46 protein-coding genes are annotated in these 52,026 nt (G+C 61.4%); 27 read left to right on the plus strand and 19 right to left on the minus strand.

Annotation, left to right across the window (positions count from 1 at the left end; genetic code table 11):
• Nucleotides 1–554 precede the first annotated feature (554 nt).
• The gene (locus D8U82_RS15085) at nucleotides 555–3,449 is read right to left on the minus strand and encodes a ribonucleoside-diphosphate reductase subunit alpha (RefSeq protein WP_024013986.1); all 2,895 of its coding nucleotides are present in this window, start codon (nucleotides 3,447–3,449) and stop codon (nucleotides 555–557) included.
• 859 nt (nucleotides 3,450–4,308) lie between these two features.
• Between D8U82_RS15085 and D8U82_RS15090 the strand changes: the two genes are divergently transcribed.
• Nucleotides 4,309–5,031 (plus strand): response regulator, encoded by a 723-nt coding sequence (locus D8U82_RS15090; RefSeq protein WP_056788095.1) that lies wholly within the window; start codon nucleotides 4,309–4,311, stop codon nucleotides 5,029–5,031.
• On the plus strand, nucleotides 5,028–6,638 hold the full coding sequence (locus tag D8U82_RS15095; protein ID WP_130902445.1) for an ATP-binding protein: 1,611 nt from the start codon (nucleotides 5,028–5,030) through the stop codon (nucleotides 6,636–6,638). Before D8U82_RS15090 ends, D8U82_RS15095 begins: the two co-directional genes overlap by 4 nt.
• A 107-nt stretch (nucleotides 6,639–6,745) precedes the next feature.
• On the opposite strand, the gene D8U82_RS15100 is transcribed toward D8U82_RS15095, so the two are convergent.
• Both D8U82_RS15100 and D8U82_RS15105 read right to left on the minus strand, forming a co-directional pair.
• The gene (locus tag D8U82_RS15100; RefSeq protein WP_130902446.1) at nucleotides 6,746–7,471 is read right to left on the minus strand and encodes a 4'-phosphopantetheinyl transferase superfamily protein; all 726 of its coding nucleotides are present in this window, start codon (nucleotides 7,469–7,471) and stop codon (nucleotides 6,746–6,748) included.
• A 152-nt stretch (nucleotides 7,472–7,623) separates the two neighbouring features.
• Nucleotides 7,624–8,415, minus strand: coding sequence for a dienelactone hydrolase family protein (locus D8U82_RS15105; RefSeq protein WP_130887398.1), 792 nt, complete (start codon nucleotides 8,413–8,415; stop codon nucleotides 7,624–7,626).
• A gap of 143 nt (nucleotides 8,416–8,558) precedes the next feature.
• On the opposite strand from D8U82_RS15105, the gene D8U82_RS15110 reads away from it, so the two are divergent.
• From D8U82_RS15110 to D8U82_RS15120, 3 genes are all read left to right on the plus strand, one after another.
• Nucleotides 8,559–9,164 carry a hypothetical protein gene (locus D8U82_RS15110; RefSeq protein ID WP_122707481.1) on the plus strand — a complete coding sequence of 202 codons (606 nt, stop codon included), beginning with the start codon at nucleotides 8,559–8,561 and terminating at the stop codon, nucleotides 9,162–9,164.
• A gap of 146 nt (nucleotides 9,165–9,310) precedes the next feature.
• On the plus strand, nucleotides 9,311–9,988 hold the full coding sequence (locus D8U82_RS15115) for a response regulator transcription factor (RefSeq protein ID WP_016773623.1): 678 nt from the start codon (nucleotides 9,311–9,313) through the stop codon (nucleotides 9,986–9,988).
• Nucleotides 9,985–11,331 carry an ATP-binding protein gene (locus D8U82_RS15120; protein WP_073472181.1) on the plus strand — a complete coding sequence of 449 codons (1,347 nt, stop codon included), beginning with the start codon at nucleotides 9,985–9,987 and terminating at the stop codon, nucleotides 11,329–11,331. Before D8U82_RS15115 ends, D8U82_RS15120 begins: the two co-directional genes overlap by 4 nt.
• 197 nt (nucleotides 11,332–11,528) lie before the next feature.
• Here D8U82_RS15120 and D8U82_RS15125 read toward each other — a convergent pair whose 3' ends face one another.
• Nucleotides 11,529–12,527: an AraC family transcriptional regulator gene (locus D8U82_RS15125; RefSeq protein ID WP_130902447.1), complete on the minus strand. Its 999-nt coding sequence runs from the start codon at nucleotides 12,525–12,527 to the stop codon at nucleotides 11,529–11,531.
• Nucleotides 12,528–12,873: 346 nt separating this feature from the next.
• Between D8U82_RS15125 and D8U82_RS15130 the strand changes: the two genes are divergently transcribed.
• Both D8U82_RS15130 and D8U82_RS15135 read left to right on the plus strand, forming a co-directional pair.
• The gene (locus D8U82_RS15130; RefSeq protein ID WP_024013978.1) at nucleotides 12,874–14,208 is read left to right on the plus strand and encodes a dicarboxylate/amino acid:cation symporter; all 1,335 of its coding nucleotides are present in this window, start codon (nucleotides 12,874–12,876) and stop codon (nucleotides 14,206–14,208) included.
• 267 nt (nucleotides 14,209–14,475) lie between these two features.
• Nucleotides 14,476–15,657 carry a CaiB/BaiF CoA-transferase family protein gene (locus tag D8U82_RS15135; protein WP_130902448.1) on the plus strand — a complete coding sequence of 394 codons (1,182 nt, stop codon included), beginning with the start codon at nucleotides 14,476–14,478 and terminating at the stop codon, nucleotides 15,655–15,657.
• Between the two features lie 109 nt (nucleotides 15,658–15,766).
• Here D8U82_RS15135 and D8U82_RS15140 read toward each other — a convergent pair whose 3' ends face one another.
• Nucleotides 15,767–16,261: a SprT family zinc-dependent metalloprotease gene (locus D8U82_RS15140; RefSeq protein ID WP_024013976.1), complete on the minus strand. Its 495-nt coding sequence runs from the start codon at nucleotides 16,259–16,261 to the stop codon at nucleotides 15,767–15,769.
• A gap of 147 nt (nucleotides 16,262–16,408) precedes the next feature.
• Nucleotides 16,409–17,011 carry a Yip1 family protein gene (locus tag D8U82_RS15145; RefSeq protein WP_016773629.1) on the minus strand — a complete coding sequence of 201 codons (603 nt, stop codon included), beginning with the start codon at nucleotides 17,009–17,011 and terminating at the stop codon, nucleotides 16,409–16,411.
• 425 nt (nucleotides 17,012–17,436) lie between these two features.
• Between D8U82_RS15145 and ttcA the strand changes: the two genes are divergently transcribed.
• Both ttcA and D8U82_RS15155 read left to right on the plus strand, forming a co-directional pair.
• Nucleotides 17,437–18,261 (plus strand): tRNA 2-thiocytidine(32) synthetase TtcA, encoded by an 825-nt coding sequence (ttcA, locus tag D8U82_RS15150; RefSeq protein ID WP_024013975.1) that lies wholly within the window; start codon nucleotides 17,437–17,439, stop codon nucleotides 18,259–18,261.
• Between the two features lie 167 nt (nucleotides 18,262–18,428).
• Nucleotides 18,429–19,103: a DNA-3-methyladenine glycosylase I gene (locus D8U82_RS15155; RefSeq protein ID WP_016773632.1), complete on the plus strand. Its 675-nt coding sequence runs from the start codon at nucleotides 18,429–18,431 to the stop codon at nucleotides 19,101–19,103.
• A 135-nt stretch (nucleotides 19,104–19,238) separates the two neighbouring features.
• Here D8U82_RS15155 and D8U82_RS15160 read toward each other — a convergent pair whose 3' ends face one another.
• Genes D8U82_RS15160 through arsC form a run of 3 tightly spaced genes read right to left on the minus strand, consistent with a single transcriptional unit; the run spans nucleotide 19,239 to nucleotide 20,610 of the window.
• Entirely contained in the window at nucleotides 19,239–19,664 is a 426-nt protein-coding gene (locus tag D8U82_RS15160) for a DUF2069 domain-containing protein (protein ID WP_073472188.1), read from the minus strand.
• Nucleotides 19,664–20,260 carry an NAD(P)H:quinone oxidoreductase gene (wrbA, locus tag D8U82_RS15165; RefSeq protein ID WP_041479575.1) on the minus strand — a complete coding sequence of 199 codons (597 nt, stop codon included), beginning with the start codon at nucleotides 20,258–20,260 and terminating at the stop codon, nucleotides 19,664–19,666. The genes D8U82_RS15160 and wrbA overlap by 1 nt, the downstream gene beginning before the upstream one ends.
• Nucleotides 20,257–20,610 (minus strand): arsenate reductase (glutaredoxin), encoded by a 354-nt coding sequence (arsC, locus tag D8U82_RS15170; protein ID WP_016773635.1) that lies wholly within the window; start codon nucleotides 20,608–20,610, stop codon nucleotides 20,257–20,259. Before arsC ends, wrbA begins: the two co-directional genes overlap by 4 nt.
• Nucleotides 20,611–20,723: 113 nt before the next feature.
• On the opposite strand from arsC, the gene D8U82_RS15175 reads away from it, so the two are divergent.
• Nucleotides 20,724–21,188: a TlpA disulfide reductase family protein gene (locus D8U82_RS15175; protein ID WP_123443635.1), complete on the plus strand. Its 465-nt coding sequence runs from the start codon at nucleotides 20,724–20,726 to the stop codon at nucleotides 21,186–21,188.
• Nucleotides 21,189–21,332: 144 nt separating this feature from the next.
• Here D8U82_RS15175 and D8U82_RS15180 read toward each other — a convergent pair whose 3' ends face one another.
• Both D8U82_RS15180 and D8U82_RS15185 read right to left on the minus strand, forming a co-directional pair.
• A complete protein-coding gene (locus D8U82_RS15180) occupies nucleotides 21,333–21,737 on the minus strand; it encodes an META domain-containing protein (RefSeq protein ID WP_016773637.1) in 405 nt (134 codons plus the stop codon).
• Entirely contained in the window at nucleotides 21,737–22,171 is a 435-nt protein-coding gene (locus D8U82_RS15185; protein ID WP_016773638.1) for a hypothetical protein, read from the minus strand. The genes D8U82_RS15180 and D8U82_RS15185 overlap by 1 nt, the downstream gene beginning before the upstream one ends.
• Nucleotides 22,172–22,305: 134 nt before the next feature.
• On the opposite strand from D8U82_RS15185, the gene D8U82_RS15190 reads away from it, so the two are divergent.
• Entirely contained in the window at nucleotides 22,306–22,764 is a 459-nt protein-coding gene (locus D8U82_RS15190) for a hypothetical protein (RefSeq protein ID WP_122611647.1), read from the plus strand.
• A gap of 6 nt (nucleotides 22,765–22,770) precedes the next feature.
• Here the strand turns inward: D8U82_RS15190 and D8U82_RS15195 are convergent, their stop codons facing one another.
• Nucleotides 22,771–23,760 (minus strand): 2-hydroxyacid dehydrogenase, encoded by a 990-nt coding sequence (locus D8U82_RS15195; protein ID WP_130902449.1) that lies wholly within the window; start codon nucleotides 23,758–23,760, stop codon nucleotides 22,771–22,773.
• Nucleotides 23,761–23,841: 81 nt separating this feature from the next.
• Complete coding sequence (locus D8U82_RS15200; RefSeq protein WP_130902450.1) at nucleotides 23,842–26,595, minus strand: response regulator; 2,754 nt, start codon at nucleotides 26,593–26,595, stop codon at nucleotides 23,842–23,844.
• A gap of 206 nt (nucleotides 26,596–26,801) precedes the next feature.
• Here D8U82_RS15200 and D8U82_RS15205 point away from each other — a divergent pair, with 206 nt between their 5' ends.
• The 7 genes from D8U82_RS15205 (at nucleotide 26,802) to D8U82_RS15235 (ending at nucleotide 35,304) form a co-directional block, all read left to right on the plus strand.
• Complete coding sequence (locus D8U82_RS15205; RefSeq protein WP_076563844.1) at nucleotides 26,802–27,524, plus strand: response regulator transcription factor; 723 nt, start codon at nucleotides 26,802–26,804, stop codon at nucleotides 27,522–27,524.
• Nucleotides 27,511–28,935, plus strand: coding sequence for a sensor histidine kinase (locus tag D8U82_RS15210; RefSeq protein WP_130902451.1), 1,425 nt, complete (start codon nucleotides 27,511–27,513; stop codon nucleotides 28,933–28,935). Before D8U82_RS15205 ends, D8U82_RS15210 begins: the two co-directional genes overlap by 14 nt.
• A gap of 209 nt (nucleotides 28,936–29,144) precedes the next feature.
• The gene (cysM, locus tag D8U82_RS15215) at nucleotides 29,145–30,047 is read left to right on the plus strand and encodes a cysteine synthase CysM (protein WP_039757833.1); all 903 of its coding nucleotides are present in this window, start codon (nucleotides 29,145–29,147) and stop codon (nucleotides 30,045–30,047) included.
• On the plus strand, nucleotides 30,047–31,423 hold the full coding sequence (gene rlmD, locus D8U82_RS15220) for a 23S rRNA (uracil(1939)-C(5))-methyltransferase RlmD (RefSeq protein WP_130902452.1): 1,377 nt from the start codon (nucleotides 30,047–30,049) through the stop codon (nucleotides 31,421–31,423). The genes cysM and rlmD overlap by 1 nt, the downstream gene beginning before the upstream one ends.
• Before the next feature lie 101 nt (nucleotides 31,424–31,524).
• Nucleotides 31,525–33,768, plus strand: coding sequence for a GTP diphosphokinase (gene relA / locus D8U82_RS15225; RefSeq protein WP_041479585.1), 2,244 nt, complete (start codon nucleotides 31,525–31,527; stop codon nucleotides 33,766–33,768).
• 133 nt (nucleotides 33,769–33,901) lie between these two features.
• Nucleotides 33,902–34,735 (plus strand): nucleoside triphosphate pyrophosphohydrolase, encoded by an 834-nt coding sequence (mazG, locus tag D8U82_RS15230; RefSeq protein WP_130902453.1) that lies wholly within the window; start codon nucleotides 33,902–33,904, stop codon nucleotides 34,733–34,735.
• A 26-nt stretch (nucleotides 34,736–34,761) separates the two neighbouring features.
• Complete coding sequence (locus tag D8U82_RS15235; protein WP_130902454.1) at nucleotides 34,762–35,304, plus strand: DUF2058 domain-containing protein; 543 nt, start codon at nucleotides 34,762–34,764, stop codon at nucleotides 35,302–35,304.
• Nucleotides 35,305–35,372: 68 nt separating this feature from the next.
• On the opposite strand, the gene D8U82_RS15240 is transcribed toward D8U82_RS15235, so the two are convergent.
• From D8U82_RS15240 to D8U82_RS15265, 6 genes are all read right to left on the minus strand, one after another.
• Nucleotides 35,373–35,561 (minus strand): hypothetical protein, encoded by a 189-nt coding sequence (locus tag D8U82_RS15240; protein WP_016773646.1) that lies wholly within the window; start codon nucleotides 35,559–35,561, stop codon nucleotides 35,373–35,375.
• Nucleotides 35,562–35,977: 416 nt separating this feature from the next.
• The gene (gene fabB, locus D8U82_RS15245) at nucleotides 35,978–37,198 is read right to left on the minus strand and encodes a beta-ketoacyl-ACP synthase I (RefSeq protein WP_016773647.1); all 1,221 of its coding nucleotides are present in this window, start codon (nucleotides 37,196–37,198) and stop codon (nucleotides 35,978–35,980) included.
• A gap of 11 nt (nucleotides 37,199–37,209) precedes the next feature.
• Complete coding sequence (fabA, locus tag D8U82_RS15250; protein ID WP_024013962.1) at nucleotides 37,210–37,725, minus strand: 3-hydroxyacyl-[acyl-carrier-protein] dehydratase FabA; 516 nt, start codon at nucleotides 37,723–37,725, stop codon at nucleotides 37,210–37,212.
• 247 nt (nucleotides 37,726–37,972) lie between these two features.
• Complete coding sequence (locus D8U82_RS15255) at nucleotides 37,973–39,877, minus strand: ATP-binding protein (protein WP_130902455.1); 1,905 nt, start codon at nucleotides 39,875–39,877, stop codon at nucleotides 37,973–37,975.
• Nucleotides 39,874–40,806 (minus strand): ABC transporter substrate-binding protein, encoded by a 933-nt coding sequence (locus D8U82_RS15260; RefSeq protein ID WP_123443628.1) that lies wholly within the window; start codon nucleotides 40,804–40,806, stop codon nucleotides 39,874–39,876. Before D8U82_RS15260 ends, D8U82_RS15255 begins: the two co-directional genes overlap by 4 nt.
• A gap of 1 nt (nucleotide 40,807) precedes the next feature.
• Nucleotides 40,808–42,931: a TonB-dependent receptor gene (locus tag D8U82_RS15265; protein ID WP_130902456.1), complete on the minus strand. Its 2,124-nt coding sequence runs from the start codon at nucleotides 42,929–42,931 to the stop codon at nucleotides 40,808–40,810.
• Between the two features lie 197 nt (nucleotides 42,932–43,128).
• Between D8U82_RS15265 and D8U82_RS15270 the strand changes: the two genes are divergently transcribed.
• From D8U82_RS15270 to D8U82_RS15310, 9 genes are all read left to right on the plus strand, one after another.
• Nucleotides 43,129–44,154 (plus strand): NAD(P)H-dependent glycerol-3-phosphate dehydrogenase, encoded by a 1,026-nt coding sequence (locus D8U82_RS15270; RefSeq protein ID WP_130902457.1) that lies wholly within the window; start codon nucleotides 43,129–43,131, stop codon nucleotides 44,152–44,154.
• A gap of 30 nt (nucleotides 44,155–44,184) precedes the next feature.
• Nucleotides 44,185–44,532, plus strand: coding sequence for a DUF4389 domain-containing protein (locus tag D8U82_RS15275; RefSeq protein ID WP_130902458.1), 348 nt, complete (start codon nucleotides 44,185–44,187; stop codon nucleotides 44,530–44,532).
• Nucleotides 44,529–44,981 (plus strand): phosphohistidine phosphatase SixA, encoded by a 453-nt coding sequence (gene sixA / locus D8U82_RS15280; RefSeq protein WP_071173250.1) that lies wholly within the window; start codon nucleotides 44,529–44,531, stop codon nucleotides 44,979–44,981. The genes D8U82_RS15275 and sixA overlap by 4 nt, the downstream gene beginning before the upstream one ends.
• 204 nt (nucleotides 44,982–45,185) lie before the next feature.
• Complete coding sequence (locus tag D8U82_RS15285) at nucleotides 45,186–46,841, plus strand: AMP-binding protein (RefSeq protein WP_130902459.1); 1,656 nt, start codon at nucleotides 45,186–45,188, stop codon at nucleotides 46,839–46,841.
• A gap of 31 nt (nucleotides 46,842–46,872) precedes the next feature.
• Entirely contained in the window at nucleotides 46,873–47,316 is a 444-nt protein-coding gene (locus D8U82_RS15290; protein WP_016773655.1) for a hotdog fold thioesterase, read from the plus strand.
• Between the two features lie 313 nt (nucleotides 47,317–47,629).
• Nucleotides 47,630–48,436 carry an alpha/beta hydrolase gene (locus D8U82_RS15295; RefSeq protein WP_110646675.1) on the plus strand — a complete coding sequence of 269 codons (807 nt, stop codon included), beginning with the start codon at nucleotides 47,630–47,632 and terminating at the stop codon, nucleotides 48,434–48,436.
• Entirely contained in the window at nucleotides 48,433–49,287 is an 855-nt protein-coding gene (locus D8U82_RS15300; protein ID WP_125926512.1) for an alpha/beta hydrolase, read from the plus strand. Before D8U82_RS15295 ends, D8U82_RS15300 begins: the two co-directional genes overlap by 4 nt.
• 115 nt (nucleotides 49,288–49,402) lie before the next feature.
• Entirely contained in the window at nucleotides 49,403–50,209 is an 807-nt protein-coding gene (locus D8U82_RS15305) for a DUF4892 domain-containing protein (protein WP_125926513.1), read from the plus strand.
• A gap of 69 nt (nucleotides 50,210–50,278) precedes the next feature.
• Nucleotides 50,279–51,319: an AI-2E family transporter gene (locus tag D8U82_RS15310; protein WP_016773659.1), complete on the plus strand. Its 1,041-nt coding sequence runs from the start codon at nucleotides 50,279–50,281 to the stop codon at nucleotides 51,317–51,319.
• Nucleotides 51,320–52,026: the final 707 nt, after the last annotated feature.

Consider the following 52,026-nt stretch of genomic DNA (forward strand, 5'->3'; position numbering starts at 1 on the left):
CCGACGTCGCCGGTGGATCAAGATCAAAAGCGGTACTCGAGCTTGCGCTCATCGTTTTGAGTGGTGAAAATCGTGGGGTCTGCTTTGGATCTGTGTTGGATTCGCCCCTCATCGGAACGCCGCCCGCCCAGCCCTCTCCCGAGGGAGAGGGGGCCGATTTGTGTGGTGTTTAAAACCTGCATTCGACTCGGTATCTCAGGTCGGCGTACTTCGATTAAACACCTCGGTCAGTTCCCTCTCCCTCCGGGAGAGGGCTAGGGTGAGGGGCTCTTGATGTTTTGCCTCAGCGAGCGCCGTACGCCGGGGCAAAGCCTTTTGATTCCTTTTTGCTGGGTCGGCACTCCGGCGTTTGAAAAAGGGACTCGCTGTAAGAGCGAAACCGCCAGCGGCAACACCCGCAGCAACGGATATACACCCAAAACCTCAAGAGCCCGGTCGGCCCAAAGGCTGCCAAGGCCTCCAAAAAACAAAACCCCCAACAAACCAGAAGTCTGTCGGGGGTTTTGTTTGCCTTGAGATTCCAGGCGTCTCGCAACGCCTGATCTCAGCTCAGCTTATTGGCAAGCTTCGCAATCCGGCTCGTCAATCGCGCAGGCCTTTGGCACTGGCGCCGGACCTGCCGGAGCGGCCAGAACCGAATCGTCGCCGTGGTTGCCGCCGCTGGAAACAGCGTTCAGCTTACCGGTGTTGATGGTCGACTTCTCGGTGCTGGTCGCGGCCAGGGCACGGAGGTAGTAGGTGGTTTTCAGACCACGGTACCAGGCCATGCGGTAGGTCACGTCGAGCTTCTTGCCCGATGCGCCGGCGATGTACAGGTTCAGCGACTGGGCCTGGTCGATCCACTTCTGACGACGGCTGGCGGCGTCAACGATCCACTTGGTGTCCACTTCGAACGCGGTCGCGTAGAGCTCTTTGAGTTCTTGCGGGATGCGCTCGATCTGCTGCACCGAACCGTCGTAGTACTTCAGGTCGTTGATCATGACCGAGTCCCACAGACCGCGAGCCTTCAGGTCGCGAACCAGGTACGGGTTGATCACGGTGAATTCACCCGACAGGTTCGATTTCACGTACAGGTTCTGGTAGGTCGGTTCGATCGACTGCGAAACGCCAGTGATGTTGGCGATGGTCGCGGTCGGTGCGATGGCCATGATGTTCGAGTTACGGATGCCTTTCTGTACACGGGCGCGAACCGGTGCCCAGTCGAGGGTTTCCTTCAGGTCGACATCGATGTACTTCTCGCCGCGCTGCTCGATCAGGATCTGTTGCGAATCCAGTGGCAGGATGCCCTTGGACCACAGCGAACCGTTGAAGGTCTCGTAGGCGCCGCGCTCGTCGGCCAGGTCGCAGGAAGCCTGGATCGCGTAGTAGCTGACCGCTTCCATCGACTTGTCGGCGAACTCGACGGCAGCGTCGGAGCCGTAGGCGATGTGCTGCAGGTACAGAGCGTCCTGGAAGCCCATGATGCCCAGACCGACCGGACGGTGGCGGAAGTTGGAGTTCTTCGCTTGCGGCACCGAGTAGTAGTTGATGTCGATCACGTTATCGAGCATGCGCACGGCGGTGTTCACGGTGCGTTGCAGCTTGGCGGTATCGAGCTTGCCGTCGACGATGTGGTTCGGCAGGTTGATCGAGCCCAGGTTGCAAACGGCGATTTCGTCCTTGTTGGTGTTCAAGGTGATCTCGGTGCACAGGTTCGAGCTGTGGACCACGCCGACGTGCTGCTGCGGGCTGCGCAAGTTGCACGGGTCTTTGAAAGTCAGCCATGGGTGGCCGGTTTCGAACAGCATGGACAGCATCTTGCGCCACAGGTCTTTGGCCTGGATGGTCTTGAACAGCTTGACCTTGCCCGGGTACTCGGTCAGCGCTTCGTAGTACTCGTAGCGCTCTTCGAAGGCTTTACCGGTCAGGTCGTGCAGGTCCGGTACTTCGGATGGCGAGAACAGGGTCCACTTGCCGTCATCGAAGACGCGCTTCATGAACAGGTCAGGGATCCAGTTGGCGGTGTTCATGTCGTGGGTACGACGACGATCGTCACCGGTGTTCTTGCGCAGCTCGATGAACTCTTCGATGTCCATGTGCCAGGTTTCCAGGTAGGCACACACAGCGCCTTTGCGCTTGCCACCCTGGTTCACGGCCACAGCGGTGTCGTTCACTACTTTGAGGAACGGCACCACGCCTTGCGACTTGCCGTTGGTGCCCTTGATGTACGAACCCAGCGCACGAACCGGCGTCCAGTCGTTGCCCAGGCCGCCGGCAAATTTCGACAGCATGGCGTTGTCGTGGATCGCGTGATAGATGCCCGACAGGTCGTCCGGCACGGTGGTCAGGTAGCAGCTCGACAGCTGTGGACGCAGGGTACCGGCGTTGAACAGGGTCGGGGTCGAAGCCATGTAGTCGAACGAGGACAGCAGGTTGTAGAACTCGATCGCACGGTCTTCTTTCTGCTTCTCTTCGATCGCAAGGCCCATGGCCACGCGCATGAAGAAGATCTGCGGCAGTTCGAAACGCACGCCATCCTTGTGGATGAAGTAACGGTCGTACAGGGTCTGCAGGCCCAGGTAGGTGAATTGCTGATCGCGCTCGTGGTTGATCGCCTTGCCCAGTTTTTCCAGGTCGAAGGTGGCCAGCACAGGGTTCAGCAGTTCGAACTCGATACCTTTGGCGATGTAGGCCGGCAGTGCCTTGGCGTACAGGTCGGCCATTTCGTGATGGGTGGCGCTTTCGGCGACTTCGAGGAAGTTCAGGCCTTCGGCACGCAGGGTGTCCATCAGCAGGCGGGCGGTAACGAACGAGTAGTTCGGCTCGCGCTCGACCAGGGTACGGGCGGTCATCACCAGCGCGGTGTTGACGTCGGTCAGGGCCACGCCGTCGTACAGGTTCTTCAGGGTTTCGCGCTGGATCAGGTCGCCATCGACTTCTTCCAGGCCTTCGCAGGCTTCGGTGACAATGGTGTTCAGGCGGCCCATGTCCAGCGGCGCGAGGCTGCCGTCGGCGCGGGTGATGCGGATCGACGGGTGCGCGTTGACTGCTGCTTCGGCAGGAGCGTGCGCTGCGCGCTCTTTCGAACGGCCGTCACGGTAGATCACGTAGTCGCGTGCAACTTTCTGCTCACCGGCACGCATCAGGGCCAGTTCGACCTGGTCCTGGATTTCTTCGATGTGGATGGTGCCGCCCGATGGCATGCGACGCTTGAAGGTCGCGGTGACCTGTTCGGTCAGGCGCGCAACGGTGTCGTGGATTCGCGACGAGGCGGCAGCGGTGCCGCCTTCAACTGCGAGGAACGCTTTGGTGATAGCGACGGTGATCTTGTCATCGGTGTAAGGAACGACAGTGCCATTACGCTTGATCACGCGCAGCTGGCCAGGCGCGGTGGCTGCCAGATCCGAAGTCGAATCGGCGGCCTGCGGCAAGGTGCCCTGCGGGTTCTCGCGAGTTGTGTCGGTTTGCATGGGGGGTGGTCTCCACATTCTCTATGTTTGTTTGGCACCGTCATGGTGCTCACCGTTCTGTACCGAAGCACTGCAACCGACGGGCGTCGGCATTACAAACTTCGGAACAGTAGGAAAAAGGCTGCAACGCCGCATCCTTGCCGAAGTTTTGGTTACGAGCCGAAGCTCGCCACCGGATTCCTTCGCGGGTGGCAGTCATGACTGCAACACCCATACCGTTTTGTCCGTTTCGGACCAAATAAAACGGTGCCATCCGCCAGTGCGGTTTGGGCTTGAAAAAACTCGCTTGTTCTACCGGAAACTGGCCATAAAGCACTTGAGTTTCAGGTCTGAAATGTGGTTGGGCGTTTTAGGTGAAAACCCTATATGTAGGGTCTCTGTTTTCGCCGTGCTACAAGATAATGCGTTTCAGGGTGGGATTGCAACGTACTACCTGTGGATAAGCCTGTGCGTAATTTGTGTAAGAAACAGCGAAAACGCGTGTAGGCCGCGAACCTGCTGAGCCAGACCGTTTGTCACTGTTTTTTTGCCTGGAAAAACGCTTCAGCGGTTTTTTAAGGGCGCGAACCCTATCACAGTATTCCGCCTTGTCCGAACGCATTTACCGACTTGTTTTCCGCGTGACCGGCGTTTATACAATCGCTGGGTGCATGGGCATTTTTATCCTCCTGAAACATGACAGATGATCGGGAGGTATACGCAGGATTGTGGGAGCGAGCCTGCTCGCGAATCGGTTGACCACTGAGCATTCAGGTTGGAGCAACAGACGCTTTCGCGAGCAGGCTCGCTCCCACAGGTTTTGTCCGTGTCAGGCGATTGTCTTTCTTCTTTTAATAAAAACAGCAAGCAGAGGTCACCGGTGGAGCAACAAACCTGGCAGGTATTGATCGTCGAGGATGACCAGCGACTGGCCGAGCTCACCCGCGATTACCTGCAAGCCAATGGCCTGCGCGTCGAGATCGAAGGCAACGGTGCGCTGGCGGCGGCGCGGATCATCAAGGAGCAGCCGGATCTGGTGATCCTCGATCTGATGCTGCCCGGCGAGGACGGCCTGAGCATCTGCCGCAAGGTGCGCAGCCAGTATGACGGGCCGATCCTGATGCTCACCGCGCGCACCGATGACGCTGATCAGATCCACGGCCTCGACCTCGGTGCCGACGACTACGTATGCAAACCGGTGCGTCCGCGCTTGTTGCTGGCGCGGATCCAGGCGTTGCTGCGCCGCAGTGACACACCGGAACCGGTCGCGGAAAAATCCCGACGTTTGCAATTCGGTCCACTGGTGGTCGACAACGCGTTACGTGAAGCCTGGCTGAGCGACAACGGCATCGAGCTGACCAGCGCCGAGTTCGACCTGCTGTGGCTGCTGGTGTCCAACGCCGGGCGGATACTTTCCCGGGAAGAAATCTTCACTGCCCTGCGCGGCATCGGCTACGACGGCCAGGATCGCTCGATCGACGTGCGCATCTCGCGCATCCGCCCGAAAATCGGTGACGACCCCGACCATCCGCGCCTGATCAAGACCATCCGCAGCAAAGGCTATCTGTTCGTCCCGGAAGCCTGCGCAGACCTGGCGCTGTGAATTCGATCTTCCTGCGCATCTACGGCGGCATGTGCGCCGCGCTGATTCTGGTGGCGGTGCTCGGCGTGCTGGCGCTGAACCTGCTCAATCAGGTGCGCAGCGAGCAATACCGCGAGCGCCTGGCCCACGGCACCTTCTCGCTGATGGCCGACAACCTGCAACCGATGAACCAGACCGAACGCCATCGCGCGTTGCTGGTGTGGGAGCGGCTGCTTGGTATACCGCTGACACTGAAGAAATTCGCCGAAACCGACCTTGATCTGGCCCAGCGCACCCGTGTGCTGCGCGGTCAGGCGCTGGTCGAGCAGACCGGGCCTCATGCGGCCAAGGTCTATCGGCTGATCAGCGAAAAAGAGCAAATGATGCTCGTGGGCGAGGTACAGCAGATCAGCGAGCAACTGGCCCGGGCGACCATTTACCTGCTGGCCGATGAACTGGTGCGGGTACCGGTCGGCGAACAGCCCAAGCGTCTGGCGCAGATAAAACAGGAAAAGGGCTTTGGCTTCGATCTGCGTCTGGTCACGGTAAATGACGCCGACATCGACGAAGACCAGAGCCGCCGCGTGGCCGAGGGCGATACGGTGATGGCGCTGGGCAAGGGCGGCGATTCGATCCGCGTCTTCGCCGGTATGGTCGGCACGCCGTGGGTGCTGGAAATCGGCCCGCTGTATCAGATGAATCCGTATCCGCCGGAATGGCTGGTATTGATTGCCGCGCTGGGCCTGACCCTGATCGGCCTTATCGTTTATCTGTTGGTGCGTCAGCTCGAGCGACGTTTGCGCGGCCTCGAAGCAGCGGCCACGCGCATCGCCAAGGGCAGCCTGGAAACCCGCGTGCCGGCGCGCGGTGCCGACTCGGTCGGGCGGCTGGCGTCTGCGTTCAACGGCATGGCCGAGCACTTGCAACAGTTGCTGGCGATCCAGCGTGAGCTGGTGCGCGCGGTGTCTCACGAGCTGCGCACGCCGGTGGCGCGGCTGCGTTTCGGTCTGGAAATGATCGGCACGGCCACCACTCCGCAAGCGCTGGAAAAATACCGCGAAGGCATGGATCACGACATCGAGGACCTCGATAAGCTGGTCGACGAAATGCTCACCTACGCACGACTGGAGCAGGGCTCGCCGGCGCTGACCTTCCAGCGCATCGATCTGGATGCGCTGGTCAATCAGGTGATCGAAGAATTGGCGCCGCTGCGCGCCGAGGTCACGGTGCAGCGCGGTTTGTGTCTGTCATCGGCCGACAATGACGGCGCGTGGGTCGAGGCTGAACCGCGTTATTTGCATCGGGCGCTGCAGAATCTGGTGGGCAACGCGATGCGCCATGCGCATTCGCAGGTGACGGTGAGTTATCAGGTCGGCCAGTTGCGTTGCCGGATCGACGTCGAGGATGACGGGCCGGGGGTGCCGGAGGTGGCGTGGGAGCGGATCTTCACGCCGTTTCTGCGCTTGGACGATAGCCGCACGCGGGCCTCGGGCGGGCATGGTCTGGGCTTGTCGATTGTGCGGCGGATCATTCACTGGCACGACGGGCGCGCGATTATTGGCAAGAGCAAGAGTCTGGGTGGGGCCTGTTTCAGTCTGAGCTGGCCGAGGAATCAGGAGCGCCGCTGAGATTCGGGATACCGCCTTCGCGAGCAGGCTCGCTCCCACATTTGAAATGCAATCCCCTGTGGGAGCGAGCCTGCTCGCGAAGGCGCCACAACAGGCAATGCAAAACTTCAGGCAGGAATGCTGACCAGACTCAACAACTGCCCATCCTGCACTGCAAACTGCGCCTCCAGCTCCGATCCGTTGCGCCATTCGCTGGACAAATCAGTCAGCAACCGCAGCCTGACCTGACCCGCCGCAGTCCATTCCAGCACTTCGGCATGCTCGAAATAAAAGCGCTGCTGCACGATCGGGTACAGCGCTTTGAATAAACTCTCTTTCACCGAAAACGTCAGGGTCACCCGCAGCGCCAGTTGCTCCTGCGAGCCTGCCGCCATGCGCTGCATTTCCGCCGGGGTGAGAATTTCCCCGGCCAGGCGTTCAGCGCGCTCGTGACTCAACAGGTTTTCCAGATCCATGCCCAAGCCGCGCCAGTGTTGCTTGTTGGCGACAATCGCCGCCGCACGGCCAGTGCTGTGAGTGATCGAACCACAGATGTGCGCCGGCCAAACCGGCGCGCGGTCTTCGCCAATCGGCGGGACGATATTCAGGCCTTCGAGTTGTTGCAGCGCGGCCCGCGCGCAAATGCGCCCGGCGAGAAATTCGGCCTGGCGCTTGGCCACCGAGCGCTGAATGCTAGGCGGCGCCAGCACAGCGCTGCGCTGGAAGTCATCGCCAAGCAACCGTGTCGGGTCGAAGTGGGTACTGAGCAGCACGGTATCGGCCAGGACCGTCGGCAACGGCCAGTGGCTGTCGAGCGCAGTGCAGCAGGCGGGCAGGGCGGGGGTGGTATGCATGGCGGGCATTTTGCCGGTTAGTCGGGGCGAGGTCGAGATCGGCGGTGAAGCCTTCGCGAGCAGGCTCGCTCCCACAAGGGATCTTCTGGGCGACAGATATCCGGTGTGGGAGCGAGCCTGCTCGCGAAAGCCGCGCCTCGGTCGTTACTGACTCAACCGAAAATCTTCTTGAAGAACGCCTGCATATCCGCCCACGACTTCTCGTCCGCCGCCTTGTTGTAACCAATGTCCGGCCCGCCATGCTCGCCATGGCTCAGGCGATCGGCATCCGGGTTGCTGAAACCATGCTTGGCGCCATCCAGACTGACGAACTGGTAGTCCGCCCCGGCCTTGTCCATCTCCGACTTGAACGCGGTGACGTGGTCCTGAGTGACCATGCTGTCCAGCGCACCGTGCTCGACCAGGATTTTCGCCTTCACACTGCCCGGAGTCGCCGGGGTCTTGGTTGCCAGCGCGCCATGGAAACTCACCACACCGGCCAGCGGCACACCCTGACGGGCGGCATTCAGCACCACGGCGCCACCGAAGCAATAGCCGATGGCGGCGATTTTGTTCGGGTCGGTCTGCTTTTGTTTCTTCAACAGATCGAGCCCGGCGGCGAAACGTTTACTGGCGGCATCGGCATCCTTGGTCGCTGCCTGCATGAAGGCCATGGCGTCTTTCGGGTGCTCGGTGTTTTTGCCTTCGCCGTACATATCGATGGCCAGCGCGCTGTAGCCGAGTTCGGCAAGATCCCGCGCGCGGCGCTTGGCGTAATCGTTCAGCCCCCACCATTCGTGGACCACGACAACGCCGGGGCGTGGGCCTTTGATCGCGTCGTCATAGGCGTAGTAACCGATCAGTTGGCTGCCGTCGGCGCTTTGGTAGGGGATTTCTGCAGTCTTGATCGCAGCCTGGGTGAGGCAGCTGACTGCCAGCAAAGTGAGGGCGAGGAACAGGCGCATGGTCGGGTCTCCTTATTGAAAGTGGTCAGAACAGCCTAGTCGATCCGGTTCAGGTCAGGTTCAGAGACGGTTCAGGGGCCGTACAGGGGCGGCTCAGTAACCTTGCGCCATACCCAAACAGCACTGTGAAAGAGGAAATATCCATGACTCGTTTAAACAAATTGCTGCTGGCTTTTACCCTGTTAGGCTCCAGCATCGCGGCGAACGCCGACGACACCAGCAACTTCGCCGGTCTGACGTTCGGCCAGACCAGCGACAAGATCGACAAGTCCCACGCGCTCAACAACAATCTCGGCAACCCCAACGTCACCGGGGCCATCGACGGCAACAACACCTACGGCATGCGCCTCGGTCAGCAAAACAGCCAGGGCCGCTACTACGCCACCTACGACAACGTTTCCGGCTCGCACAATGGCGTTAAACTGCGCCAGGAAAATCTGCTCGGCAGCTATGACCTGTTCTACCCGGTGGGCGGCAGCACCAAGTTGTTCGGTGGCGCCACGGCCGGTCTGACCAAGCTGACGCAGGATTCGCCAGGTTTCAGCCGTGACAGCGATATCGGTTACGCCATCGGTGGCCAGGTGGGTGTGTTGCAGCAAGTTTCGCAGAACACCTCGATAGAACTCGGTTACCGTTACCTGCGCAGCAACGCCAGCACCGAAATGAAAGAGAGCGGCGGCAGCAAACAGGGCTCGCTGGACTTGACCAGCAGCGCGCAGACCTACCTGTCGGCCAACTACTATTTCTAAGCGGTTGTCGCAGTTTGACGTGTGGGAGCGAGCCTGCTCGAAAGGGGTGTATCAGCCGACACTTGCTTGGCTGATCCACCGGATTCGCGAGCAGGCTCGCTCCCACAGGTAGTTGCCTGGAGAGTTCAAGTGATAGGGAGAAAGGCATGAAACTGTTGGTCGTCGAAGACGAGGCGCTGTTGCGTCATCACCTGCAAACCCGCCTGACGGAAAGCGGTCATGTGGTCGAGTCCGTGGCCAATGCCGAGGAGGCGCTGTACCAGACCGGTCAGTACAACTTCGATCTGGCGGTGATCGATCTCGGCCTGCCGGGCATGGGCGGGCTCGACCTGATCCGCCAGTTGCGCTCGGGCGGCAAGACCTTCCCGATCCTGATCCTCACCGCGCGCGGCAACTGGCAGGACAAGGTTGAAGGACTCGCCGCCGGTGCCGACGATTACGTGGTCAAGCCGTTCCAGTTCGAAGAACTCGACGCACGCCTGAACGCATTGCTGCGCCGCTCCAGCGGTTTCACCCAGTCGACCATCGTTGCCGGGCCGTTGCTGCTCGACCTCAATCGCAAACAGGCCAGCCTCGATGAGCAACCGCTGGCGCTGACTGCTTACGAATACCGCATCCTCGAATACCTCATGCGCCATCACCAGCAAGTGGTGCCCAAGGATCGCTTGATGGAGCAGCTGTATCCGGATGACGACGAGCGCGATCCGAATGTCATCGAAGTGCTGGTCGGCCGTCTGCGTCGCAAACTCGAAGGCCCGGCCGGGTTCAAACCGATCGACACCGTGCGCGGCCTCGGTTACCTGTTCAATGAGCGCTGCACTTGATCCGTTCCCTTCGCGTTCGCTTGATGCTCGCCGCCACCACGCTGGCGGTGCTGTTCATGCTCGCATTGTTGCCGGCGATGCAGGGCGCCTTCAGCCTTGCCTTGCAGGACTCGATCGAACAACGCCTGGCCTCCGACGTCACCACATTGATCTCCGCCGCGCGGGTGGAAAACGGTCGGCTGGTGATGCCGTCGCAATTGCCCGACGAGCGTTTCAACCTTACCGATTTCCGCTTGCTCGGCTATATCTACGACCGCGACGGCAAACTGGTGTGGCGCTCGAAAGCCACCCAGGAAGAACAGATCAACTACAAACCGCGTTACGACGGCCTCGGCAACGAGTTCGCGCGGATTCGTGAAGCCAGCGGTCAGGAGTTCTTCGTCTACGACGTCGAAGTCAAACTGCTCGGCGGCAAAAGCGCAGCGTTCAGCATCGTCGCACTGCAACCGGTGCGTGAATACGAAACCACCCTCGAAGGCCTGCGCGAAAATCTCTATCTGGGCTTCGGCGCGGCATTGCTGGTGTTGCTGGCGCTGCTCTGGATCGGCCTGACCTGGGGCCTCAAGGCCTTACGCCGCTTGAGCCAGGAACTCGACGAAATCGAAGGCGGTACCCGCGAAAGCCTGACGGAAAAACACCCGCGTGAACTGCTGCGCCTGACCGGCTCGCTCAACCGCTTGCTGCTCAGCGAACGCCAGCAACGCAGCCGCTACCGCGACTCCCTCGACGACCTCGCCCACAGCCTGAAAACCCCGTTGGCGGTGCTGCAAGGCGTCAGCGAAGACATGGCCCAGCGTCCCGCAGACCGCGACCAGGCCTGGGTCCTGCAAAGCCAGATCGAACGCATGAGCCAGCAGATCAGCTACCAACTGCAACGGGCCAGCCTGCGCAAAAGCGGCCTGGTGCGTCATCAGGTGCGCCTGCAACCGGTGCTCAAAAGCCTCTGCGATACGCTGGACAAGGTCTACCGCGACAAACATGTGCGCGTGACCTTTGATCTGCCGGAGCATTGCTACGTGCCGATCGAGCAGGGCGCCCTGCTGGAAATGCTCGGCAACCTGCTGGAAAACGCCTATCGCCTGTGCCTCGGCGAAGTGCGGGTCAGCGTGCGCGAGTCCTTGGCCGGGATCGAATTGTGCGTCGAGGATGATGGCCCGGGCGTGCCACTCGATCAGCGTGCGCGGATTCTTGAGCGCGGCGAACGCCTGGATGCCCAGCATCCCGGGCAGGGCATCGGGCTGGCGGTGGTCAAGGACATCATCGAAAGCTACAACGCGCGTTTGGCTTTGGGTGATTCACCGATGGGCGGGGCGGCGTTCAGGATTCATTTTCCTGCGGTGTGAATGAAGCGGCCCTCACCCTAACCCTCTCCCAGTGGGAGAGGGAACTGACCTAAGTGTCTTGAGAAATTTATCGACCTGAGCAACTTGCAGTGGATATGGATTCACTGAATAACTGTCAGGCCGGTCCAGATCTTCAGCATCCCCAATCAATCCCCTCTCCCTCTGGGAGAGGGTTAGGGTGAGGGGCTTTTGATCTTTCACAATTCCTGCGCCCGATAAGCCCCCGGTGTCAGCCCCGTCCATTTCTTGAACGCCCGATGAAACGCCGAAGGCTCAGAGAACCCGAGCTGCTCGGCAATCTGTTGCAAAGACAGATCCGCCCGGCCCAGATGGTAGATGGCGATATCCCGCCGCAGCTGATCCTTGAGCTCCTGAAAACTGGTGCCTTCCTCGCGCAAGTGCCGGCGCAAGGTCTGCGGGCTGATATGCAGATGCGCCGCAACCGCTTCCAGATCCGGCCAACTCGCAGCGTCGCGGCTGAGCAAGCGGCGCAGGCGGCTGCTCAGGCTGTCGCCGTCGTCGGGGCGTGAGAGCAGGTCGGCGGGGGAGCGTTCGAGAAAATGCTTGAGCGTGCGTTCGTCCTGCAACAGCGGCATGGCCAGGTAGCGACTGTGAAACAGCAGGCTGCTTTGCTCGGCATCAAAGGTCAGCGGGCAGGGGAACAGCAGATCGTATTCGCCGCCGTGCTCGGGGCGCGGATAGCTGAAAGTCGCCTGCTCGAGGCGAATGCGCTGGCCGATCAGCCAACTGCCGAGGCGGTGCCAGATCACCAACAGACTCTCGCTGAGAAAATGATCCGGGTCCCACCACTGCGCGTCGTCCAGACTCAAACGCACCCATTCGTCTTCGCGGCGCAGGGTCAGGCGTGGGGAGTCGGGGAACAGGCTGTAAAACAACAAACCACGTTGCAGAGCCTTCTCCAGGTTGCGGCAGTGAATCGAGGCGTGGCACATCATGGCGAAGCTGCCGGGCTTGCTCGGGGCGTTACCGAAACCCAGGTATTCGTCGTCCAGCGCCAGCCACAAGCCCTGAATCAGCCGGGTGAACTGCTCCGGGGCAATCCGCGCGCGGGGCTCGTCGAGCAATTCCGCGCTGATCCCAAGTTGCTGCAACAGGCCTGAATAATCCAGGCCGCGCCGGCGTGCACCGCCAAGGGCGGCACGGGCGAAATGGCTGGCGATGGTGCGTTCGCGCATAAGCGGCAATCCTTGTTCAGGCACCGATCGTAACGGCGGGCCGGCAACGCAACAAGGCGGATTTCCGCCAAATTGCAGGACACTGGACGCTCAGTTGGCGGAAATCCGCCATACCTCAAGTCACTGATTGGTGACAGGAAAATCCCCCAGCCCCTGATATCAAAAGGCTTGCTGCCATTCGCACCAATCTGGCACGACGTTTGCGATACAAGCCACAGAAGCGTGCATTTCTCCGCCCGGAAAAATGCCGTTCCAACAACAAATCCCTCCAGTGCAGGAGGGTTCGCAATTAAGGTTCGGCGCTCGACAGATGGATGTTGCCGCTGGACGCTTGAGGAAACCTGCAATGACGACTCGTCAGCCACTGTACAAATCCCTGTATTTCCAGGTGATCGTTGCCATCGCCATCGGCATCCTGCTTGGTCACTTCTATCCGCAGACTGGTGTGGCCCTCAAGCCACTGGGTGACGGCTTCATCAAGCTGATCAAAATGGTCATCGCCCCGATCATCTTCTGTACTGTTGTCAGCGGCATCGCCGGCATGCAGAACATGAAATCGGTGGGCAAGACCGGCGGCTACGCGCTGCTGTACTTCGAAATCGTTTCCACCATTGCCCTGCTGATCGGTCTGGTCGTGGTCAACGTTGTGCAACCGGGCGCCGGCATGCACATCGACGTCACCACCCTCGACGCCTCGAAAATCGCCACCTACGTGACGGCCAGTAAAGACCAGAGCATTGTCGGTTTCCTCCTCAATGTGATCCCGAACACCATCGTTGGCGCGTTCGCCACCGGTGACATCCTGCAAGTGCTGATGTTCTCGGTGATCTTCGGCTACGCCCTGCATCGCCTGGGTTCGTACGGTCGTCCGCTGCTGGACATGATCGATCGCTTCGCCCACGTGATGTTCAACATCATCAACATGATCATGAAACTGGCGCCACTGGGTGCGTTCGGTGCCATGGCGTTCACCATCGGTGCCTACGGTGTCGGCTCGCTGGTGCAACTGGGCCAGTTGATGATCTGCTTCTACATCACCTGCGTCCTGTTCGTCGTGCTGGTGCTGGGTGCGATCTGCCGGGCTCACGGTTTCAGCGTATTCAAGCTGGTGCGCTACATCCGTGAAGAACTGTTGATCGTACTGGGTACGTCCTCGTCGGAATCGGCACTGCCACGCATGCTGATCAAGATGGAGCGTCTGGGCGCGAAGAAATCCGTCGTGGGTCTGGTGATCCCGACCGGTTACTCGTTCAACCTCGACGGTACTTCGATCTACCTGACCATGGCGGCCGTGTTCATCGCCCAGGCGACCGACACGCACATGGACATCACCCACCAGATCACTCTGCTGCTGGTGCTGCTGCTGTCCTCCAAAGGCGCGGCGGGTGTGACCGGTTCGGGCTTCATCGTCCTGGCCGCGACACTGTCGGCGGTAGGTCACCTGCCGGTTGCCGGTCTGGCGCTGATCCTCGGTATCGACCGCTTCATGTCCGAAGCCCGCGCCCTGACCAACCTGGTCGGTAACGCGGTAGCGACCATCGTCGTCGCCAAGTGGGTCAAGGAACTGGACACCGATCAACTGCAGACCGAGCTGGCTTCTGGCGGTCGCGGTATCTCCGACGAGCGTGAAGAAGACGACCTGGGTGTGGCTGAAGGCCCAACCCCGAGTAATGTGAAGTAAATACAAGAACTGCGCATCAGTACGATGTGAGGTTGTAAAAAATCCCTTGTGGTGAGGGATTTACCCCCGATGGACAGCACAGCGGGCCTCTTCTTCCAATTCCAGAGAAGGGGCCGCTTCGCGACCCAACGGGGATAAATCCCCTCGCCACAGGGGTTTTTTCTTGCCCGGAATTTGAGCGCAACGGTCACACCTGCTGACATTTGCGGTGATTGCCGCATCGACGATGGCTGCCTAGGCTGAGTACATCGCCCAAGGAGTTCGCCCATGTCTGCACCGCTGGCCTCACTGAAGATTCTCGATTTCTCGACCTTGCTGCCGGGGCCGTTCGCCTCGTTGCTGCTGGCGGACATGGGCGCCGAGGTGCTGCGCATCGAATCGCCAACCCGTATGGATCTGCTGCGGGTGCTGCCGCCGCATGATGGCGGTGTCTCGGCCAGTCACGCTTATCTGAACCGCAACAAGCGCAGTCTGGCGCTTGATCTGAAACAGCCCGAAGCGCTGCAGATCATCAAGCAACTGCTGGGCGAGTACGACATCGTCCTTGAGCAGTTTCGCCCCGGGGTGATGGAGCGTCTGGGCCTGGGTTACGAAGCGTTGAAAGCGATCAATCCAAAGCTGATTTATGTGTCGATCAGCGGTTACGGCCAGACCGGGCCGTACAAGGAACGCGCCGGGCATGACATCAACTATCTCGCGCTGGCCGGGCTTGCCAGCTATACCGGGCGCGCCGACAGCGGGCCGTTGCCGCTGGGCATGCAGGTGGCGGACGTGGCGGGCGGCTCGCTACACGGCGTGATCGGCTTGCTGGCAGCGGTGATTGCCCGTCAGCAAACCGGGCAGGGCACCCATCTGGATGTGAGCATGACCGACTGCGCGTTCAGCCTGAACGCCATGGCCGGCGCTGGCTATCTGGCCTGCGGCGTGGAACCGGGCCGGGAAGACCAGATGCTTAATGGCGGCAGCTTTTACGATTATTACCGTACCCGGGATGGGCGCTGGATGTCGGTGGGCAGTCTGGAGCCGGCCTTCATGCAGCAATTGTGCACAGCGCTGGGCCGGCCGGAACTGGCGGCGCACGGGTTGTCGCCCAGGCCTGAGCAACAACAGGCCTTGAAAGAGGCGTTGCGGATCGAATTCGAGCGGCATGATTTTGCAGAACTGTGTGAGTTGTTCGCCGGGGTCGATGCCTGTGTCGAGCCGGTATTGAGTCTGGGCGAGGCGCTGCGCCATCCGCAAATGCAGGCGCGGAAGCTGGTGACGCAGGTGCCGCGCGGAGATGGCACGACGCAGGCGCAGATGGCCTGTCCGTTGAAATTTTCTGAGGCGTTGCCGGCGCCAAGGCATGTTGGCGCCGGGTTGGGGCAGCATACGGATGAGGTGTTGGGGGAGCTGGGCTTGAGTGCTGGGCGGATCGCCGAGTTGCGTTCGGCCAAGGTGATTCTGTAGCGCCCATGCCGCCGCCTTCGCGAGCAGGCTCGCTCCCACATTGAAATGCATTCCCCTGTGGGAGCGAGCCTGCTCGCGAAGGGGCCAGTCAGGGCACCGCAGAAAGCAACTATTCCACCCGCATCTCACCACTGAACACCAGCGTACTGCGGCAGCGCCGGCACAGATACCGCCGCCCTTGCCGCACCAGACCATGGCGCTGGGCGGTAAACGGGAAATCACTGTCGGGGCACGGGCATTTGTAGATATAGCGGGTCACGCTGCGCCGCTTGATTTCATAGGTGTGGCAGCGATCCGGCGGCAATTCGTAGACGCCGCGCATGATCAGTTGCCACTCCTCGCCATGGGGCTGGATGCGGTCGCCGAACAGTTGATGAGCGATCAGGTGAGCGACTTCGTGTGCCACGGTCTGCTTGAGGAAGTGCTCGGTGTTTTCCCGGTACAGCTGCGGGTTGAAGCGCAGCAGGTTCTCGTGCAGATGCGCGACACCGGCTTTCTGCCCGCGCAGCTTGAGGCTGACGACGGGGCGTTTGAAGGAGCGTTTGAAAAAGGATTCAGCGAGTTGGTAACAATCTTCGACGCGGGTATTGAGTTGCTCGGGCATGCTTGATGGATCTCCAGAGACGCCGAGTATGCCGCAACCCCGGCGACTTGCGAATCGCCGACCTGCCGAATGGTCGTTGCCCAACGAGAAGGCCGCCTTGCGGCGGCCTGTATTGGCAGATGTTGTTTTTCTCAGGCAGGAAACAGGTCAGTTGGTATAGACCGGGCCGACACCCAGGCCCCAGACAATCACGGTGAACGCCATGATCGCCACCAGCACTACCAGGCCGACGGCGAGCACCGAGCTGGAAAACAGGAAACCTTCATCCGAAGGGATGTTCATGAAGGTCGGCAGGCCGACATACAACAGATACACCGTGTAGCAGATGGCCGCTGTGCCGACGATCATCCCCAGCCACATGTGCGGATACAGCGCCGCCAGGCCGCCGACAAACAACGGTGTCGCGGTGTAAGTGGCAAATGCCACGCAACGGGCCAGGCTTGGATTGGCGTCATAGGTGCGTGCCATCCAATGCACGAAGGCGCCCATCACCGCGACCCCGCCGAGCATCGCCAGGTACGACATGATGGTCATCCACAAGGCACTTTCGAACGTGAGCATCACCGGCGCGCGATTGCCGATCACCCAACCGACCTGGGTCGTGCCGATGAACGCCGACACAGCGGGGATCGCCGCCAGAATCAGCGTGTGCGTCAGGTACATGTGGCTGATGCTTTCCTCTTGGTCGCCACGAATCTCCTTCCATTCCTGATCGGGGTGGGTAAACAGTCCCACTACGTGATGGATCATGCCATTCACTCCTCTTGTCATTGCCATCGCCCCCCAACGGAGCGCCTACGGGCCAAGGTGGCCGAGCAAATACGGGTCTAAAGACGTGTGCGACCTTATGTCGCAGTATAGGAAGGACTCCAGCGCACCGGTATGCCGGGCTTAGAGCAAATCGCGCTGTAAACATTGCAGGTAATCGCCTCGGGGTCTTGCGGGGAAGGCATTTTTGAGGTCGAAACACTTTTGTGGCGAGGGGATTCATCCCCGTTCGGCTGCGCAGCAGTCGCCAAGCCATTCACCGAGCAGTGTCAGGCGATACGAGTTCTCGGGTTTCAGGGCTGCTTCGCAACCCAGCGGGGATAAATCCCCTCGCCACAGATGCTTCGCGCTACTGGGGTTTTTGCGTAAAATGCCGGCCTTTCGTCACACCTCACGGATTTCGCGTCATGGGCACTCTTACGGTCAACCAGAACAAACTGCAAAAGCGCCTGCGCCGCCTGGCCGGCGAAGCGGTCGCCGATTTCAACATGATCGAAGATGGCGACAAGGTCATGGTCTGCCTGTCCGGGGGCAAGGACAGCTACACCATGCTTGACGTGCTGATGCACCTGCAGAAGGTTGCACCGATCAAGTTCGACATCGTCGCGGTGAACATGGACCAGAAACAGCCGGGCTTTCCCGAGCACGTGCTGCCGGCCTACCTGAAAGAACTGGGCATCGAGTATCACATCGTCGAGAAGGACACTTACTCGGTGGTCAAGGAACTGGTGCCGGAAGGCAAGACCACCTGTTCGCTGTGCTCGCGCCTGCGTCGCGGCACCCTGTACACCTTTGCTGACGAAATCGGCGCGACGAAAATGGCCCTCGGTCATCACCGCGACGACATCGTCGAAACGTTCTTCCTCAACATGTTCTTCAACGGCACCCTGAAAGCGATGCCGCCGAAGCTGCGCGCCGACGATGGCCGCAACGTGGTGATCCGCCCGCTGGCGTACTGCAACGAGAAGGACATTCAGGCCTACTCGGACCTCAAGCAATTTCCGATCATCCCGTGCAACCTCTGCGGCTCGCAGGAAAACCTGCAGCGCCAGGTGGTCAAGGAAATGCTCCAGGACTGGGACCGCAAGACCCCGGGCCGCACCGAATCGATTTTCCGCAGCCTGCAGAACGTGGTGCCGTCGCAACTGGCCGACCGCAACCTGTTCGACTTCACCAGCCTGAAGATCGACGAGACCGCGGCTTCGCGTTTCGTCAATGTCGTCAATCTGTAAACACAACCTGTAGAAGCGAGCCCTGTGGCGAGGGGATTCATCCCCGCTGGGGCGCGAAGCGGCCCCAAAATCTCGGGGTCTGCTGCGCAGCCCAGCGGGGATGAATCCCCTCGCCACAGGGGCCTGCTTCTGCAGGTGTTATTCATTTCCAAACCTCAGGAGAGGGCATGCGCGATTACAAGTGGCTGCACGAATACTGTCTGAACCGTTTCGGTTCGGCGGCTGAACTGGAAGCCCATCTGCCCGTTCCCAAGACCCCCGCACAACTGCGCAAGATCCGCGACGACCGCTACCTCTCGACCATGGCCCTGCGGGTATTTCGCGCCGGGCTCAAGCACAGCCTGGTCGACGCCAAGTGGCCGGCGTTCGAAGAGGTGTTCTTCAAGTTCGATCCGGAAAAAGTCGTGCTGATGAGCGCCGAACACCTTGAGCGGCTGATGCAGGACGCGCGGATCATCCGCCACCTCGGCAAGCTGAAAAGCGTGCCGCGCAATGCGCAGTTCATTCTCGATGTGGAAAAAGACAAGGGCAGCTTCGGCGCGCTGATCGCCGACTGGCCGGTGACCGATATCGTCGGCCTGTGGACCTACCTGAAAAAGCACGGCCACCAACTCGGCGGGCTGTCGGCGCCACGCTTTTTGCGCATGGTCGGCAAGGACACGTTCGTGCCGAGCTACGACGTGGTCGCAGCGTTGAATGCACAGAAGATCGTCGACAAAGTGCCGACCAGCCAGCGTGATCTGGCGACGGTGCAAAACGCGTTCAACCAATGGCACGAACAGAGCGGCGGACGGCCGATGAGCCAGATTTCGATGATGCTCGCCTATACCGTCAACCATTGAGTCAATCCGATCGTTCCCATGCTCCGCGTGGGAACGCCGCCCGGGACGCTCCGCGTCCCTGAGACGCAGAGCGTCTCTGGATGCATTCCCACGCAGAGCGTGGGAACGATCGGTGGAGCAACTGATGGCGCTTGGTCAGGCGACGCTGATCTCGCCTTCACCCGCCAATTTGCGATTCAACTGATAGCGCCAGCGCACATACAACAGCGCCGAGCAGAACACCGCCAGGCTCGCGGCCATTTCCAGCAGGCCGAACAGCTGCCGGTTGGGGTCGTACGCCGCCAGTGCGCCTTTGATGAAATACAGGTTCACCACAAAACACATCCACGAATGGCCACGGGCGCTGCCCATGATCATCGCCGGGGCGAGCACCAGCCACGGGATCAGCTCGACCAGCAGAATCACCCAAGGCCGCGCGCCATGCAGGTCGGCGAACAGCAGGTAATAAGCCGCCAGCAAACCGGCGAGGGCGAAAAAGCTCAGCAGGCTGAGCACGCGCATCGCCTTCACCCGTGGCTCAAGCCACTCTATCGAGGGCAGGACTTTCGGCTTCTTCGCCATCAGCCCACCAGTTTCTGCGCGGTTTTCGCCAGGCGCAGACCGAGTGCGCGACACAGCGCCACTTCGTGCTGGTCGAGACCGTTTTTGCCGTCGGCACCGGCGTGATGGCTGGCGCCATAAGGCGTGCCGCCACCTTCGGTTTCGAGCAGGGCCGATTCACTGTAGGGCAGGCCGGTGATCAACATGCCGTGATGCAACAGCGGCAACATCATCGACAACAGCGTGGTTTCCTGACCGCCGTGCAGGCTGGCGGTGGAGGTGAACACGCCGGCCGGTTTGCCGACCAGCGCGCCGGTCAGCCAGAGGTTGCTGGTGCCGTCGAGGAAGTACTTGAGCGGCGCGGCCATGTTGCCGAAACGCGTCGGACTGCCCAAGGCGAGGCCGGCGCAGTTCTTCAGATCATCGAGGCTGGCGTAGAGCGCGCCCTCAGCGGGAATCTCCGCCGCCACCGCTTCGCACTCGGTGGAAATCGCCGGCACTGTGCGCAGACGCGCTTCCATTCCGGCCTGCTCGATGCCCCGGGCGATCTGCCGGGCCATCTCGTTGGTCGAACCGTTGCGGCTGTAATAGAGAACCAGAATGTACGGCGTGCTCATGGCAACAACTCCAGCACGTTTTCCGGCGGGCGACCGATGACGGCCTTGTCGCCGACTTCCAGAATCGGCCGCTCCATGAGTTTCGGGTGTGCGGCGATGGCGTCGATCAATTGCTGCTCGCTGAGGCTGGCGTCGGCCAGGTTCAGGGTTTTGTATTCCTCTTCACCGCTGCGCAGCAGTTGCCGCGCGCTGATCCCGAGCTTGCCGAGCAGGGCCTTGATCTGCGTGGCGCTGAGCGGCGTTTCCAGGTAGCGCACGACAGTCGGAGTCAAGCCGCGGGCTTCGAGCAGTTCCAGCGCGCCGCGGGATTTCGAGCAGCGCGGATTGTGATAAAGCGTCAGATCGGTCATGGCGGGTCGCTTCTGGCGTAAAGTGGCGGCTATTCTAACTGTGCGGCGCGCAATCCAGAACCGTCAGAGGCGATGGGTCGCAGGCGCTTTCGAATTTTCACAAGGAACACGACATGACACGGCGATTGGCAGCGGCATTGACGATAATCGGGGCGTTGATGCTGGGGGGCTGCGGCAATGATTACGGCATCGACCAGAACGGCCAGAAGGTAGCGTCCGAACGTCTGGACAAGCAGTGGGTGGTGCTCAATTACTGGGCTGAATGGTGCGGCCCGTGCCGCACGGAAATTCCCGAGCTGAATCATTTGGCTGATGAGCTCAAGAGCAAGAATGTCGGGGTGTTCGGGGTCAACTTCGACAATGTGCAGGGCGCGGAACTGAAAGAGGCGAGTGAAAAGCTCGGCATCAAGTTCACCGTGCTGGCGCAGGATCCGGCCGAGCTGTTCGACCTGCCGCGCAGTGAGGCGCTGCCGGTGACCTTCATCATTGATGACAAGGGCAAGGTGCGTGAGCAGTTGCTGGGTGAGCAGACGGCGGCGGGGGTGCTGGCGAAGCTGGAGGCGTTGCGGAACAAGTAACCTGTGGCGAGGGGATTCATCCCCGTTGGGCTGCGTAGCAGCCCTGAATTTGCAGTTCGCCTGGAACTGCGCAGGGGGCCGCTTCGCGACCCAACGGGGATGAATCCCCTCGCCACAGGTGACCCCTGCGGGCGTAGAAGGGGCTCAGCCCTCTTCCAGCCACCAGCGCAACGGTTTGCCCTGAGCCGGCCAGAAGCGTATCTGCTCGATGGGCGAAATGTCCCAGCGCTCGACTTTTTCCAGCGCCTGCAAAAAGCGTTGTTCCTGCTCCATCAACGCCGGGGCGCAGAGCTTGCGGGTCTTGCCGATTTTGCCGAAGCTCAGCTTGTCGCCGTCCTGCGTGTAAGGCGCGAACCAATGGTTGCAGCCGCCGTTGCCGTAGGCGCGGCCGTCATCGCCGAGGGTCACGGTCAGATGGCTGTAATCCATCAATGGCCGCTCGCCGATCCATTCCAGAATGTAGCTGCGGTTGTGCTGCAGTTGCACCGGCTCTGCGGCGCAACCGACCAGGCCGACACCGATCAGTGCGGTCAGGGCGAGGCGTTTCATCACGCAGGCTCCTGGCATTTCGGGCACAGGTGCTTGTCGCCGACGGCTTTCCAGCCCAGCTCGGCGATGCGCGCGGTGGCGGCGGGTTTCTCAGCGGACTTGCCGAGTTTGGCATCCACGGCGAATTCGAAGCTCAGCTCTTTCGCGCAGCTGTCGCAGTTGACCTGCCAGGTGTGAATGGCCAGTTCGCCGAACACCGGGCCTGTGGTCATCGCGGTCCATTGGCCTGGCGGATTGATAAGGTGGCGCACCGTGTCGACGGTCAGGCGCATGGACAAATCCTTGCTGCCTTTGAGCGTGACCAACAGGGCATCGCCGATGCGGATCGAGCCACCGTTGCCGGTCACCTGATAGCGGCCCGGAACCAGGGCGCGGCATTCGGTGAGGGTGTGTTGCGGGTTCATCAGGGTGTAGCGGAAATCGTGTTCGACCATGGGTCCTCCAAATATGCGCGACATGCTATCACGGGCTCGATTGCAGAATGATGCACGCGTGCGACCTTCGATCCGGTTCAAATGCGCCGACAGTCATGGCAAACTGCCGGCCCCCGAATCTGAAGGAACGGAACATGGCGCTGATCGAATGTTATGAATGCAAGCGGAGCATCAGTTCCGAAGCGCTGGTGTGCATTCACTGCGGCGCGCCGATGGCCGAGCACGCCGCCATGCAGGCGCAATCGACGGCGGCACCGGTGCAAGCCTCGACGATTTCCTTCGGCAGCCTGCCACGCAACAACGCAGTGCCCGAGGCGGTTGCGCCGCCAGTGTCCGAGCCTTTACCCAAAGTGATGCCGGCAGCAGCGGGGCGTCGCCGTCGTCAGCAGGCTGCGGAACAGGCCCGCCAGGAACAACAACCGCTCAACGCCGATGGCAGCCGCCCGGTGGAAGGCTGGCTGAAAATCATGGTGTTTCTGCTACCGGCGTTTTTCGTCTGGTTCCTGCTGCGCAACGGCCATTCCAGCAAGCAGCGCCTGCTCGGCTTCGGCTGGCTGGGCTTGCTGATCCTGGCGTCTTCGCTGTCCAAGTAAAACCGTTCAACCCTCGACCTGGTTCTGCGGCGTACCCGCCGCCCAGGTCGCGATGTTGTGCAGGGTGGTCGCGGCAATCGCGCCCAGCGCCTCGCGGGTCAGAAACGCCTGATGCGCGGTGATGATCACGTTGGGAAACGTCAGCAGACGCGCCAACACATCGTCCTGCAACGGCAGGTCGGAGCGATCCTCGAAAAACAGCTGCGCCTCTTCCTCGTAAACATCCAGCCCCAGATAACCGAGTTGGCCGTCCTTGAGCGCGTCGATCAGCGCTGGCGTGTCCACCAGCCCGCCACGCCCGGTGTTGATCAGCATCGCCCCGGCCTGCATGTGCGCCAGTGAGTCGCGATTGATCAGGTGCTTGCTCTGTTCGTTGAGCGGGCAATGCAGACTGATGATCCGCGACTGCGCGAGCAATTCCGGCAGGCTCAGATAACGTGCGCCCAACGCCAGCACCTCGGGGTTGGGATACGGATCGTAAGCGAGCAATTCACAGCCGAAGCCGTGCATGATTTTCGCGAAGGTCGCACCAATCTGCCCGGTGCCGACGATGCCGACGGTTTTGCCGACCAGATCGAAACCGGTCAGGCCGTGCAGGCTGAAATCGCCTTCGCGGGTGCGGTTGTAGGCGCGATGCAAACGACGATTGAGGGCGAGGATCAGCGCCACCGCATGTTCGGCCACGGCGTGCGGCGAGTAGGCCGGCACACGAACCACGGCCAGGCCAAGGCGTTTCGCCGCTGGCAGGTCGACATGGTTGTAACCCGCCGAACGCAGGGCAATCAGCCGCGTGCCGCCGGCAGCGAGGCGTTCGAGCACCGGGGCGCTGAGGTCGTCATTGATGAACGCGCAGACCACTTCGTGCTGCTCGGCCAACGCCGCCGTATCGAGGCTGAGTCGCGCCGCTTGAAAATGCAGTTCAAGCCCGGCCGGGCAGTCGGCGGCGAGGAAGCTGTCGTGGTCGTAGGTCTGGCTGCTGAAAATGATCGTGCGCATGAATCCTCCTGGAACATCGACGCGGGCCGCAACGGCCCGCGACAACTGTAGCGCTTTGCGCGTGCAGCGCCTTGCCATGGATCAAGCGCTGATGCGCGCCTGCGCCGCGAGTCGATTGATCGAGCGCTCCAGTTCATCCAGTGCGGCGGCGGCTTTCGGATCGTCCTGCTTGAGCAGGGTTTCGCTGCGCTGGCAGGCGGCGCGCAGTTGCGGCACGCCGCAATAACGGGTGGCGCCGTGCAAACGGTGCACGCGTTCGAGCAGGGCATTCTGGTCGTGGCTGTCACGCGCGGCGCGAATCGCTTCGCGGTCGGCTTCCAGCGAGGCCAGCAGCATGGCGAGCATGTCCGCCGCCAGATCCGCCTTGCCGGCCGCCAGACGCAAGCCTTCTTCGTGATCGAGCACTGGCAGTTCCTGCTGACTCGCCGTGCTGTCGCCGCTGCGATCCGGTGCCTGATTGCGCAGGGCCAGTCCGGTCCACTTCAACACCACCTGCGCCAGTTGCCGCTCGCTGATCGGTTTAGTCAGGTAGTCGTCCATGCCGCTTTGCAGCAGCGCGCGTTTTTCATTGGCCATGGCGTGGGCAGTGAGGGCGACGATCGGCAGCGGCGTGCAATGCCGCTCGCTTTCCCACTGGCGAATGGTTTCCGTGGTCTGGCGGCCATCCATGCCTGGCATCTGCACGTCCATCAACACCAGATCGAAAGATTCGCTTTGCACCGCTTTGACTGCTGCGTAACCGCTTTCCACCGCGAGCACGCGGGCGCCCATGTCTTCGAGCAGGGTCTGCACCAGCAACAGATTCGCCGGGTTGTCGTCGACACACAGCACGCGCGGCGCACGGCTGGACAGCGGCTCGCCCGGTTCGCTGCGGGGCTGGCGCGGATTGACCAGATCGGACAGCGCCCGGCGCAGCTTGCGCGTACATGCCGGTTTGGCTTGCAGCTGGCTGTGCGGGTTGGGTACCGACAGATGAAATAGCGTCTGTTCGGTGGTCGGGCACAGCACCAGCACTTTGCAGCCCAAGTGTTCGAGGTCCCAGATGTGCTGGTTCAAGCGTTCCGGGAGCATGTCGTTGCTGGTGATGCCGATCACCGCCAGATCGATCGCCTGATCGGTCTGATGCGCGCCGGTGACGCCATTGCTCAGGCTCTCCAGAGTATTGAACGGCGTAACTTGCAGTCCGCAGTCTTCCAGCTGATGTTGCAAGGCCTGACGCGCCAGTTCGTGATTTTCCAGCACCGCCACGCGGCGTCCGAGCAATGGCGCGGCGGGCAGGTCTTCGGCGTCGTCGCGAGTCTTGGGCAGGCTCAGGCTGATCCAGAATTCCGAGCCCTCGCCCGGCGTGCTGTCGACGCCAATCTCGCCGCCCATCTGCTCGATCAGGCGCTTGGAAATCACCAGCCCCAGCCCGGTGCCGCCGGGTTGGCGCGACAGCGAATTGTCGGCCTGACTGAAAGCCTGGAACAGCGCGCGCACATCCTGACTCGACAGACCGATGCCGGTGTCCTGAATGCTGATGCGCAGTTGCACGCTGTCTTCGTGTTCGTCTTCGAGCATCGCCCGGGCGACGATGGTGCCTTCACGGGTGAACTTGATCGCGTTGCTGACCAGGTTGGTGAGGATCTGCTTCAGGCGCAGCGGATCGCCGACCAGCGACAGCGGTGTATCGCGATAGACCAGGCTGACCAGCTCAAGCTGCTTGGCGTGCGCCGCCGGGGCGAGGATGGTCAGGGTGTCCTGCAACAGGTCGCGCAGGTTGAACGGAATGTGATCGAGTACCAGTTTGCCGGCCTCGATTTTCGAGAAGTCGAGAATCTCGTTGATGATTCCCAACAGGCTGTCGGCGGACTTTTCGATGGTGCCCAGATAGTCGAGCTGGCGCGGGGTCAGTTCGCTTTTCTGCAACAGGTGAGTGAAGCCGAGAATGCCGTTGAGCGGCGTGCGGATCTCGTGGCTCATGTTGGCGAGGAATTCGGATTTGATCCGGCTGGCTTCCAGCGCTTCTTTGCGCGCCAGGTCCAGTTCGATGTTCTGGATCTCGATGGTTTCCAGATTCTGCCGCACGTCTTCGGTGGCCTGATCGACGCTGTGCTGCAATTCTTCGCGAGCATTCTGCAGGGTGCCGGCCATGCGGTTGATGCCCGAGGCCAGTTCGTCCAGCTCCTGACTGCCGAGGGGCGGCAAGCGGGTTTCCAGGTGACCGTCCTTGAGTTGCGCGACCGCTTGTTTGATCTGGCTCAGCGGACGGTTGATGGTGCGGCCCATGCGCAACGCGAGGAGGGCGGCGCCGGCAAGTCCGGCGGCGATCAGCAGCAGGCTGGCGAACAGGCTGCGATAACCGCGCAGCAACATGCCGTTGTGCGACAGCTCCAGCTCGACCCAGCCGAGCAGCCGTTCGGATTCTTCGGGAATGATTTCGCCGGCGAGGTTGCGATGCTTGCCGAACACCGGCATCAGGTAGCGCGTCGCGTCATTGCCGCTGCGTCGTTGCAGCAGCGCGCTGTCGCCGCTTGGTGCCTGATTTAGCATGGTCGGGCCGGCGTGGGCCAGTGGCGAGCGGTCCGCCGCGAGGAAAGTCACCGCACGCACGTCGGGTTGTTCAAGGGACTGGGTGGCGATGCGTTCAAGCAGATCGGCGTCGCCGTGACCCATCGCCGGCGCCACCAGCGGCGCCAGTTGCTCGGCGATCATTTCGCCGCGCTGCATCAATTGGCTGTGCAGGTCGGTCTGCTGCGTCCAGGTGAAATAGCCACCCAGCACCAGCGCCATCAGGCTGGTCGGCAACAAGGTCAGCAACAGCACGCGACCTTTGATTCCCAGTTTCTTGAGCACGCCTATCTCCCGCATCCCGCTGATCTGTTGACACATGCGTGCATCCGGCACGCGACATGGGCGCAGTGTAGCGATTTGCAGGCGGGCAATCTTGCGGAAAATGCAGCGCCGCCCACGCACTCGTTCGTCCGACAGGCCAAGCTTGTGTTGCCCGCTGTCGGACAATCTTGAATAATCCGCCAACTGAGAATTACTTGCAGATACTCATGACTCCTGTTTCCGTTGGCCAGCCACGCATCCTTTCCATTGAAGACGATCCGGTCCTCGGCGCGTATGTGCACGAGCATCTGGGCCGCAGCGGTTTTCAGGTGACCTGGTGCCAGAACGGCCAGGAAGGTCTGAACATCGCCCAGCGTCAGCCTTTCGACGTGGTGCTGATGGATATTCTGCTGCCGGGGCTCGATGGTCTGCAGTTGTTGACGCAATTGCGGCAGAGCCATTCGACGCCGGTGTTGCTGATGTCGGCGCTGGGTGCCGAGGCCGATCGCATCAGTGGTTTCCGCCTCGGTGCTGATGACTATCTGCCCAAGCCGTTCAGCATGGCCGAGTTGCATGTGCGCATCGAAGCGATTCTGCGCCGCGTGGCGCTGGATCGGCGCCCGCCTGCGGTTACCGCTGCGGTGGTCAGCGGCGCCCTGCGTTTCGATGACGAACAGTGCGACGTGTTTTTCCGCGAGCAAGCGGCCGGGCTGACCCGCAGCGAATTCCGTCTGCTGGAAACCCTGCACCGCAACAACGAGGAGGTGCTGAGCAAGGCCTTCCTTTATCAGCATGTCCTGCAACGCGGCTTTGCGGCGCACGACCGCAGCCTCGACATGCACATCAGCCAGATCCGCCGCAAACTCAAAGCCATCGGTTACACCGAGCGCGAAGTGCGCACGGTGTGGGGCAAGGGCTATGTCTTGAGTGGCGCTGATGAAACTGTCTGAGCTGCCGGGGCGGCATTCGCTGTTCTGGAAACTGGCGTGCCTGCTGGTGGCGTTCTGTCTGCTGATGATCTGGCTGAGCTGGTCGTGGGGCCGCTACATGGAGGAGCGCAATCAGTTCCTCTCCAGTGACGCGCGCAGCACCCTCAGCCGTTATGCCGCGCAAGCCGAACAGGCGTGGCAGCGCGGCGGGCGCAATGGCGTCGATGACTGGTTGCAGAGCATGGAATTGCGCGAGGCCAGTTGGGTCGGCGTGATCGGCGCTGATTTGCAGTCGCTGAGCAGCCAGCCGTTGAACGCGGCAGAGGTGCAGCACCTGACCTTTTTGCGCGGCCTCGACTGGCCGATCCACAAGAAGGGCCGACCTTGGCTGCGGGTACCGTTCCCGCAGGATCCGGCCGCCGGCATTCTGGTCATCGAGTTGCCCGAACGCTTTGTTCCGGGCAAGTACCGGGTGTTCTGGCGGGTGATCACCAACGGTGTGATTCCCGGGCTGTTCACCCTGTTGCTCTGCGTCGGCCTGTATCGCCTGTTGGTGGTGCCGCTGAACAACCTGCGCGAACAGGCCAACGCCTGGCGCGCCGACCAGTTGAATGTGCGCCTGTCGAGCGGCATCACCCAGCGCCCGGATGAACTCGGTGAGCTGGCGCGGGCCTTCGATTCCATGTCCGAGCGCCTGCAAACCACGGTCGCCTTGCAGCAGCAGTTGTTGCGCGACTTGTCTCACGAACTGCGCACGCCGCTGAGCCGCCTGCGCGTGGCCAGCGAAAGCGAACAGGGCTTGCCGCAACTGCGCGAACGCATCGGCCGCGAAGTCGACGGCATGCAACGTTTGGTCGAAGACACCCTGCAACTGGCCTGGCTCGACACCGACCGCTCACCGTTGCCGGATGAAGCGATCCAGATTCAGGCGCTGTGGGAAATGCTCACCGACAACGCCTGTTATGAAAGCGGCTGGCCGAGTCTGCAACTGCAATGCTCGGTCGAAGCATCGTGTTGGGTGCGGGGCAACCTCAATACCCTGGCGCAAGCGCTGGAAAACATCCTGCGCAACGCCATTCGTCACTCGCCCGAGGGCGGGATTGTGCGTCTCGATGCACGGCGCGATGGCGAGTATTGGCATTTATGGCTGGAGGATCAGGGCGGCGGCTTGGCTGACGAAGATCTGCAGCGGATCTTTTCGCCGTTCATTCGATTGGACGGATCAAGACCCGGGGATGGTGGCTTTGGCTTGGGATTGAGCATTGCCCGCAACGCGGTGCAACGGCAGGGCGGGTTGCTCTGGGCGGAAAACACCGGGGCGGGGCTGCGGTTGAATTTGCGCTTGTTGGCGGATGATGGTGTTGCGCCGACTGACGCTATCGCGAGCAGGCTCGCTCCCACAATGGCTGTGCATTCACCGCAGATCGCATAAGCAACATTCATCCCCGTGGGAGCGAGCCTGCTCGCGAATTCCAAGCAGCACCACGAGAACTGAGTGTTGCGCAAATAAAAGTCGCACCACTGGCGCGACTTTTATTCGCTTATTCCCATAAACCATAAGCACCGCACTTTGCGTGATATGGCCTGCGCGGGTTTGCCGGTATGATAGGCGCCCCCGCACGTCTGGATTGCGAATACGCCATGACCCTGCAGTACCCAACCATCGCCGATTGCGTCGGCAACACGCCGCTGGTGCGTTTGCAGCGCCTGCCCGGCGCCACCAGCAACACCCTTTTGCTCAAGCTCGAAGGGAACAACCCGGCGGGTTCGGTCAAGGACCGCCCGGCGTTGTCGATGATCACTCGCGCCGAGTTGCGCGGGCAGATCAATCCCGGCGATACGCTGATCGAGGCGACCTCCGGCAACACCGGCATCGCGCTGGCGATGGCCGCTGCGATCAAGGGTTACAAGATGATCCTGATCATGCCGGACAACTCCAGTGCCGAGCGCAAGGCAGCGATGACCGCTTACGGTGCCGAGCTGATCCTGGTGACTCAGGAAGAGGGCATGGAAGGCGCCCGCGATCTGGCCCAGCGTATGGAAGCCGAAGGCCGTGGCAAGGTGCTCGACCAGTTCGCCAATGGCGACAACCCGGAAGCGCACTACACCACCACCGGCCCGGAAATCTGGCGTCAGACCCAGGGCAGCATCACCCATTTCGTCAGTTCGATGGGCACCACCGGCACCATCATGGGCGTGTCGCGCTACCTCAAAGAGCAGAGCGACAGCGTGCAGATCGTCGGTCTGCAACCGATGGAAGGCTCGGCCATTCCGGGCATCCGCCGCTGGCCGCAGGAATACCTGCCGAAGATCTATCAGGCTGACCGCGTCGATCGCATCGTCGACATGGCGCAAAGCGAAGCCGAAGACGTTACCCGGCGCCTGGCCCGCGAAGAAGGCATCTTCTGCGGCGTGTCCTCGGGCGGTGCGGTGGCAGCGATGCTGCGCTTGTCCAAAGAAGTTGAAAACGCGGTGATCGTCGCGATCATCTGCGACCGTGGCGACCGTTACCTGTCGACCGGCATTTTCGACGCGCCGAACTGATGGCCAAACACGAGAGAGGCCTGCGCTTCCAGCCCACCGGCGGCAGCAAGGCGCCACAGATCCCGACCGGCAAAAAGCAGCGCTTGAGTATCGAGCGCCTGGCCAATGACGGTCGCGGTATCGCGTTTTTCGAAGGCAAAACCTGGTTCGTCCTCGGCGCCCTTGCCGGTGAAGAGGTCGAAGCACGGGTGCTCGGCGCCCACGGCAAAGTGGTCGAGGCGCGCACCGAGCGCGTGTTCAAGGCCAGCGAGTTGCGGCGCCCGGCAGCATGCCCACACTTCGGCCGCTGTGGCGGTTGCAGCGTTCAGCACTTGCCCCACGCTGAACAACTCGCCCTGAAACAGCGCATGCTCGCCGAGCAATTGTCGCGGGTGGCCGGTGTCGAACCTGAAGAGTGGGCGGCGCCGCTGACCGGCCCGGAATTCGGTTACCGTCGGCGCGCGCGCATCGCCGTGCGCTGGGACATGAAGGCAAAAAAACTCGAAGTGGGTTTCCGCGCCGCCGGCAGTCAGGACATCGTCGCGATCAGCGAATGCCCGGTGCTGGTACAGCCCTTGCAACCGATCATGACCCGCTTGCCGGAGATGCTGCGGCGTTTGAGCAAACCGCAAGCGTTGGGCCATGTCGAGTTGTTCAGCGGCTCATCACTGGTGGTATTGCTGCGACACATGGCGCCGTTGTCCGAAGCGGATCTGAGCATCCTCAAGGATTTCTGCCGGTTTCATGAAGCGCAGTTGTGGTTGCATGGCGAAGGTGAACCGCAACCGGTCGAGGCCGGTCAGAGCCTCGGTTATCGCCTGGAACAGTGGAATCTCGAGCTGGCTTATCGGCCGGGAGATTTTGTTCAGGTCAACGCCGGGGTCAACGAAGCGATGATCGCCCAGGCGCTGGACTGGTTGAAACCGACGGCTGAAGAACGCGTGCTCGACCTGTTTTGCGGGTTGGGAAATTTTGCGCTACCGCTGGCCAAAGGCGTCCGTGAAGTGGTGGCGGTGGAGGGTGTGCAGACCATGGTCGAGCGTGCCGCTGCGAATGCCATCAGTAACAATTTGCATAACACAAAGTTTTTTCAAGCCGATTTATCCCAGCCTTTGAGCGATGCCCAGTGGATCGGAAACGGCTTTTCTGCGGTACTCTTGGACCCACCGCGTGACGGTGCTTTCGAGGTGGTGCGCAAGCTCGCGACCCTGGGTGCCAAACGGTTGGTATACGTGTCGTGCAACCCGGCCACGCTTGCGCGCGACACGCAGGAATTGATCAAGCAGGGCTACCGGTTAAAACGTGCCGGGATTCTCGATATGTTTCCTCAGACGGCACATGTCGAGGCCATGGCGTTATTTGAAGCGAGCCAGGACGGCTCGTCTGAATCCGTCTGATCTGTCCGCGCAGCGCTCGCCTGAGCCCCGCGAGCGCGAACGGACACTGAGGATCAGCGATTTGACGCATTGAATCTGCGTCGTAGGGAAGGTAAAGCAGCATGGTACAGGTGAGAGCACACCAGCCGATCAACACCGACGGCAGTATCAATCTCGAGGCCTGGCTCGATCACGCGGTCAGTGTCGATCTGGCACTGGATCGCGAGGCCTTGAAAGAAGCCTGCGAGTTCGCTCGCGAGGCCGAACAGCAGTCCAATGCGAAGAAGAACCTGTGGGCCGAAGGCTCCGGCAGTTTCAGCACGGGCCTTGAGATCGCCGAGATCCTCGCCGACCTCAAGCTCGATCAGGATTCACTGGTCGCCGCCGTGTTGTATCGCGGCGTGCGCGAAGGCCAGATAGAGCTGGCGGCCATCGGCCAGCGCTTCGGTCCGGTAGTGGCCAAGCTGATCGACGGCGTGCAGCGCATGGCGGCCATCAGCGCCAGTCTCAGCCCACGGCAATCGATGGTCATGGGCACCCAAGGGCAGGTCGAGAACCTGCGCAAGATGCTCGTGGCCATGGTCGATGATGTGCGCGTTGCGCTGATCAAACTGGCCGAACGCACCTGCGCGATCCGTGCGGTGAAAACCGCCGACGATGAAAAGCGCAACCGCGTCGCTCGCGAAGTCTTCGACATCTATGCGCCACTGGCGCATCGCCTCGGCATCGGTCACATCAAATGGGAGCTGGAGGACTTGTCCTTCCGCTATCTCGAACCCGATCAATACAAGCAGATCGCCAAGTTGCTCCACGAGCGGCGGCTGGATCGCGAGCGTTTCATCAGCGACGTGATGACCCAGCTCAAGGACGAACTGCAGGCCACCGGCGTCGACGCCGACATCAGCGGCCGGGCCAAACACATCTACTCGATCTGGCGCAAAATGCAGCGCAAGGGTCTGGAATTCAGCCAGATCTATGACGTTCGCGCGGTGCGCGTGCTGGTGCCGGAAATGCGCGACTGCTACACCGCGCTCGGCATCGTCCACACCCTGTGGCGGCACATCCCGAAAGAATTCGACGACTACATCGCCAACCCGAAAGAGAACGGCTACCGCTCGCTGCACACGGCGGTGATCGGTCCGGAAGGCAAGGTCCTCGAGGTGCAGATCCGCACCCACTCCATGCACGAAGAAGCCGAACTCGGCGTCTGCGCGCACTGGCGCTACAAGGGCACCGACGTCAAATCCGGCTCGAACCATTACGAAGAGAAAATTTCCTGGCTGCGTCAGGTCCTCGAATGGCACGAAGAGCTGGGCGATATCGGCGGTCTGGCCGAACAACTGCGCGTCGATATCGAGCCCGATCGGGTCTACATCTTCACTCCCGACGGTCACGCCATCGACTTGCCGAAAGGCGCGACGCCGCTGGATTTCGCCTATCGGGTACACACCGAAATCGGCCACAACTGCCGGGGCGCGAAGATCAACGGCCGTATCGTGCCGTTGAACTACAGCCTGCAGACCGGCGAGCAGGTCGAGATCATCACCAGCAAGCACGGCACGCCGAGCCGCGACTGGCTGAACCCGAACCTCGGTTACGTCACCACCTCGCGCGCGCGGGCGAAAATCGTTCACTGGTTCAAGTTGCAGGCTCGCGATCAGAACGTCGCGGCCGGTAAAACCCTGATCGAGCGTGAACTCAATCGCCTCGGCCTGCCGGCGGTGGATTTCGACAAGCTGGCCGAAAAGGCCAACATGAAAACCGCCGAAGACATGTTCGCCGCCCTCGGTGCCGGCGACCTGCGTCAGGCGCATCTGGTCAACCTCGCGCAGCAACTGGTCGAACCGGAGCGCGGCAACGAACAGTTGGAGCTGATTCCGCGCAAGGCGACCGGTTACAAGCCGGGCAAGCGCGGCGATATCCAGATCCAGGGCGTCGGCAACCTGATGACGCAAATGGCCGGCTGCTGCCAGCCGCTGCCGGGCGATGCGATTGTCGGTTACATCACCCAGGGCCGTGGCGTGAGCATTCACCGTCAGGACTGCGCCTCGGTGCTGCAACTGGGCGGGCGCGAGCCGGAGCGGATCATTCAGGTCAGCTGGGGCCCGGTGCCGGTGCTCACCTATCCGGTGGACATCATCATCCGCGCCTACGACCGTTCCGGGCTGCTGCGTGACGTCTCGCAGGTGCTGCTCAACGAGCGCATCAACGTGCTGGCGGTCAACACCCGCTCGAACAAGGAAGACAACACTGCGCTGATGTCGCTGACCATCGAGATCCCCGGTCTGGATGCGCTGGGACGGCTGCTGGGGCGGATTTCGCAATTGCCGAACATCATCGAAACCCGGCGTAACCGTACCCCGTGATGCAATTGATTGTTCCCTGTGGGAGCGAGCCTGCTCGCGAAGAGGGCGTGTCAGTCGACATCTTTGTTGCAGACACAGCGCTTTCGCGAGCAGGCTCGCTCCCACAATGGTTATGCGGTGAGACGGAAAAATGATGTACACCCTCGAAGACCTGCTCCACCTGATGTCCCGCCTGCGCGATCCGCAGTTCGGTTGTCCGTGGGACATCAAGCAAACCTACGCGACCATCGTCCCGCACACCCTCGAAGAAGCCTATGAAGTGGCCGATGCCATCGAGCGTGGCGATCTCGACCATTTGCAAGGCGAGTTGGGCGATCTGCTGTTTCAGGTGGTGTATTACAGCCAGTTGGCCAAGGAAGAAGGGCGGTTCGAATTCGCCGGGGTGATCGACAGCATCACGCGTAAACTGATCCGTCGTCATCCGCATGTGTTCCCGACGGGCGACCTGTACGCGCCGCTCGACGTGCCGCGCTTGAGCGAAGAGCAGGTCAAGCAGCGCTGGGAAGAGATCAAGGCCGAAGAGCGCGCCGAGAAAGCCTCTGCGCCCGAGCAGTTGTCCTTGCTTGATGATGTGCCGGCCACCTTGCCGGCACTGTCGCGCTCAGCCAAGTTGCAGAAGCGCGCCGGGCAGGTCGGTTTCGACTGGCCGGATGCCTTGCCGGTCCTCGACAAGGTCCGCGAAGAGCTCGATGAAGTGCTCGAAGCCATGTCCGAAAACGATCCGGTGGCGGTGGCCGACGAGATCGGCGATCTGCTGTTTTCCGTGGTCAATCTGGCCCGGCATCTGAAGGTCGATCCGGAAACCGCCTTGCGCGGCGCCAACGGCAAGTTTGAAAGACGTTTCCGTTTTATCGAACAGGCATTGCGCGACACCCACCGTCCCATGGAAGATTGCACCCTCGAAGAGTTGGACGCCCTGTGGGGCGAAGCCAAACGCCAGGAAAAGAATGAGCCCAGCTGCGGCTGAGCCGTTGCCCAAGTGAGTAAGCATTGATGAGCCTTTCCCTTCGCGACCAGTTGCTCCAAGCAGGCCTGGTCAACCAAAAGCAGGCCAAGCAGGTCAGCAAAGACAAGCAGAAGCAACAACGCCTGGCCCACAAAGGCCAGGCCGAGCTGGACGATTCGCAGCAGCGCGCCGCCCAGGAAGCCATGGCCGAGAAGGTCAAGCGCGACCAGGAGCTGAACCGTCAGCAGCAGGAGAAGGCCGAGGCCAAGGCCCGCGCCGCGCAGGTCAAGCAGTTGATCGAAGTCTCGCGTCTGCCCAAGCTGACCACCGAGGACTACTACAACTTCGTCGACGACAAGAAGGTCAAGCGCATCTCGGTCAACACGCTGATGCGCAACAAGCTCAGTAGCGGTTCGCTGGCGATCGTGCATCACAACGGCGGCTATGAAGTGATTCCCCGTGAAGCGGCGCTGAAGATCCAGGAGCGCGACCCGCAGCGCATCGTCCAGCTCAACGTGCAGACCGAAGAGGTCAACGCCGAGGACGATCCGTACGCGGCGTACCAGATCCCTGACGATCTGATGTGGTAAAGCCTCGGCTGTAACAACGACGAACCCCGCTCATGGCGGGGTTTGTCGTTTTCAAATGCTGTGTTGTTTCAGGCGGACTTCAGTTCTCGTTGCTGTTCCTGCACTTCCAGTTCGGCCTTGTAGTTATGGGCATCTATTTCGTTGTGGAACATGCCGACCAGCAAGTCTTGTTGATGCACATCCCAGATACGGATGCCGGCGGCCAGGCCTTCGTGGGACATGTGTGAATCGTCGCGTTCAGTTACTTTTACAGTCATCTGCTAGCTCCAGATCTCAAGTTACTGCACCAAGGCGTGTGCAGGACTCTGTTATAGGATTTGTTAGTCAGCTAAGTAAACCGCCAATTGGCGCAAGGTGTTGTTGCGGATTTCGCAACAGTGCTGGAGGCCGCGTAAACCGCGACATTCGGTCGCAGGGTAGTAAGTTTCATGACAGAAGTTTCATCTCCAGAACGCTCTGGATCCCTGTCTTTGATCGTTCCCACGCTCCGCGTGGGAATGCCTCTGGGGACGCTCCGCGTCCAGTGACGCGGAGCGTCACGGGCTGCATTCCCACGCAGAGCGTGGGAACGATCAACAACACGGACCGGAAGTTTTCCGGCTGATTTCTGCAGGCCAAAAAAAACGCCCCGAACCAGTCGGGGCGTTTTCATGTGCGGCTCAGCGGTGGGGAATTACTTGCCTTCCCAGCGCTTCAGTACCAGCGTGGCGTTGGTGCCGCCAAAGCCGAAGCTGTTGCTCATCACGGTGTTGATGGTGGCGTTCTCGCGGGTCTTGGTCAGCACCGGCAGATCGGCCACTTCCGGGTCGAGCTCGTCGATGTTGGCGGAGCCGGCAATGAAGTTGCCTTCCATCATCAGCATGCAGTAGATCGCTTCGTGCACGCCGGCGGCGCCCAGGGAGTGACCGGACAGGCTCTTGGTCGAGCTGATCGCTGGAGCCTTGTCGCCGAACACTTCACGTACACCTTTCATTTCCGCGACGTCGCCGACCGGAGTCGAAGTGCCATGGGTGTTCAGGTAGTCGATCGGGGTGTCGACGGTGGACAGCGCCTGCTGCATGCAGCGGATCGCGCCTTCGCCGCTCGGGGCAACCATGTCGTAGCCATCGGACGTTGCGCCGTAGCCGACGATCTCGGCGTAGATCTTCGCGCCACGGGCCAGAGCGTGTTCCAGCTCTTCGACGACAACCATGCCGCCGCCGCCAGCGATGACGAAACCGTCGCGGTCCTTGTCGTAGGCGCGGGAAGCTTGTTCCGGGGTGTCGTTGCGCTTGCTGGACAGAGCGCCCATCGCGTCGAACAGGAACGACTGGCTCCAGTGCTCTTCTTCACCGCCACCGGCGAAGACGATGTCCTGCTTGCCCATCTGGATCTGTTCCATGGCGGTACCGATGCAGTGAGCACTGGTGGCGCAGGCAGAAGCGATGGAGTAGTTCAGGCCCTTGATCTTGAACGGCGTGGCCAGACAAGCGGAAACGGTGCTGCTCATGGTCCGCGTGACGCGGTACGGGCCAACGCGCTTCACGCCTTTCTCACGGAGGATGTCCAGCGCTTCCATCTGGTTCAGCGTGGAGGCACCGCCGGAACCGGCGATCAGGCCGGTACGCGGGTTGGACACCTGCTCTTCGGTCAGGCCGGAGTCAGTGATGGCGTCTTTCATGGCCAGGTAGGCGTAAGCCGCTGCATGGCCGACGAAGCGATAGATCTTGCGATCGATCAGCTCTTCAAGGTTGAGGTCGATGGAGCCGGAAACCTGGCTACGCAGACCCATTTCAGCATATTCCGGGTTGAACCGGATGCCAGGGCGGCTTGCACGCAGGTTAGCGGAGACGGTCTCTTTGTCATTGCCCAGGCACGAAACGATGCCCAGACCAGTGATAACGACGCGGCGCATGCGAATAACCCTTAGAAGTTGTCAGTGGAGGTGAACACGCCGACGCGCAGGCCTTCGGCGGTGTAGATTTCGCGTCCGTCGACACTGACCGAACCATCGGCGATGGCCATGTTCAGCTTGCCCTTGAGGACGCGTTTGATATGAATGTTGTAAGTGACTTTCTTCGCGGTCGGCAGCACCTGACCGAAGAATTTCACTTCGCCCGAACCCAGCGCACGGCCGCGGCCCGGCAGGCCTTGCCAGCCCAGGAAGAAGCCGACCAGTTGCCACATGGCATCCAGACCCAGGCAGCCCGGCATCACCGGATCGCCTTCGAAATGGCAGGCGAAGAACCACAGGTCAGGGTTGATATCCAGCTCGGCGACCAATTCACCTTTGCCGTACTTGCCGCCTTCTTCGCTGATATGGGTGATGCGATCCACCATCAGCATGTTCGGGGCGGGCAGTTGCGCGTTACCTGGGCCGAACAGCTCACCGCGACTGCAGCGCAGCAGGTCTTCCCGAGTAAAGGCGTTTTGTTTGGTCATGCGAGCTCCTCAATAATCCCATGCGGCAGGTGGGGCAGATCTTCCCGACCGTTCAAGGCGTTCATGCCTCGAACCGGCAGCCTACTCATAGACTATTGCGTTGTGGTGAAAGTCACAGCACCAAGGACATGAATGTACACTTGTGCACTGAAATTTTTAATCAAGCCCCTTTTGGGGCTCGTTCGGGTGCCTAAGACTGCCGCACTTTCGCTTTTCACGCCAGTCGCAGATGGTCGAAAGGCCCACACTACGACACCCAGCGCTGCAAAATCTGCTGCAGGTCATTGCGTTTGAACGGCTTGGCCAGGTAATCGTTCATCCCCGCTGCCAGACAGGTTTCGCGATCGCCCTGCAAGGCGTTGGCGGTGAGCGCGATGATCGGCACATCGCTGCGTCCGGGCAGGTCGCGGATCTGTCGCGTGGCCTCGTAGCCGTCGATGATCGGCAGCCGGCAATCCATCAGAATTACTTCGAATTCGCCACCCTCGGCACTGCGCACCGCTTGCGCGCCATCGGTCGCCACGCTGACGGCAAACCCGAGGCTGCGCAGCATCGCTTCGATCACGGTCTGGTTGACCGGATTGTCTTCGACCAGCAACACATGGCGTCCTTCACCCTGACCACTACCGTTCGGCGCTCGCGGCGCGGCCAGCGCTGGCATTGCCTGCTTATATAGCGCCAATGGAATTTCCAGAGTGAATACCGAACCGCGTCCTTCCTCACTCTGTGCGCGCAAGGTGCCGCCCATGCGTTCGGCCAAAGTCCGCGCGATCGGCAGACCAAGCCCGGTGCCACCGTAACGACGGGAGATCGAACTGTCGGCCTGCTGGAAGGCATTGAACATCAGCTCCAGACTCTCCGAAGAAATGCCGATGCCGCTGTCGCGCACCGAGCAGGTGAACCACAGCAGGTCATGGTCCAGCGACTGCCATTGCGCCTCGATGCTCACTCGGCCCTGCTCGGTGAACTTCAAGGCATTGCCGACCAGATTGACCAGAATCTGCCGGATCCGCGTCGGATCGCCCTGCACCTGCAAGCCGCGCATGTCGTCGGGAATGCGCAGATTCAGCGCCAGGCCTCGCTGCACCGCGCTGTGCTGGAACGACTGCGCGCAGGCGCCGATCAGCTCGGCGAGATTGAACGGGATGTGCTCAAGCTCCAGCTCCGAACGTTCGATCCGCGAGAAGTCGAGAATGTCATTGATGACCTTGAGCAAGTGCTCGGTCGACTCCGAAGCGAGTGCGGCGTATTCGACCTGCTCCTCGGTCATCTCGGTGGTTTCGAGCAATTGCAACATGCCCAGCACACCGTTCATGGGGGTGCGCAGTTCATGGCTCATCATCGCCAGAAAATCCGATTTGGCGTTGTTGGCCTTTTCCGCTTCTTCGCGGGTCTGGATCAGTTGCGCCATCGCCTGCTGCTGTTCGCGGCTGGCCTGTTCCAGCGCCTGAGCAAGGTTATTGATGTGTTGCGACAGCGCACCCAGTTCAGTGTCATCGACAATCGGCAGCGGGGTTTTGTAATCGCCTTCCTGAATCGCCTTGACCGCATCGCCGATGTCGCGGATCGGCTGCGACAGACTGCCGGCCAAACGGCGGGCGACGACGAAGGTGAAGAGCAGGGCGAACAGCGCGAGAATCCCGGCCTTGAACAGGATCTCCTGCTGGCGCTGACTGAAAGCGTCATTGGACAGCCCGACGATCACTCGCCCCAGATAATCCTCGCCGGCGGTGCTGTTGCTGACCTTGCCGTCCTGGAAGAAGTCGTTGTGTAAGGCGATCCGCTGCAAACGCACTGGCGCCTGGAACACTTCAACCTGATGCGGGCGGCTGTGGCTGTCGGCCGGTTGTTCGACATACACCAGAATCCGGTTGGCGCTGTCCTGCACTTCGAGAAAACGCACGTTGGGCGTGGCCAGTGTCGCCTTGAGCAGGCTTTCCAGCACTTCGTTGTTGCCGGAGATCACCCCGTATTCCGTGGCCGGGGCGAGTTGGTTGGCAATCAACTGGCCAGTGTGGTTCAGCTCCTGACGCAAGTCCTGGATGCGCACGAAGGTAAAGAAGCTGATCAACAGCAACGTCAGCAACAGCGCCGGCCCGAGGCTGATCAGCTGCGTGCGGGTGTTGATGTCCCAACGACGACGAAAACTCATGGGCGGCGCTCTCCTTCGGCCAAGGCACTGGCGACAGATGCTTCATTCAGCGGTTCGATGCCTAAAGAACGAGCCACCTGCGCATTACTTGAGACTTTGAAACGAGCGGGGTAAAGCGTTCGCGGCCATGCGCTGGTGGGCTGATCGAGCAAATGGTCGAGAATCGCCAGCCAGTCGCTCTGGTCGCTGTAGGTACTGGCGAGGCTGCCAGCGCGAACGAATGCAATGTTGGGGCCGATCAGCGCAACCTGACGCGAGTAGCTGCTGAGCAAGAGGTTTTTCGCCGTTTGCGAGTTGTACAGATCGGGGTCGTCGAGGCCGAGCAGCACATCGCTGCGTTTCAGCACCGCTTGCAGCGGACGGCTGTCGTGGATGTTGTCCCAGCGCTGGCTGACAATCTCCAGGTTCAGCGGCCGCGCAGCCGCGCGCAATTCGTCAATGAGGAATTCGCCGTGCTCATCGAACAGCACGCCGACCCGCCGCGCCTGCGGCAAGATCCGCCGGATCAGTTGCAATTGCCGGCTCAGCGGCGGGTCGCTCCAGAGCAGGCTCAGGCGCGCCGGTTGGGCATCGGCGAAACGCTGGCGCGCCTGCAAGCGACTGATGCGCAACACCAGCGTCGACGGGCCTTGTGAGTCTTGCAGACGCCAGTCGAGGCTGGGCAGATCGAGCAGGATCAAGCGCAGACTGGCCGGTAATTTGCCCGGTGCCGGCAAACTGGCCAGCGGCTGGAACCGCACGTTGTCGGTCGGGCGCAGTTCACTCAGCGCTTGTACGAAGGCCTGCACGCCGGGGCTTTCCTCGGCGCCGGTCAACAGAATGTCCGCCGCCTGCACCGCGACGCCGTGCAGCCACGCGGTCATGAACAGGCAGAGCCCGGCCAGCCAGTGACCCAGGGTGGGCGTCTTCCGTGACGGGCCGGTGCGCATCCTAGAACTCCAGCTCGGCACTGAAATACATCACCCGGCGTTCATCGTAATTATTGTCGACGAAGGTGTTCGGCTGATGGTCGAGGCGCTGTTGCAGCACGCCGGCCAATTGCAGCTGAGCTTGGCCAATGGCGATGCGTTTGGCGATGCGCGTGTCGACGCGTTCGAAGCGATAGCCGTTGAGCGCGTTGTCGTCGTAATAGAAGAGGGCGCTGTTCCAGCCATGGCCCCAATTGCGCAGCCAACCGGCGGAACCGCTGTTGCGCGAGGTCAACTGCTGGTCCAGCGGATTGCTCGCCTCGGCGTCGACGAAGGCGTAGGTCAAACGCAAACGGTCGGCGCTGCTGAGGCGCCAGTCGAGTTGCGTTTCGGTGCCGCGAAAGCGCGAGCTGTTGGCGTTGCTGGCGATGTACTGATTGTTGCGCAGCGGTTCGCTGATCATCCCGGTGATTTCGTCGTAGAACAGCTTCACGTCGACGGCCAGTCCGAGTTCGGCGAAGTAACCGTTGTAGCCCAACTCGCGCGAGCGCATGTGTTCCTGATCGAGATCACCGGGGCCACGGGTCTTGACGAAATAGCGCGCCGACGACTGGCCGTAGGCCGAGGGTCGCAGGTTGCTGACCTGATAGCTCCAGTTGACGTTGTTCTCGAACATGTCCGGCGAGCGGATCGCTTCCGAGTACACCGCGCGCAGGCCATGACGCGGGTTGATCAGGTAGTTGACCGCGAAGCGCGGGGTCAGCGAACTGCCGATCAGTTGCGTGTCTTCGAACATCGCTCCGCCCTGCACCAGCCAGTGCTCGGTGGCGCGCCATTCCAGTTGGCCGAAGGCGCGCCAGGTGGTGTCGTCGAGGGTGCCGTTGAAATAGGTCTCGGAATCGGCGCGGTCGTAGCGGTAGTTGAGGCCGCTGACCAGTCGCAGGCTGTCGGACAGGCTGAGGGTGTCCTGCAGTTCGAGGTCGTAGCGCGATTCGCGGGCGCTCTGGTCGATATCGCCGCACAAGGTCCGGCTGGCGCCGTTGCGCCATTGCTCGAGCACTTGATTGGCCAGCGCCATTTCCTGCGGCGTGCCGGGTGCCGCGCCGGGGCCGGTGAACTGGTTGATGTTGCGCGCCAGCCGTTCGGTGTAATTCGGGTTGAGCTGCCACAGCTGCGCCAGCTCGGGGCTGAACGACACCTCGGCATCGCAGGCGCGCCAGACTTGCTGGCGATCCCAGTGCTGCGCCGAACCTTGCACATAAAGGCTGTGTTCGGGGTTGATATCGAGGTTCCAGCGCACCGAACCGGCGTAATCCTTGGCCACCACGTCGGAATTGTTCCCGGCGTCGGTAATCCCCGAGAACACCGGGCGGTAGGTATAAGGTCGCTGATTGCTGCCGTCCTTGGCGTTGAGCTGCCAGTCGAGGCTTTGCCCTTCATTGAGGTCGTGGCTGACCGCCAGGCTCAGACGATTCAAGCGTCGACTGTCGCGATAATCGGCGCCGTTGCGGTCGCTGTCGAAACCGTCGTCTTCCTGGCCGGACAGCGACAGGCGCAGATCACCGCCGTCCCAACCGGTGCCCTGACTGGCATAAAAGTCGTTGATGCCACGCTGGCCGCGCGTGATCTTCAAACGCGTGCCATGGCTGTCGGCCGGGTGGCGGGTGATGATGTTGATCACCGCCATCAGCGCGTTGGCGCCGTAGCTGACCGTGTTCGGGCCGCGAAACACCTCGATCCGGTCAATGTCTTCCATCGCTACCGGGATATCGCTCCAGTCCACCGTCGCCAGGCCGGCGCGGTACACCGAACGGCCATCGATCAACACCTGCATGCGCCGCGCTTCGCTGGCGTTGGTGCCGTGGTAGTTCACCGCCGGCTGATTGCCGTTGATGCTGCCAACCATCATTCCCGGCACCAGCCGCAGCAGCTCGCTGATGTCGCGGGCACCGCTGGCGCTGATCAGTTCGCTGTCGAGAACGGTCATGCTCCCGGGCACTTCCGCTGGCGTCTGCTTCAGCCGCGTGGCGGTAAGCACCTGCGGCAGCGTCTGGCTGTCGACGAACAGATCGTCCGCCAGCACCAGCGGGCTGAACAGCAGCGCCAGGAGCAGCGGCGAGCGCGGGGGAGGAGGGCCAGAAAACACGACACAGCCTGCAGAGAGAAGAATTGGCGCGCATGTTAACCGAGGGCGGCGACTTTTCCAGTGACGTTGCAGGCATTTTCCTAGGTTTTATTGGTCTTCTTCCTACAAATGTCGGTAATTGTTGCTGGGGCTGGCCGCCACCGGGTCGCCCCGTATAATGCCCGGCATCGCCACTGGTATGGATTAACGGATTGCATATGACTGAACAGCGCCCGATTGCGGTCCTGGGAGGCGGAAGTTTTGGTACCGCCGTGGCCAATCTGCTGGCCGAGAACGGCCATCAAGTCCTTCAGTGGATGCGCGACCCCGAGCAGGCCGAGGCCATCCGGGTCAACCGCGAAAACCCGCGTTATCTCAAAGGCATCAAGATTCTCCCGGGCGTGACTGCTGTCACCGACCTGCAAGCCACTCTCGATGCCTGCGATCTGTGCTTTGTCGCGCTGCCATCCAGCGCGTTGCGCACGGTACTCGCCGCCCACGCCGAGCGCTTGAGCGGCAAGATGCTGGTCAGCCTGACCAAAGGCATCGAAGCGCAGACCTTCAAGCTGATGAGCCAGATTCTCGAAGAGATCGCCCCGCAGGCGCGCATCGGCGTGTTGTCCGGGCCGAACCTGGCGCGGGAAATCGCCGAGCACGCACTGACCGCCACGGTGGTCGCCAGTGAAGACGAAGAACTGTGCAAAGCGGTGCAAGCCGCCCTGCACGGGCGCACCTTCCGCGTCTACGCCAGCGCCGACCGTTTCGGTGTCGAGCTGGGCGGGGCGTTGAAGAACGTCTACGCGATCATCGCCGGCATGGCGGTGGCGCTGGAGATGGGCGAGAACACCAAGAGCATGCTGATCACTCGCGCCTTGGCCGAGATGACCCGCTTTGCGGTGAATCAGGGCGCCAACCCGATGACCTTCCTTGGTCTGGCCGGGGTCGGCGATCTGATCGTCACCTGTTCGTCACCCAAGAGCCGCAACTACCAGGTCGGCTTCGCCCTCGGTCAGGGCTTGAGCCTCGACAAAGCGGTGTCGCGTCTTGGCGAGGTCGCCGAAGGGGTCAACACCCTCAAGGTGCTCAAGGCCAAGTCCCAGGAAGTCGGCGTGTACATGCCGCTGGTCGCCGGGCTGCACGCGATCCTGTTCGAAGGACGCACGCTGGAGCAGGTGATCGGTCTACTGATGCGTGCCGAGCCGAAAACCGACGTCGACTTTATTTCCACCAGCGGTTTCAACTGATTCAGCTGTTACACGGACAGGAAGCAAGCCATGAACGATCCGAAAAGCGAAACCCAGTACGAATCCATCCTCCTGCGGGTGCTGTGGATGATCGTTTATCTGCTGGTCTGGCAAGTCGCGCAGTTCATCCTCGGCGCGGTGGTATTGGTGCAACTGATCTACCGCCTGATTTATGGCGCACCGAGCGCCAGCCTGATGAGTTTCGGCGACAGCCTCAGCCAGTTCCTCGCGCAGATCGGCCGCTTCGGCACGTTCCACAGTGACCAGAAGCCTTGGCCGTTCGCCGACTGGCCAGTGCCGCACACCCCGGAAGGGGAAGCGCCGCACACCGTCGCCCCGGCCGCGCATCCGGTGCGCGATGAGGAGCCCAAACTATGAAACTGTGGGTATTGCGTCATGGTGAGGCGGTGCCTCACGGCTCGAAAATCGATTCCGAGCGCGAGCTGACCGAGCATGGTCGTAAAGAAGTTCTGCGCAGCGCGGCGCATCTGATGGGCCAGCCGCTGACGGCGATCTACGCCAGCCCTTATCTGCGCGCGCAGCAAACCGCGCAGATCGTGCGCGAGGCGCTGGGGTTCGAGCCGGAGATCCGTACGGTCGAGTGGCTGACGCCGGAGAGCGATCCGGACAAGGTCGCCGAGCAATTGGTGTCGGTGAGCAATGTGCTGCTGGTCAGCCACAACCCGTTGGTGGGCAATCTGCTCAGCTATCTGCAACACGGCGCCGGGCATCCGTCGGAGAAGGTCAGTACAGCGGGGCTGGCGGAGCTTGAGCACAGCGAGCTGCTGATTGGCTCGATGAAGCTCAACAGTCTCAAGCACCCTTAACGCCATATCCCTGTGGGAGCGAGCCTGCTCGCGAAGGCGGCGTGTCATTCACCCTTTTTGGGGCTGACATACTGCATTCGCGAGCAGGCTCGCTCCCACATTGATTTCTGCCAATCCGTGAAATTATTTGTTTGAAAATTCCAACCAAGCACTTGCTTGGTTGACTACGCTTGCTCCAGACCAAAAAAAACAGGAGCGAGTCGCATGTCTGCCGCCTTCCGTTTGCCGCTGGACGTGTTCTACGAACGGGAAGCCCGGCACCCGCGCCAGCGCTTTCTGGTGCAGCCCATCGGCGGTGGTCAGGTCGAGACGCTGACGTGGGCCGATGTCGGCCATCAGGCCCGCTGCGCCGCGCACTGGCTACGCGCGCGGGAGTTGCCGCCCGGCAGCCATATCGCCCTGATCTCAAAAAATTGCGCGCACTGGATCATCGCCGACCTGGCGATCTGGATGGCCGGATATGTGTCCGTGCCGCTGTACCCCAATCTCACCGCCGAGTCCGTGGCGCAGGTGCTGACTCACTCGGAAAGTGCGCTGGCGTTCATCGGCAAACTGGATGACTGGGCGGGCATGGCGCAAGGCGTGCCGGCGGGCCTGCCGACCATCAGCCTGCCACTGCATCCGCCAGGCGAGTTCGATTACAGCTGGGCGGACCTGCAGAGCTGTTCGCCAATCCAGGACGATCCACGTCCCGCCGCCGAGCAATTGGCGACAATCATCTACACCTCCGGTACTACCGGCCTGCCCAAAGGCGTGATGCACAGTTTCGCCAATCTGGGTTTCGCCACCAGTCGTGGCACGCAGCTGTTCGGGCTCAACGAGAACGATCGGCTGCTGTCGTATCTGCCGCTGTGCCACGTCGCCGAGCGCATGTTTGTCGAACTGGCGTCGATCTACACCGGGCAGACAGTGTTCTTCGCTGAAAGCCTCGACACCTTCATCACTGATCTGCAGCGCGCGCGGCCGACCGCTATGTTCGGCGTGCCGCGTATCTGGACCAAATTCCAGATGGGCGTATACAGCAAGATCCCGGCGCAGCGCCTGGATTTTCTCCTCGGCCTGCCCTTCATCGGCAAGCGGGTCGGGCACAAAGTGCTGGCCGGGCTCGGCCTGGATGCCTTGCGCGTGGCGTTGTCCGGCGCCGCGCCGGTGCCGCAGACCTTGCTCGCCTGGTATCAGAAACTTGGCCTCGATGTGCTGGAGGTGTACGGCATGACCGAGGGCTGCGGTTATTCGCATATCTGCCTGCCGGGGCGATACAAGCAAGGCTGGATTGGCCAGCCGTGCCCTGAAGTCGAGGTGCGCATCGATGAGTCCGGCGAAGTGCAGGTGCGCAGCCAGGCCAACATGCTCGGCTATTTCAAGGAACCGCAGAAAACTGCTGAGACACTCACCGCAGACGGCTTTCTGCGCACCGGCGACAAGGGTGAGCAGGACAGCGAAGGGCGCCTGCGCCTGACCGGGCGACTCAAGGAAATCTTCAAGACCAGCAAGGGCAAATACGTCGCACCGGCGCCGATCGAAAACCGTCTGGCCGTGCATTCACGCATCGAACAGGTGTGCGTGGTCGGCGATGGCCTGAGTGCACCGCTGGGGTTGTGCGTGCTGTCGACGGTCAATCAGCAAGAGCCTCGTGCCAGTCTGCACGCCAGCCTGGAAAAGCTGCTGGAGGAGGTCAACGCCGCCCTCGACAAGCACGAACGCCTGCACCGGCTGGTGGTGGTCAAGGACAACTGGGCGGTGGATAACGGCTTCCTCACGCCGACCCTGAAAATCAAACGCAACGTCATCGAAGACCGCTACGGCGCACGCTTCGAAGAATGGAGCGCGCGCAGCGAGGCGGTGCTGTGGCAGGATTGAGCATCGATTACAACAACAAAGGAAGTCTGCGATGAGCTTGTGGCGTACTACTCCCGACATCGAACAGTTGAATGCGATCCAGAAGAACACCATCGGCGAAGTGCTGGATATTCGCTTCGAAGCCTTCGACGAACAGTCGCTGACCGCGAGCATGGTCATCGACCATCGCACCCACCAGCCTTACGGCCTGCTGCATGGCGGCGCATCGGTGGTGCTGGCGGAAACCGTGGGTTCGATGGCCAGTTATCTGTGCATCGATGCCAGTAAATTCTATTGCGTCGGCCTGGAGATCAACGCCAATCACTTGCGCGGTTTGCGCAGTGGGCGGGTGACGGCGGTGGCCACGCCGATCCATATCGGGCGCACCACGCATGTCTGGGACATCCGATTGACCAGCGATGAAGGCAAGGCCAGTTGCGTATCGCGCCTGACCATGGCGGTGGTGCCGCTGGGGGAACAGCCGCCGCTGCGTTGACATCTATCGGGTTCCGTCAGGTCGAGCCCTCACCCCAGCCCTCTCCCAGAGGGAGAGGGGGCCTACCGTGTGGTTTTCGCGATCCTCGTCGACCTGATAATTCGAGTCGAGCTCAGGTCCCGGACACTCCCCCGATCTGCTCCCTTTCCCCCTCGCCCCCTTGGGGGAGAGGGCTGGGGTGAGGGGGCAGCGGTCTCGCTGATGCACATCACCCTGACCGGACTGTCATCATTCCTGGCACTTACAGTCATTGCTGCGACGCCGGCTCTTGCGGACAATCAACGCCACGATTCCCGCTCATGGATTTGCCCGCATGTCGCAACCGATCTTTTTCGCCCACGCCAACGGCTTCCCTTCGGGGACCTATGGCAAGTTGTTCGCGGCGCTGGCGCCGGAGTATCGGGTCGTGCATCTGGAGCAGCACGCCCATGACCCGCGTTTTCCGGCGGACGACAACTGGTACAACCTGGTCGATGAACTGATCCATCACCTCGAGCTGCAGGAACAGCCGGTGTGGGGCGTTGGCCATTCCTTTGGCGGTCTGCTGCACTTGCACGCGGCGTTGCGCTGTCCCGAGCTGTATCGCGGCGTGGTGATGCTCGACTCGCCGGTGCTGACCCGCACCGATCAGTGGGTGATTCGCGCGGCCAAGCGTTTTGGTTTCATCGACCGGCTGACCCCGGCCGGGCGCACCCTCGGACGCCGTGAAGAGTTCGCCGATCTCGACAGTGCACGCAGTTACTTTTCCGGCAAAACCCTGTTTCGCGGCTTCGACCCGGAATGCTTCGATGCCTACCTGCAACACGGTTTGCATCAGGTCGACGACAAGCTGCGTCTGCGTTTCGACCCAGCCACGGAAATCAGCATTTATCGCGGCGTGCCGCACACCAGTCCGGGGCGCACCCGCCAGTTGCAGGTGCCGCTGGCCATCGTGCGCGGGCACAAGAGCCGGGTGGTCATGCGCCATCACACACGTTTCGTCTCGCGCCTGCCCCAGGGCGAGGCGCTGAGCATGCCCGGCGGGCACATGTTTCCGCTGGAGCGCCCGCAGGACACGGCTCGGCTGCTCAAGAATCTGTTCATGCGCTGGGAACAGCGGCAGAACAAGGATTGCGCATGAGCCCGACCTGCGAAGAAGTGCGCCTGAACCTGCCGCATATCGAGTTGGCCGCGCATCTGTTCGGCCCCGAGGACGGCTTGCCGGTGATCGCGTTGCACGGTTGGCTCGACAACGCCAACAGCTTCGCGCGGCTGGCGCCGAAGCTCCACGGTTTGCGTATCGTCGCGCTGGACATGGTCGGCCACGGTCATTCCGCTCATCGGCCCAACGGCGCCGGTTATGCCCTGTGGGACTACGCCCATGATGTGCTGCAAGTCGCCGAGCAGCTGGGCTGGAAGCGTTTCGGCCTGCTCGGACATTCAATGGGCGCGATTGTCTCGATGGTGCTGGCCGGTTCGCTGCCTGAACGCATCAGCCATCTGGCGCTAATTGATGGCGTGATTCCTCCGACAGACAAAGGCGAAAACGCCGCCGAGCGCATGGGCATGGCCCTGCAGGCGCAACTCGATCTGCGGGAAAAGCGCAAACCGGTCTATACCACCCTCGAGCGTGCCATCGAGGCGCGGATGAAGGGCCTGGTGGCAGTCAGTCGCGAGGCCGCCGAACTGTTGGCCCAGCGCGGTTTGATGCCGGTCCCCGGCGGTTACACCTGGCGCACCGACAATCGCCTGACCCTGCCATCGCCGCTGCGCCTGACGGAAGAACAGGCAATGGCGTTTGCCTCGCGCGTCAGTTGCCCGGCGCATCTGGTAGTCGCGGCGGATGGCATGCTGGCCAGGCATCCTGAGTTGCTCCAGCGTCTACCCTTCAGTCACGAACAGTTGCCGGGCGGGCATCATCTGCACCTGAATGACGAGGCTGGCGCAGGTCTTGTAGCAGACTGTTTCAATCGCTTCTTCGCCATGCCTTGACTTGCTACCGGCAACTGCCGAGGCTGGGCGGGTTGAAACAGGAGACAAACTTGATGGATTTCTATACCGCTGCGACCCCGACCCGCCCAGCCATGACCGTCCGGTGAGCCTGACTATGCGGCCACTCAGTCTTTTCGCGCTGTGCTGCTTCAGCTCCTTGTCCTTCGCTGCCGATGTGCCGGGCAGCCGGGATCTGCAAATCGTGCCGCGTCTGGCCGACGCACAGATCGTCGACTATCGCCCGGCGGCCGAGCTGGAGCGCATCTACCCGCTGGGCTCGATCCGCAAGATCAGCGGCCAGTTGCGCTTCGACGGTCAGGTCACCGCCCGTGGCCAGACCACCTCGGTGACTTACGAGTTGCCGCCGGAACATTCCGCCACCGAAGCCTTCACCGCCGCCCGCGAAGCCCTGCAACAGCAGGACGCCGAGTTGCTGTTCTGGTGCCAGGCCCGCGATTGCGGCGAAAGCAGCCTGTGGGCCAACGAGGTGTTCGGCAACGCCAAGCTGTATGGCGCTGACGAGCAGCAGGCTTATCTGTTGCTCCGGCTGGCGGCGCCAAAGGACAACACGCTGGTGGCGCTCTACAGCATCACTCGCGGCAATCGCAAAGCCTATCTGCATGTCGAACAGTTCGAGGCGACTGCGCCGTTGGGCGAGTTGTTGCCGACCTCGGCGACCCTGCTGCGCCAGTTGAAAAGCACTGGTGAGCTGGATTTCCCGAAACTGGTCGAGGAGCCGGATGCCACCTGGTTGCGCCTGATTTCCCGTGGCCTGAATCTCGACACGACCTTGCGGGTCACGGTTTCCGGGCCCAAGGCCGAAGCCTGGCGCCAGGCGTTGATCACTCAGGGGGTGCGGGCGGCCCGGATGGAAACCGGCAATCTCGAAGGCTCTGGCCTGCGCATCGACCTGTTGCGATAAGCTGTGCCGGGCGAGCATGCACGCAGTGTTCGCCTACTCTTTCGCTGACTGACTTTGCCGAGACTTCCCATGCTCAATAACGATCGCCTGCTGGTGCAGATTCTGCTGCTGGTGTTATTCGGTGCCAGCCTGTGGGTGATGGCGCCGTTCTGGTCGGCGCTGTTCTGGGGCGCGGTGCTGGCGTTCGCCAGTTGGCCGCTGATGCGTTTGTTGACCCGCGCGCTCAATGGCCGCGAATCGCTGGCCGCGTTGATCCTGACACTGGGCTGGATGTTGCTGGTGGCGGCGCCGCTGGTGTGGCTGGGCTTCAATCTTGCCGATCATGTGCGCGATGCCACGGCATTCATCAAGGATGTGCAGGTCGACGGCTTGCCGGAAGCGCCCACCTGGCTTGGCAGCGTGCCTTTGGTTGGTGAGCGACTGGTGGCGATGTGGGACAGCATCGATCAGCAGGGCGCGGCGTTGATGGTCTCGATCAAGCCGTATCTGGGCCAGGTCGGTAACTGGCTGCTGGCGCGCAGTGCGCAGATCGGCGGCGGGATTCTCGAGCTGACGCTGAGCCTGGTGTTCGTGTTCTTTTTCTACCGTGACGGGCCACGACTGGCGGCGTTTGTGCACAGTCTGTTGCAGCGCTTGATTGGCGATCGTGCCGGTTATTACATCGAATTGGTGGCGGGCACGGTGCAGCGGGTGGTCAACGGTGTGATTGGTACGGCGGCGGCGCAGGCGGTGCTGGCGTTGATCGGCTTTTTCATTGCCGGGGTCCCTGGGGCGCTGGTGCTGGGGATCGTCACGTTTATGCTGAGTCTGATTCCGATGGGGCCACCGCTGGTGTGGGTGCCGGCCACGGCTTGGCTGGTGTGGAAGGGTGAGTACGGGATGGCGATCTTTCTCGGGATCTGGGGGACGTTCATCATCAGTGGCGTGGACAATGTGCTCAAGCCGTATCTGATCAGCCGTGGCGGTAATCTGCCGTTGGTGATTGTGTTGCTCGGGGTGTTTGGTGGGTTGATTGCGTTTGGGTTTATCGGGTTGTTTATTGGGCCTACTTTGTTGGCGGTGGCTTATAGTCTTTTGACGGATTGGAGTAAGAGTCAGGCTCGGGTCTAGGGGGGGCTTGGCGGCCTTTGGGCCGACCATGCGCTTGGGGTTTTGGGTGTATATCCGTTTCTGCGGGTGTTGCGGATTACGGTTCCGCCCTTACGGCGGGTCACCTTTTTCAAACGCCAAAAAGGTAACCCAAAAGGCTTGCTCCTGCGTTCGGCCCTCGCAGGCTCGGGTTCCTTCGCTCCGGGATCGATCCGGGCGCAGCGGCTACGGTTTGCTTCGCTGCACCTCCTTCCGCTGTGTCTGGCTGCGCCAGACGGTCGCTGCGCTCCCACGCCCGGATCAATCCCTCCACTCAGCCTTCCGACGTCGCCGGTGGATCAAGATCAAAAGCACTCGAGCTTGCGCTCATTGTTGAGTGGGGCGGCTTCGCCGCGGGCAGCTGCGCTGCTTTGCTTTTGCTTTTGATTTTGTGGGAGCGAGCCTGCTCGCGAAGGCGGCCTGGCAGCCAACCCATCTCTCTCTGAAACCACTCGATCCCTGTGGGAGCTTGCCAGCGATAGCTCCCTCACATCTAACCAATATCTACCGAATACACTCAGTTTCATTGTGGGAGCGAGCCTGCTCGCGAAGGCGGCCTGGCAGCCAACCCATCTCTCTCTGAAACCACTCGATCCCTGTGGGAGCTTGCCAGCGATAGCTCCCTCACATCTAACCAATATCTACCGAATACACTCAGTTTCATTGTGGGAGCGAGCCTGCTCGCGAAG

It is taken from the genome of Pseudomonas sp. Sample_23 (assembly GCF_004307595.1).
Classification (GTDB): domain Bacteria; phylum Pseudomonadota; class Gammaproteobacteria; order Pseudomonadales; family Pseudomonadaceae; genus Aquipseudomonas; species Aquipseudomonas atacamensis.

Bases quoted from the DNA above. Each gene is read 5' to 3' on its own strand.
- fabA (WP_024013962.1), bottom strand. From the start codon at position 37,725: ATGACCAAACAAAACGCCTTTACTCGGGAAGACCTGCTGCGCTGCAGT.
- mazG (WP_130902453.1), top strand. From the start codon at position 33,902: ATGTACACCCTCGAAGACCTGCTCCACCTGATGTCCCGCCTGCGCGAT.
- D8U82_RS15210 (WP_130902451.1), top strand. From the start codon at position 27,511: ATGAAACTGTCTGAGCTGCCGGGGCGGCATTCGCTGTTCTGGAAACTG.
- D8U82_RS15185 (WP_016773638.1), bottom strand. From the start codon at position 22,171: ATGGTCGAACACGATTTCCGCTACACCCTGATGAACCCGCAACACACC.
- D8U82_RS15140 (WP_024013976.1), bottom strand. From the start codon at position 16,261: ATGCCCGAGCAACTCAATACCCGCGTCGAAGATTGTTACCAACTCGCT.
- D8U82_RS15085 (WP_024013986.1), bottom strand. From the start codon at position 3,449: ATGCAAACCGACACAACTCGCGAGAACCCGCAGGGCACCTTGCCGCAG.
- D8U82_RS15255 (WP_130902455.1), bottom strand. From the start codon at position 39,877: ATGAGTTTTCGTCGTCGTTGGGACATCAACACCCGCACGCAGCTGATC.
- D8U82_RS15115 (WP_016773623.1), top strand. From the start codon at position 9,311: ATGAAACTGTTGGTCGTCGAAGACGAGGCGCTGTTGCGTCATCACCTG.
- D8U82_RS15110 (WP_122707481.1), top strand. From the start codon at position 8,559: ATGACTCGTTTAAACAAATTGCTGCTGGCTTTTACCCTGTTAGGCTCC.
- D8U82_RS15155 (WP_016773632.1), top strand. From the start codon at position 18,429: ATGCGCGATTACAAGTGGCTGCACGAATACTGTCTGAACCGTTTCGGT.
- rlmD (WP_130902452.1), top strand. From the start codon at position 30,047: ATGGCCAAACACGAGAGAGGCCTGCGCTTCCAGCCCACCGGCGGCAGC.
- arsC (WP_016773635.1), bottom strand. From the start codon at position 20,610: ATGACCGATCTGACGCTTTATCACAATCCGCGCTGCTCGAAATCCCGC.
- D8U82_RS15100 (WP_130902446.1), bottom strand. From the start codon at position 7,471: ATGCATACCACCCCCGCCCTGCCCGCCTGCTGCACTGCGCTCGACAGC.
- D8U82_RS15270 (WP_130902457.1), top strand. From the start codon at position 43,129: ATGACTGAACAGCGCCCGATTGCGGTCCTGGGAGGCGGAAGTTTTGGT.
- D8U82_RS15180 (WP_016773637.1), bottom strand. From the start codon at position 21,737: ATGAAACGCCTCGCCCTGACCGCACTGATCGGTGTCGGCCTGGTCGGT.
- wrbA (WP_041479575.1), bottom strand. From the start codon at position 20,260: ATGAGCACGCCGTACATTCTGGTTCTCTATTACAGCCGCAACGGTTCG.
- D8U82_RS15300 (WP_125926512.1), top strand. From the start codon at position 48,433: ATGAGCCCGACCTGCGAAGAAGTGCGCCTGAACCTGCCGCATATCGAG.
- D8U82_RS15235 (WP_130902454.1), top strand. From the start codon at position 34,762: ATGAGCCTTTCCCTTCGCGACCAGTTGCTCCAAGCAGGCCTGGTCAAC.
- D8U82_RS15305 (WP_125926513.1), top strand. From the start codon at position 49,403: ATGCGGCCACTCAGTCTTTTCGCGCTGTGCTGCTTCAGCTCCTTGTCC.
- D8U82_RS15160 (WP_073472188.1), bottom strand. From the start codon at position 19,664: ATGGCGAAGAAGCCGAAAGTCCTGCCCTCGATAGAGTGGCTTGAGCCA.
- ttcA (WP_024013975.1), top strand. From the start codon at position 17,437: ATGGGCACTCTTACGGTCAACCAGAACAAACTGCAAAAGCGCCTGCGC.
- D8U82_RS15175 (WP_123443635.1), top strand. From the start codon at position 20,724: ATGACACGGCGATTGGCAGCGGCATTGACGATAATCGGGGCGTTGATG.
- fabB (WP_016773647.1), bottom strand. From the start codon at position 37,198: ATGCGCCGCGTCGTTATCACTGGTCTGGGCATCGTTTCGTGCCTGGGC.
- D8U82_RS15130 (WP_024013978.1), top strand. From the start codon at position 12,874: ATGACGACTCGTCAGCCACTGTACAAATCCCTGTATTTCCAGGTGATC.
- D8U82_RS15310 (WP_016773659.1), top strand. From the start codon at position 50,279: ATGCTCAATAACGATCGCCTGCTGGTGCAGATTCTGCTGCTGGTGTTA.
- D8U82_RS15290 (WP_016773655.1), top strand. From the start codon at position 46,873: ATGAGCTTGTGGCGTACTACTCCCGACATCGAACAGTTGAATGCGATC.
- D8U82_RS15260 (WP_123443628.1), bottom strand. From the start codon at position 40,806: ATGCGCACCGGCCCGTCACGGAAGACGCCCACCCTGGGTCACTGGCTG.
- D8U82_RS15195 (WP_130902449.1), bottom strand. From the start codon at position 23,760: ATGCGCACGATCATTTTCAGCAGCCAGACCTACGACCACGACAGCTTC.
- D8U82_RS15135 (WP_130902448.1), top strand. From the start codon at position 14,476: ATGTCTGCACCGCTGGCCTCACTGAAGATTCTCGATTTCTCGACCTTG.
- D8U82_RS15125 (WP_130902447.1), bottom strand. From the start codon at position 12,527: ATGCGCGAACGCACCATCGCCAGCCATTTCGCCCGTGCCGCCCTTGGC.
- D8U82_RS15275 (WP_130902458.1), top strand. From the start codon at position 44,185: ATGAACGATCCGAAAAGCGAAACCCAGTACGAATCCATCCTCCTGCGG.
- D8U82_RS15295 (WP_110646675.1), top strand. From the start codon at position 47,630: ATGTCGCAACCGATCTTTTTCGCCCACGCCAACGGCTTCCCTTCGGGG.
- D8U82_RS15190 (WP_122611647.1), top strand. From the start codon at position 22,306: ATGGCGCTGATCGAATGTTATGAATGCAAGCGGAGCATCAGTTCCGAA.
- sixA (WP_071173250.1), top strand. From the start codon at position 44,529: ATGAAACTGTGGGTATTGCGTCATGGTGAGGCGGTGCCTCACGGCTCG.
- D8U82_RS15285 (WP_130902459.1), top strand. From the start codon at position 45,186: ATGTCTGCCGCCTTCCGTTTGCCGCTGGACGTGTTCTACGAACGGGAA.
- cysM (WP_039757833.1), top strand. From the start codon at position 29,145: ATGACCCTGCAGTACCCAACCATCGCCGATTGCGTCGGCAACACGCCG.
- D8U82_RS15145 (WP_016773629.1), bottom strand. From the start codon at position 17,011: ATGATCCATCACGTAGTGGGACTGTTTACCCACCCCGATCAGGAATGG.
- D8U82_RS15240 (WP_016773646.1), bottom strand. From the start codon at position 35,561: ATGACTGTAAAAGTAACTGAACGCGACGATTCACACATGTCCCACGAA.
- D8U82_RS15205 (WP_076563844.1), top strand. From the start codon at position 26,802: ATGACTCCTGTTTCCGTTGGCCAGCCACGCATCCTTTCCATTGAAGAC.
- relA (WP_041479585.1), top strand. From the start codon at position 31,525: ATGGTACAGGTGAGAGCACACCAGCCGATCAACACCGACGGCAGTATC.
- D8U82_RS15105 (WP_130887398.1), bottom strand. From the start codon at position 8,415: ATGCGCCTGTTCCTCGCCCTCACTTTGCTGGCAGTCAGCTGCCTCACC.